This window comes from Verrucomicrobium sp. BvORR106, from assembly GCF_000739655.1.
GTDB lineage: Bacteria > Verrucomicrobiota > Verrucomicrobiia > Verrucomicrobiales > Verrucomicrobiaceae > Verrucomicrobium.
The window spans coordinates 1-57,671 of the sequence record NZ_BATR01000085.1; the positions used below are offsets into that span (position 1 = coordinate 1).

Genomic DNA, 57,671 nt, shown 5'->3' on the forward strand with positions numbered 1-57,671 from the left:
CAAGCCGGACCTTCGGCCCTCATGAGCCTGCACAATCAGCCGACTGTGAAGTGGATGCGCCGCAGCTTCTCTCATTCGCGCTCGGGGCATATTCCTTTTCCCTGATGGCATTGGCCTTTAGGCGGTCAGGACACCGTCGCCCAGCGCGTCGCACTCGCTGTCCGGGCGACACCAGACTGGAAGACACAAGACAGAAGACCTGAGGCGATGGGTGAGTTGGGGTTGGAAGTGAGACAGGGGATTAAGGATCGGCGGAATGCTTCACACATTCCGGAGGCCGCGTCGCCCACTGAACCGGCGGGACGCCGGTACCACCCACCGGCTGGAAGCCGGTGTCACTTGCTGCCAGTCCCGGAGGGACGTCGGACAGTAGCCGGTGGTGGCAACCACCGGGTCCCTCATCCCCTCCATCCTCGCGTCCCGGAGGGACGCCGGACCGATCCGCCGCACCCCTGAGCAAACTAAAGTTTGTACTACAAACAGCTTCACCCAACCTCCCACAAGCCCCCAGGCCGCTTCACCTCCATTTCGCTTCCAACACCCCCAACGCCTCACCCACTGACGCACTGCCAACTGCCTACTGCCCACTGAAACTTGCACGCCCCCCCAGCCGGGTGCACAATACCGGCCCTCTGCGTTCGCGCTCAAACCTCGCTCTTATGCTCACCCCGTATCTCCAACCCGATCTCGCGACTTTCAAGGCACGTGCCGCTCATGGCAATCTCGTGCCGGTCTGGGTGGAGCTGGCCGCCGACTATGAGACGCCGCTCTCGGCGTTCCAGCGCATTCATGACGGGCGTCACGCCTTCCTGCTGGAGTCGGCCGAGCTGACGCAGCATTCCGGCCGCTACTCGCTGCTGGGCAGTGATCCGCGTCTGGTCTTCACCGCTCGCGGGCGGGAGATCACCATCGAGGAAAAAGGCGCCACCCGCACCTACACCGCCGAGGGCGACCCCCTGAAGGAGCTGGAGGACATCATGGCTGTGTTCAAGCCCGCCATGCCGCCGCCCTCCCCGGTGTTCCACGGCGGGGCCGTGGGGTACCTCAGCTACGACATGGTGCGTTTCTTCGAACCCACCCTGCCGCCGCCACCCAAGGATGAGCTGGGCGTACCGGACATGGTGTTTATGATTGCGGACACCGTGATCATCTTCGATCACAAGCATCGCAAGCTCACCGTCGTGGCCAACGTGTTCATGCCCGACCACGAGACGCCCGAAGCCGCCTATGCGTGGGCCAACACCCGCATCCATGAGGTGGTGGCCAAGCTTGAGGCCCCGCTTCAGGTGCGCACCCTCCAGGCCTTTGCGCCGGAAGGAGGAAACAACGTGCCCGCTCCGAGCGGCAACACCACCCAGGCCGAGTATGAGGCCATGGTCCTGGCGGGCAAGGAGTACATCAAGGCCGGAGACATCTTCCAGTTCGTGCCTTCACAGCGGTTCGAGACCGAATACACCGGCAGTCCGGTGGATCTGTACCGGGCCCTGCGGCATGTGAACCCCTCGCCGTACATGTTCTGCCTCAACTTCCCGGACGGCTTCTCCCTCGTGGGCAGCTCTCCGGAGGTGCACGTGAAGTGCATCGGCGGCAAGATCGAGATCCGTCCCATCGCCGGCACACGCTGGAGGGGTGCCACGCCCGCAGAGGATGACGCGCTGGCGGCAGAGCTGCTGGCCGACCCCAAGGAGCGTGCGGAGCACATCATGCTGGTGGACCTCGCCCGCAACGACGTGGGCCGTGTCTCCGAGTACGGCACGGTTCGAGTAAACGAACTGATGGTGATCGAGCGCTACTCCCACGTCATGCACATCGTGTCCAACGTGGAGGGCACGCTCTCCCCGGAGCGCAGTGCCTATGACGTCATGCGCGCCACCTTCCCGGCGGGCACTGTGAGTGGTTCGCCGAAAGTACGCGCCATGGAGATCATCAACGAGGTGGAGAAGAGCAAGCGCTGCGCGTATGCCGGTGCCGTGGGCTACTTCGGGTTCGATGGAACTCTGGACAGCTGCATTGCGCTGCGCACCTGTGTCTTGAAGGATGGCAAGGCCTATGTCCAGGCGGGTGCCGGTGTGGTGGCAGACTCTGATCCCACCTATGAATATCAAGAGACCTTGAATAAAGCGAGAGGCATGCTTCGCGGCCTGCAGAGAGCGAAAGAGCTGTCTGCGTAAAATAAATTACAACCAGCAGGGGGTGGTGGACGTTTTATCCATTGCCCGGTCATTTGGGTGAGTTCTGGAAATTTTATAACAAATCTGGCTTCAGGGATTGCACCCTCAAGTCGGCTCATGGTAAAATCACCTTTACGCCCGACCCCCTGCGGAAATCATGATTAGCAAACAGTTGACCCAACCGTTGATTTGTTCGCTGGTGGCCCTAGCCGCGTCCTCCGTGTTTGCCCAAACGCAGACACTGACGCCGGTAGCCGCCAACATCACCAGTGAGAGTGCCTCCCTTGGCGCGCTTTCGGTGTCGCGTCAAACCCTTGAATCTCAGTCAGGCTCAGCCACTTTCGCCCCCTTGCCGCGGGTGTTCGCGCCCACGCTGCCCCGCACCACCTACACCCGTTATCCCTGGAAGACGGACATTGTGGCCACGGTGTTCTGGGTGGGGGAGCTTCCCACAGAGAACAACCCGACGCCCAATACGGCCAGCTCCTGGGACACCCAGTGGACCGCCAACTTCGGGGGGTATGACGATCCCGATCCCGCCCGCCGGGCCCCGGACTACCGTCCCGCTGGATTCGTGCCCAAGCAGAACCCGTTCTACGTGGCGCTGCCCTATAACGACTGTATTGACTACAAAACGACCAAGGCCACAGCCGCCAAGCTGATCCCCTGGTTCAAAGAGAAGTTCCGGGAGTCCGGAAAGTCCGTCTGCCGGGACCGCTGGATCGCCGTCCGTGCTGGCGACCGGGTCTGCTACGCTCAGTGGAGCGATTGCGGCCCCTTCCTGACGGATGACGTGGACTACGTCTTCGGTGATGGCCGCCCGACCAATCCCAAGAACAACGGAGCCGGTATCGACGTCTCCCCGGCGGTCCGGGACTACCTCGGCTTCAAGACCAACACCAAGATCGACTGGCGTTTTGTGGAGGTGGACGAGGTGCCCAACGGCCCCTGGCGCGCCTACGGCACCAACAATCACTTCGTGCAGCAGGCTGGCCGCGACAAAGACCTCGTGGCCTCCCGGCTGGAAGAACTGCGCCGTCAGCGGGATGACTGGTTCCGCGGCAACGGCAGCGGGCGCCAGCTTCGCTGACCCATTGGATTATTTCCTGATGAACTCCTGCCTGAGGATGCTGGCTGCGACCACCCCTCCGGCAGGATTTTTTGTGTCTGTGGGGGGCCGCGTCCGTTGCTCCACACACCTCCCTTCCTTCTGCTTGACTGAAAAGAAGGCCGCCGTGACCATGTAGTGATTCATCGGTCATGAGCAACTACGCCACCAGCCGCTCCCGGCGCTCTTCTCCCTCCTCGCAGTCCATGCCGGGCTGCCTCAAGGCGTTGTTGATCATCTTCATGACGATCGTGGTGACGGGCTTGATCCTCGTCTTCGTCGTCGGGGGCGCCGCGCGGGATCTGGTGGACAAGTGGTCGGGTGGTTTCGTGAGCCGCGTGACCACGGTGAAGGCCAGCAGCGTCCTGATCGACATCGGCCGCACCCATGGCGACGTTTTGGAAGTCGCCTCGCCGTTGAAGACGATGGAGCTTTTCAGCAAGAGCGACGCCCGCTTCGCCGCCTGGGGCAAGGTTTACCTCGGCACCTCCACAAGCGAGATCAAGGTGCCGGCCTCCTACCGGTTCCACATCAAGCTTTCCGAGCTGAAGGGCACCCAAATCAAGGACAAGGTGCTGGTCGTGAGAGTGGCTGCCATCTATCCCAGCCTCCCCGTCGCGTTCGACACCGCCGGTGTGGAGAAGCGATCTGAAGACGGCTGGTTCCGTTTCGATGGAGCCCAGCTTCTCGCGGAACTGGAAAAGAACCTCACCCCTGAACTGGAGCGCCGTGCCAAGCAGCACGTCCCAGTGGTGAAGGAAACGGCCCGCAAAGACATCGAGCAGTTTGTGCAAAAGTGGATCGTGGAATCCCACCCCGAGTACCGCGAGAAAATCAGCAGCGTCCGCGTCGTGTTTGAAGGCGAGAACGAGGAAAAAATCCTCGAGCGTCCGCCGGTGGTGCCGTAGCCCCGCGAAGCGGGGAGACACAAGACTTCAAGACACAAGACGTAAGACTTGAGTCAGGGGTGGCTTGGGGCTGGAAGCTCGGAGCTGCCTGCGAAGGAGCGTTCCCCGCTTCAGGCGACAAGGAAACAACTAGCTTGAGGCAAACTAAAGTTTGAACAAACAGTTTTCCCTGCCTCGCTCCTGCAAGCGCAACTCCACCCCAGGGAGGCCGCCTCGGCTTGCCTTCAGTCCCGGAGGGACGTCGGACAGTAGCCGGTGGTGACAACCACCGGATCTCTCGTTCTCTTCACCTTGCGTCCCGGAGGGACGCCGGATCGTGGTTCCCCTGACGCAACCTCAAGCTTGAACCACCACCGATCTTCCGCTGGCCCCCCTTTGGGGTTCTGTGAAACTACATCGAACCAACTCTCTGCTCAGTCCCCACTCGCTTGCGGATGCCGCTGCTGCTCCGCCTTGCCCGTCGATTCATGTGCGCCATCTCCGCGCCGCAGGACACCCAGATCAGGACCAGGAGCATCAGAATCACCGGGGCCGCACTGATGGCAGTCGCCTCCTTCCATTCTGATAGGGTGATCAAAAACACGGTGTAGGAGAAGCCGCCCAGCACGCTGACGAACCGAACCCAGCGCTTGATTGCAAACGGCGCAAAGGCGCCTGCAAGCAGCACCAGTGCCGTGTAGGCATGCCCGCTCCAGAAGGGGGACAGCAAGGCAGCGGGACCATCGAGCAGAAACATGCCGAGGATGCCCATACCATGCCCTCCCGCGATGATGAGGCATTGTGACGAGGCGAAGATTGCCACCGCCATCAGCACATCCACCCACCAGGCATCCCACTTTGACTGTCGCATCGAGTGGGGCATGAGGCAGAACGGGAGGGAAAGGGGGTAGGGGGCTGGAGAACGAAATAGGGAGGCATCGGTGACGATGCCCATCTTGATTCGCCCCTTGCCCAGGAGTTGGCGGCATGGAGCTGTGTATTTGCGCTCCTTGTGGCCAGGCGGATTGCATCACACGCAATTTTCCAATCAAGCGAGCCATAAAAAAAGCGCAGGAGCCTTTCGCCCCTGCGCTTCTCAAGTCTTTGGTCTTCCGCCTTCCAGGCTTTTGCCTGCGGCGCGGCCGGATCAATGGGCCAGGTAGCGCTCCGCTTCGAGCGCTGCGGCGCAACCCTGGCCGGCGGCGGTGATGGCCTGGCGGTACACGTGGTCCGCCACGTCGCCCGCGGCGAAGAGGCCGGGGATGTTGGTGCGGGTGCCTTCCGTCTGGACGATGTAGCCGTTCTCGTCGGTGGTGACGCTGCCGTTGAGGAACTGGGTGTTGGGCACGTGGCCGATCGCTACGAACACGCACTTCAGTTCCAGCTCGTTCTCCTCGCCGGTGACGAGGTTCTTCAGCGTCACGGCGCGCATTTCACCCTTTTCATCGGTGAGGTACTCGCTGACGGTGCTGTTCCAGATCGGCTTCACCTTCGGGTTGGCCAGTACGCGGTCGGCCATGATCTTGGAGGCACGCAGCTCCTCGCGGCGGTGAATGAGGTACACCGTGCTGGCGAAGCGGGTCAGGAAGTTGGCTTCCTCCGCGGCAGAGTCGCCGCCGCCGATCACGGCGACCGGGACGTTGCGGTAGAAGGCGCCGTCACAGGTGGCACAGCTCGTCAGACCGCGGCCGATGAGGGACTTCTCATTGGGCAGGCCCAAGTGACGCGGAGAGGCGCCGGTGGCCACGATCACCGTCTTGGATTGGATGACCTTGCCGTCCGCCATGGTGAGGTCGAAATGACCCTCAGGGGTCTTCTGCACGTTCTCCACCTGGGAGTACTCAATGCGGGCGCCGAACTTCTCAGCCTGGGCCTGCATCTTCATCATCAGATCCGGGCCCATGATGCCTTCTGGGAAGCCGGGGAAATTTTCCACGTCAGTCGTGGTCGTGAGCTGGCCACCGGGCTGGCTGCCGGAGAGGAGCAGGGGGGTCAGGTTGGCGCGTGCGGTGTAGATGGCTGCGGTATAGCCAGCGCAGCCGGTGCCGATGATGATGACGTTTTCCATGGTGGGCAATAGGATACGATTCTACCTAGCGCAGGGGTGAAGGGGTGCAACGGGTTTCGCACCCTTCCGGGCCGACTTTGGTTGACGGTGTGAGGGCGGGGCGCTCCTGTTATTCCATGAGAAACCCATCCCTCTCTCTGGTGCGGAGGCTCGGACCCCTTGCCAGCGTCCTCCTGCTCTTTTTCACATTTCTGGCTACTGGATGGGGCGCGGAAGAGGGCGTGCCTGCTTATGAGGGGCACTCCCAGTTCTCCCACTTTCCCAAGCCGCTCCCCCTGTACGAACATGCGGAAGGAGCGGGTGCATGGCAGATGATCAAGGAGCGGGCGGCGCAGGAACCGTTCAACGTGGCCGCCACCATCATCTTCGTCCTGGCCGTCCTGCACACCTTCGTGGCGGGGATCTTCCGCGAGTGGGCTCACGATCTTGAAAAGCGCCATCTCGCCAAGCATGGCGACGACACGGAGCGGGTCTCCTTCTGGGCGGTGACGCTGCACTTCTTTGGCGAGGTGGAGGCGGTCTTTGGCCTCTGGATCGTCGCCCTCGCCGGGGCTGCCCTGTACTTTCACGGTTGGGCAGATCTGCGGAACTACCTCGGGCATGATGTGAACTTCACAGAGCCGCTCTTCGTCATCGTGATCATGGCCATCGCCGCCTCTCGACCGGTCGTGAAGTTCGCCGAGGCCTGCATCGGCCAGGTGGCAGCCTTTGGGAAAAGCACCCCTGCAGCCTGGTGGCTGGCGATTCTGACCGTCGCCCCGCTTATGGGCTCCCTCATCACGGAGCCCGCCGCGATGACCCTGGCCGCGCTCCTGCTTTCCCGCCGTCTCTATGCGTTGGCACCGAGCCGCACACTCGCCTACGGCACGCTGGGGCTGCTCTTCGTCAACATCAGCGTGGGCGGGACGCTCACCCATTTCGCCGCGCCTCCCATCCTCATGGTCGCGGCCCCATGGAAGTGGGACACGGCCATCGTCTTCGGCAACATTGGCTGGAAGATGATCGTGGCCATCCTCATCAACAACGCCGCGTATTTCCTCGTGTTTCGCAAGGAGCTGCGGAGTCTCGCCGCGGCCAGTTCCCGGGCCCGGGCGGAGGACCGCGTGGAGGAGCCCGTGCCTCATGAGGTGACGGCCGTGCACTTGTTCTTCCTGGCCTGGACGGTTTTCACGAATCATTACCCTGCGCTCTTCATCGGCGGGTTCCTCTTCTTCCTCGGGTTCGTGGAAGCCACTCGGCATCATCAGAGCCCGGTGTCCCTGCGCTCCCCGTTGCTGGTGGGTTTCTTCCTCGGGGCGCTCATTGTCCACGGCCGGTGCCAGTCCTGGTGGATCGAGCCGCTGCTGACCAGCGCGAATCTCCCGGAATGGGGCCTCCTCCTGGGGGCCGCGGTGTTGACCATGTTCAACGACAACGCCGCCATCACCTACCTGGCCGCACAGGCCCCGGGACTGGGAGACTTTGCCAAATACGCCGTGGTGGCCGGGGCGGTGGCCGCCGGGGGCATGACCGTGATTGCCAACGCACCCAATCCGGCCGGGCAGAGTCTTTTGGGCCATCACTTTGCGGGAAATGTCCAGCCGGGGAAGCTTGCTCTGGCTGCGCTTTTTCCTACGGTCGTATGCATCCTTGCGCTGTTGTTCCTGCGTAGTCCGCTCATGGGCTGAAAAGGAAGTGGCATGCCAGAAAATTCCGCCATCACGCCCCCGTATCTCTCCTCCTCCTCCTCCTCTTCATCATCGTAGTAGTCTCGTTTGTTTATGTTTACAGGCATTGTTGAAATCGTCGGCACCGTGCAGAGCATTGTCTTCCGGGAGGGCGGGGCGCGACTGGTGCTTCACGTGGGACCCATGGCCGCGGAGTTGACCCTGGGTGAGAGCGTGGCTGTGAACGGTTGCTGCCTCACCGTGACAGAATTTGACGGCACGGCCCAGACGGCGGTGTTTGACCTGCTCATCGAGACGCTGAAGGTCACCAGCCTGGGTGAGCTCAAGCAGGGCAGCCTGGTGAACCTGGAGCGCGCCCTGCGCCTGGGGGATCGCCTCAGCGGCCACTTCGTGCAGGGGCATGTGGATACCACCGCCCCCATCCTGACCCTGAAGAAAGTGGGCATGGATCACCAGTTTACTGTGGGGCTGGCGCTGGAGTGGGCCCACCTCGTGGTCCACAAGGGCTCTATCTGTGTGGACGGCATCAGCCTCACCATCGCAGACCTGCAGCCGGACCGCATGACCTTCTGGATCACTCCGCACACGCACGCGGTCACGCACCTTCCGGACAAAGCGGAGGGTTCAAGGGTCAACCTGGAGTTCGACATGCTCGCGAAGCATCTGGAGCGGCTCGTGCATGTGAAGCCGGCGGTGGGGGCCTGAGTTGGGGCCCTGTTGAGTTGAATCGCATTGAGTAGAGCGCATCCCCATGGCTGGTGAACCGCCTCCCCGCGATCCGCATCGCTCGCGCTTCTGGCTGCTGGCGGTGGTCGTGGTCGGCTTGATCATCCTGCCCTTCTGCATCTGGGGCCAGTGGTTTGAGGAAACCTTCTCCCTGGAAGGGGCGCGCCGCTGGATGGAGTCCCTCGGCCCCGCCGCCTGGGTGGGGGGCGTCCTGCTTCTGGTGGGGGATCTGGTCCTGCCCGTGCCGGGCACCGTTGTCATGTCCGCCCTGGGGCTCGTCTATGGCTGGTTCTGGGGGGGCGTCGCCAGTGTCGTCGGCTCCGCCTTGTCGGGCGTCGTGGCCTACTGGCTCTGCCGTCTCTTTGGCCATCGCGCCGCCCTCTGGCTGGCAGGCGACAATGGGCTGAAGAAAGGGGAGCAGGTGTTTCAAGGAAACAACGGCGGCTGGATCGTCGCCCTCTCCCGCTGGATGCCCGTGCTGCCCGAGGCCGTGGCCTGCCTGGCTGGTCTGGCCCGCATGCCCTGGCGCACCTTCTGGATCAGCCTCCTGTGCGGCACGGTGCCCCTGGGCTTCACCTTCGCCGCCATCGGTGACTTGGGCCATGATCGACCGGGGCTCGCCATCGCCCTGAGTGCACTCGCGCCCGTGGCGTTGTATGGCCTGGCGGCGGGGAAGCTGAAGAAGCTGAGGTCTTAGCCAGTGCGTCAGTGGGCAGTGCGTCAGTGGTCAAGGTGTTGCGGCTGGAACGGTGGTGGGAGCATCTTGGCGCTGGCCGGAGTCTTGGGAAGCTCGGGGAGCGCACGCATCCTGCGTGCCGTTTCCGGCATCCTGCCGGAAACGTCAGTCGGGCGTCACCCAGACATCGCTGGCCGATGGTCGGTATTTGCTGCCTCCTGGCCCTCAACACCTGGCCCCGCTTGCGGGGCTATGGAGTGCGCGCGTGAAGCGCCGCTTTGTCCAGCCGGTGAAGCGTTCGTCAAACGATGATGCCCCGCCAGCCCATTCGCCCCATCGCTCTGCTCGACCCATGAGGTTCTACGAAGCACATCGGGTCCGCGAAAGCGGCGCTTCACGCACGCACTCCACAGCGGCTTCGCCGCCAGGTGGAGTATCTCACCAACAGCAGTCCATCTGTCGGCTTCCCATCTCCCATGCAGCGTGCGCTAGCAGGATTGACTTCCCGCCTGCTTTTCGATTTACATCAACAAGATGAAACCCCATGGCGCAAACTCCTGGCCGCTTCTTCTCTTGATCGCGGTCACCTTCGCGCTTCAGAGCGTCACGCCCACATTCGCCCAGAAGCCCGCGGTTCCGGATCCCGAAATCATCGCGGACAGCGTTGGGGGCGTTATGATCTTTCCCAGCATCCGGTTGTTCCGCGAGCAGCGTCGGCTCCAGCTGGAGACTCTAAAGGAGACTGCCTACCGCTCGAAACAGGGCGAGTACACGGCGTGGAAAAGCCAGCAGACGGTGGGGTGTGAACTGGCCTGCAAGCTGGCGATGCTGATTCGGCGGGATCTTGCTTCTCCCGGTGAGCGCGCCATCACCCACCTGATGGGATTCGAAGAACCCCAGCGTGAAGGCACGGATCGTACTTGGTATCTGGTGCCCGCCAAGGACAGCCTGGTGGGGGACTGGGTGGTGCAGATCGTCGCGGAGGCGCCTTTCCCAGATCAGGTGGTGATTCGGTTTAAGGAAACGGGAGGTGCCGCCGCCATGAGGCTGGCAGAAGCCAAAGAACCGTTGCCCGAGAAATCCTCCGATGAATCCCGGCGCTGGCTGCTCCGGAGCTATGCGCGAACGGTGCAACAAGACCGGCAGCAGTATCTTGACCTCCTGGGAGAGTTGTCCCATTTCGAGGACAAGAAAGCGATGACCTTCTTTGCCGGGCAGATCGCTGAGCTCTTTGAATCGCTGGAGACCAGCCAGGTGAGCAATCTGATCAAGCTGGTGAACGCCGGGATCCTGCTCAAGGGTGAGCGCTTCGAGCCCATCCGCGAGGCGTTCCACATCGAGCGTGGAAAGAATGGCTGGGGAATCTCGTCGTCGGGAGAAGGGCAGAAGAGGTATGTTTTGAAACTGGCGTGGGAGCCCGTTTTTCAGTTCACAGGCTGGCAGTTCGAGGTGGTAACGAGAGTGGCTGGAGATGGGAAGGAGGAAGTGGTGGAAAACTGTCGGCTGTTTTATGAGTGGGGGCCTGCAAGGTAGTGGTTGCGCGGGAACTTCAGTCGCACGTCCCCCAGGCATTTCAGGCCGACGGTCCGTACTTGCTACTTCCCAATCCCCAACACTTGGCCCCGCTTGCGGGCTATGGAGTGCGGCGTGAAGCGCCGCTTTCGCGGACCCGATGTGTTTCTTAGAACCTCATGGGTCGAGCAGGGCGATGGGACTCATGGAGCTGGCGGGGTATCACCGTTTGGCGAACTCTCCACCCGCTGGCGAAAGCGGCGCTTCACGCCGCACTCCACAGCGGCTTCGCCGCCAGGCGCTGCCCCTCTATCGCGAGCAGATCACCCATCAGCTTTCAACCTCTCCCACATCGCGATTCTGAATCACTGACCCACCGAATTACTGAGTTGCTGAATTATAGTCGCCCGCTCGTCGCCAGCACCACAAACAACAGCCCGAACAGCAGCGCCAGGGCGTACTTCACTTTGGCGGTATGCCGGTGCTGGAATCGGATGAGCGCATCACTGCGCAGGCCGCCCCAGGCGAGGCCGAACACGGTCGCCAGAGGGACGATGAAAGCGAGGTTGTACAGCAGGAGGAACCCGGTGGCATTGGAGGCTCCCGACTTCATCGCATAGACAATCGTAGGCAGATACACCTGGCCGGTGCAGGCCAGCTCCAGCACGCTGATGACCACGCCCGCCCCGAAGGCGGCGATGACAAACCGGTTTACGCGGGTGCCGGTGCGGATGACGCCGCGGATGCGTTCTTTCAAAAATCCGGGGAGCTGCAGGCTCATGTCCTGCAGTCGGCCCTGGCTGGCGAGGCGGGCATCCCGCCAGCTCAGCACGGCCACCACGAGACACCCGAGCGCGAGGATCCAGTTCACAATCGTGCCGATGGTCTGCAGGGCTGTCAGGCGGCTCACCACCTCCACCAGGCCCAGGCCGAGCACGAAATACGTGATGAACACCCCGCAGATGAAGGACATGCCCACCAGCAGAATCTCCCGGGAGGTGCGCTTGGCCACTTGCAAATAAGAGAGGAGGAAGATGATTGTGGCAAAGGCGCACGGGTTCACCCCATCCAGCAGCCCGGCAAAGAAGATCACGGCCGGCTGGAGGGTGTGCACACGTTGCTGCACCTCCTCTTTGGCCAGCGTCAGGTCCTGAGTCTGCGTCTGGTGCCACACGTCGGTCTCGCCCGTTTCCGCCACATCGCGGATGGCGCTGGCCAGGGTGGGGCGGTTGATCTGCTCGGTGATGAACACCCCGCTCTGCAGGAAGACGGCGGGCGTCTTCAGGCGGTCGGCCGGGGGCACGTTGAAGCGCTGGGAGAGCGCCTCATACAGAATGACGGCCTCCGGCTCGCGGATGTTGTGTTCTTGAACCTTCAGTCCGGTGTATTGCGTGCCCAGGGAGGAGAGCTCCTTGCGCACCTTCTCACATTCGTGACAGCCGGGATTGTGGAAGAACAGGACAGTGACCGGGGCCTTCTCAATATCCACCGAGGACGATTCGTCCGCGGCGTCGCTGTTTTCCGGAGCGAACTGGGGCTGACCGGCATTCGCGAGGAGTGTGCCCGCCTTTCCAGCTTCGGCGACGTACGCGGTGAACTCGGTGAGGGTGTCCTTGCCCAGGCTGCCGAAGTGCCTCTGGATGGCCTCCACCTGGCTTTCATTCACGTGTTTCCAGTCCATCCGCTCCAGCAGCGGGGCCAGGCCCTTGCCCAGCTTCGTGTAGTTCCTCTCCACGAAGTTGGTGAGCATCTTCGCGAGTTCTTTGCGGTTGGCCGCGCGGTCAAAGAGGTCCAGGTAGGTGGGCAGGTGCACCTCCTCCCGGCTCACCAGCAGGCTGGACATGGCGGCGAGGCGCACGCGCTCTTCCTTGTCCTTGGTCAGTTCCCGCAGGGCTGCCAGGCCGGGCTCAGACAGGCGGTTCCGGGTGGAGGAGGAGTCAGAGAAATAACTGTCGCCTTCGTCTTCCAGGACCGTGTTGTCGTCCAAGTGGTGCTCCCAGGGCCAGGATCCATCGGAAAGGGCGACGGCGGTCGCCTCCCGCACCCAGGCGGAGGGATCCTTGGTGAGGGTGGGGAGGCGCGCTTCCAGCGTGCGCTTGCCGCCCTGGCCCAGGCTGCGCACCGCAGCTCGGCGCACCCAGAAGTGAGGGGAGGAGGTGGCTCGCTCCAGCAGCTCGGTATCGGCAGCCTTGGTACGCTCCCTCAGCATGATGGCCGCCAGCACCTGGCGGTCCACGCGGGAGTCATTGACCAGCAATCGCGCCTGTTCGGAGATCATGCCGCGGGATTCGCGGTCTGAGACCATGCTCTCCAGCCGGGACTGGTAAACGTCCCCTGCCTCCAGCACGGCATCCCGCCGCATGAGTTCTAGGAAAACCAGTTTGATGGGGACGGGCACCTTCTCTTCATAGAAGGCGCTTGCCACAGCCTTGCGGCGGATTTCCCGGGAGGGGTCGCGTAGGAGGCGCTGCCAGATGTCCAGCGATCCCGGTTGGGGGTTGCGGCTGAGCAGATCCGCCAGGGCCGCCCGGTGCTGGACATTGAGATGAGGCCACCAGCGGAGGAAGTGCGCTGCGCCTTTCCCGCTGCCGCCTTCCACCAGCTTGTACGCTGCCATCAGGGGCAGGTCGGGCGTTTCACCTGAAGGTTTGTCTGCCGAGGCTGCCAGCCGGTCCATCGCCTCAGTGGTGGATTTGGGCGGCCCGGAAGGAGTCGCCGATGCCTCGGGCCCGGGCGCAGTTGCCTCCGCACCTGGAGGCGGCGCAGGGGCGGGAACGGGCGTGTTGGCTGGAGCTTGGGCCGGGGCGGTCGTTGCCGTGTCTGAGCCAGCACCCAGGAATGCCGCGTGCAGACGGTCCACCAGATTTTCCTGGCCTGGTCCGGGAGCCGGGGAAGCAGGGGCGGGTGCAGACGTGGTGGGGGCAGTCTCGGGAGAGGAGTTCGAGGCGTCACTGCCGGTGAAGGCCGCATGCAGACGGCTCACCGCGTCCAGTGCGACTGCTGGAGCAGGCGCAGAAGTGGCTGTTGCGCCGGTGGTGCCCGGGGCCGTCGATGAGGTGGGGGGCGCAACCGGAAGGATCACGTCGGCCGTGATTTCCTTGAGCCGTTTTTCCAGCACCTGGCGGGGTGCGGTGAGCGCCTTGTAGGGCGTGTTGAGCTGGTCCAGCACCGCCTCCTGACGAGCCCGGTCCGTGCCGCTGAGCACCTCGATGAGCAGCGGCTGCACGGTGGCGCTGTCATTCCCGTACTTGGCCAGCACGCGCAGGGCGGCGCAAGCGATGTCGGGGTTGGGATCGCGTCCGTAGCGCAGCAGGAGCTCCATCTCCTTGTCTCCACGCGGGTTCACGCTCGTGAGGCCGAAGGCGAGAAGCTCGGGAGAGAGTTTGGGAAACTGTTCCAAGATCTTGTCCGGCACCGGCTTTTGCATGGTGGCGAAGGCCTTGAGCACCACCCCCTTGAGCTCGTCATCCGCGGCAAAGGCTTCGCTCAACGCTGTGGTCGCATCCCGCTTGTCCCCGCCAGTGGCCTTGCGCACCATGCCCAGCAGCCCGCTGGAGCCAAAGGAATCACTGCCGCTTTCACGAGCGCTGGCGGCGATGGCGATGACGGCGGCCTGCCGCACGAAGCTGTCGCTGTCCTTGAGCAGATTGATGGCGTCGTCCCCCAGATTGCCAAGGCTGGCCTTCGTGGCGCATTGCAGCGCGGCAGCTCGGACCCGCCAGCTGGGGTGCTTGAGGCAGGCCACGATCTGAGCCTTGGCATTGCGCGCGGCCCCGCTCTGTAGACTGAGGGAGAGCAGCGCGGCGGAGACGAGGTCCTCGTTCTCGTGGTTCAGGAAACCTACGAGCAGCCGGGTGGAGATGGCGGACTCCACCTTGCCAAAGCCGCGGATGGCGGCATGGATCACGTTGGCATCCTTCTCGGTCTTGAGATGCGTCTCGATGATGGCCAGGGCGGGCTTGTGATTTGTCTGGAACAGGAGATCCACGGCCCGCTCCCGCACCAGAGCTTCACGGTCGTTCAACATCTCCCGCACGATCGGTAGCACCCGTTTGCCAGCTCCAGAGATGCCCTCCATACCTTCCACCCGTTCGTCCCGATTTCCAAAGATCAGCATGCGGGCCAGGCGCGGCGCATCAGGCACGGCGCTGCTTTCCAGCAACAGGCGGTACTGGGCCTCCTTCAAGCGGCCTCGAGCTCCCTCCTGAAGGGACTTCTGGGAGGTGAGGAAATTCTCAATAGCCCCGATGGCTTGCGGGGCATAGGGGTGGAGGCGGCTCATGGCGCGCTCCACCTTGGTCGCATCGCCACCCAGGATGTCCTGCAGATAGTCCTGCAACTGTTCCGGTTGGAGGTTGGCCGCGGCAGCCACATTTGTCCCTTTGCCCGCACCGGTGGCGGCCCAGGTGCGCCAACGCTGGAGGGACTCGGCTCGTTCCGCGGGATCGGTTTGCCAGGGATCGTAGCCTTGGTCACTGCCAGCCAGATCTTCCAATACTTCCAGGGCACCGAGTCTTACGGCGAGATCTGCATGGTCCAGCAGAGCGACCCAAGCGGCAGCAGGAAAGGGCTGCACGGTACGCAGTTCATCCAGCGTGGTCGTGCGGGTCTCCATCTTGCCCAGACCGCGGGCCATGGCGGCCCAGTCCAGATCCTCCGTGGGCTGGGGAGCGGGGGAGGTGGTCGCCGTTCCGGTGGCTCCAGCGGGAGGCGGCTTCACCGGCGCAGTCACGCCAGTGCCCGGCCACAGCAGCAACGCGGTGGCGAGCAGGAGAGGGGGCCACGAGGGGCGGACGCTGTCAGTGCAGCAGAGCATAGGCGAGGATGTTCACATTGAGCTGAAGGCTGTTTGCGATCTCATTGCCGCCGCAGCAGCAGCAACCGGGCGCATTGGCCGTGTTGTTCAGACCATCGGGCGAGTACACCACCACGAGGCGGCCCTCGTGCTCAAAGCCCTCCAGCGCGGAGTGGCCGTCGCTCTTCTTCAGTCCCAGATCGTTTACAGGAAACACCGTGTTGAAGACCGGGTGCTTCATCTCCAGCTTCGTGAAGACCTCCTTGCCGAAGATGGTCTTCATCTCCCGCCGGAAGGAGGCGTTCCACTCCGCGTTCGAGCATCCGGCGGAGGCCAGCAAAAAGCCGCCGTTGGTGAGGAAGCGCTTCAGGTTTTCCCGCTCCTTCGGCGTCAGGCTGAAGTCGCCCTCACCCGTCATGACAACAAACGGGAACTCAAAGAGCTCATCCCCCGCCAGCTTCACCGGGCGGAACCGTCGGTCCGTGGCGATGCTCGTCTCCTTCTGTACGGAGCTCAGGAATTCATCGCTGAAACACGTGGAGGTCTTCCCACCGCCGTAGATGAGATTGCCACACTGCACGATGCCTTCTTTGGCGGGACTGGAAACAGCCAGTGTCAGCGTGAGGGTTAGGATGGATAGGAGAGTTTTCATGGGACCAGGGGATTGGGTTCTTAGTGCTTGGTGCTTAGTGCTTGGTTGGTCCTGGGAGAAAGGGTTGTGCTGGGTGATGTCGGACTGAGCCGACTGAAGCAGGTACTCCAACGATGGAGTTGGAGCGGAGAGGGTTGGAGTACCGCCTTTAGGCGGCTCAGTGGATGTTTGAAGCTGAAGGTTCGAGGTGTCATGGCTGCATTCCACTTTTCACTTTTGACTCTTAACTTTTTACTTCCCTCCAGCCCCGCTCCCCCCTGACGCGCCGTCTGCCTTAGCTTCCCCTTCTCGCGAAAAATAATTCTTCACCGCCTCCCGGTATTTCATGGGCACTTCATCCAGGCTGGGGCCGGAGCCTTTGGCGTTGGGGACGGTGGCACCGGGGAGGGTGTTGGAGGCGGTTTCTGGCTGGCTTGTGGCGCTGCCGCCTGCTCGGCCGTCGCCAGATTTGTCACCGGTGCTGCCGAGTGATTTGGGACCGTTGAGCTGGAGTCTAGGTGGGCCGATCAGGGGAACGGGAAGCTGGGTGCCCGCCATGCTGGAGCCGCTGCCACCTTTGGCACCGAAGCCCTGTCCGCCTTCGCCGGTGCCGCCTTTGGAGTCGGGCCCCTGGCCCTGACCCTGGCCTTGCGCACGGCGTTTCAGGGCCCCCATCATCTGAGCCAGCGCTTCCTGCTGGCCGGCACCGCCGCTGCCCATGCCGCCGGGCATGTTGCCCTGGCACATGTCGCAGAAGGGATTGTCCGGCTGCCCCAGGATCTGGTCCAGATTGCCGCGGGCCAGCAGGGAGTCATTGCTGGCACCGAGCAGGTCCCCTTTGCCGATCTTGGTCACGGCGTCGCCCATCTGCTTGGCCACGTCAAAGTTCTTGAGCCCCTCCAGCACCTTCTCCGCGCCCTCCTTGAGCTTGGCGGCGGATTCCGGGAGCTGAGCCAGACGCTCGGGAAGTTTTTCCTCGACCTCGCGCAGCCGCTCCTCATTGCGAAGTTGCCGCTGCCGCAGTTCGCCCACCTTGTGGCGGTTGTTGGTCATGCCCACGGCCAGCTCTTCCGCGATGCGGGCCAGGGTTTCGGAAACTTCCCGCTGCTCCTGGTGGATGGCCTGGAGTTCCGCACCCATCTCCGCCACAGCGGCGATCTTGGCAAACTCGTCTGCCATCTCCTTCTGCTCATCGAGCTTGTCTGACCCGGCCCGGAGGCGCTCCCGCATTTGCTTGGCCAGCTCTTCGGCCTTGGCGGGATTCTCCCAGCCGGATTGCCCTTCCAGATCCTTGGCATTCTTCTCCAGCTCCTCCTGCAGATCGCCGGAGAGCTCGGACAATTCCTTGTCCGTGGCAAAGGCGGGGAAGTCATCGGCAAAGTCACCAAACCACTGTGCGGCCTGCTTCTGCTTGTTGAGCGCTCGTTGGCGGGCCGCCTCGATCTTCTGGCGGTCACCGGAGCGGGCAGCCTCAGCCAGTTCATCCAGTGCCTTGGCCGCGGCGTCCAGCGTATCACGCAGGACCTGGTAACGGGCGGCGAATTCCTCGATGCTGGTGCGCACGCGGATCTGCTCGGCGTACTCCTCCTCAGAGATGATCTTCACCTTCACCGGGGTCGAGGAGCTTACGCCCATGAGGCTGGGGTTGCGGTCGCGCGCCTCCAAGAGGAACTCCAGGGTCTGCCCGGGGCTCACTCCCAGGTTCGTGAGCTGGATCTCCCGCTGCACCTCCACTGAACGCTCCCCACCCACGCCAGGCAGGGCGGTGGCGCGGTCGCGGAAGCCATCTGCCGTGCGCACCCAGGAGGCGCGGTCCAGGCCGATGTCATCCGACACCTGCCATTGCAGCTTCACCGCGCTGGAGGGGGTGGCCATGGCAAAGGGACCGGGGGCGAGGAGATCGATGGCGGGCTTCTCGTCCGGCACCAGCCGCTGGAGAAAGCGTACGGGCTCCGCCATGCGGGTGCCGCGGATGTCCCGCAGATCCACCGTCCAGCGGCAGTCGCGGCTGATGGTCCAGCGGAACTCGACCGTGCGGGGATCTCCCCGCAGCGGGGTGCCGTCCACCTTCTCCACCACTTCGTTGTTTCCTTCGACCCTGGCCTCCAGGAGGCCGCCGGAGAGCGGGCGGTTGCTGCTCAGGCGCAGGTGTACCTCAGAGCCGCGCAGGCCCTGGATCTCCCCGGTGAGCGTGCCGGGCACCGTCTTGCGGCCCGCGTAGCGTGGCGGGGTGACTGTCACTTCCGAGCGCTCCAGCTGCGGCTGCCACAGAATCTCCACCGGCACCCAGGCCGACCGGGCACGGCCGATGGCAAAGGCCACCTCCAGCGGAGTGGTCACGCCCTCCAGCTTCTGAGCAAATCGTTGCCCTGCCTCGCGGAAGACGGGCAGGCGGTCCACCTGGGCGTTTCTCGCACTGCGGGTGAGCAGGTGCACCTCCACGCCCTCCACCGGTGCTCCGGTGATCTCCGCGGCCAGGGTGAGCGCCTTGCCATAGATGACGCGGGGCTGCGAGGGATCGAGGTCAAACACATAGCGGCTGTAGGGCGGCAGCTCGCGACCGGGCTGGAACAGGCGCTGCGCGATGAGCGAGGTCGCCCGGGGTTGCCAGATGGCCAGGCCGATGACGGCAGCCAGGGCCACGCCCAGCAGCATCCACACCGGACGCAGATGGATGCGGGAGGTGAGGGTGTCCTCCGGCAGGGCGCGCAGCCGGGCGAGGGATTCGGCCAGGGCCCGACGCGTCAGATAGGTCTCCAGCGTGGGCAGGGCGGGCGGTGCTGGAGGTGAGGGGGGCGCCTCTGGGCCTTCGACTGCCAGATCAGAGCCGATGCTGGCCAGGCCGCGGGGATCACCCGTCACGGCATCAAGACGTTGTGCTGCCTCACCGATCGTGAACCGGCGGCTGCGCCAGAAGACCACGCCCAGCCCCACCACGACCGCGCCTGCCAGCAGCAGGGCGAGCACCGTGCGGCCCTGGTTTTCAAAGCCGAGCCAGGCATCCAGCAGACCCAGGACGATGGCCAGGGCCACCCAGGCTGCCGCCAGGGCCAGAGTGCCGCGGAGACGCAGCCGGGCGCGCACCCGGTCCCGGAAGTGGGCCAGTGTCTCGCGAAGTTCCTGTGGGACATCCATGGAGTGAAAAAGAGAAAAGGTTCAAGGAGACAAAAGATTCATCACGAAAGGCCCATCCGGCGGCGGAGGGCCCACTCCGTGCCCAGCAGGGCGACGGCGATGGCGAGGATCCACCAGCGGCTCCAGAGAGGATCCCAGCGGGCGTCCTCCAGTTGCAGGGGCACGTGATCGGGCTCCAGAGACTGCAACGCCGTGCGCCACTGCGGCAGGGGCAGGGCCTGGCCGCCGGTCTCTGACGAAAGCTTCTGAAGATAGGCGGGATCGGCACTGAGCTCGTCTGACTCCTGCGGCGGGGCCAGCACCGTGAGCGGCGCACTGGGGGCGGAAGCCCCGGCAGGCACCTGGATGCGGACCGTGTAGGCTCCTGGATCCCGCATGGCCACCAGGGCACCCCACTGGACGCCACCCGTCTCATCGCCGCCCAGATTGGTCGCCTGCACGCGGTGCTTCACCTCGTTGCCGGCCACCACCTCCAGCAGGGGCGGCGTGCCGCCTGCTGCACCGCGCTGGCCGATCCGGGCCCGCACTGTGGCCCCTGCAGCGACGGAGGAGGAGCTGAGTTTCAGGGAATAATCCTCGCCTGGCAGGAACTCCGAGTAGGTGGCGGCCCACTGGAGGAGCTGGAGCCAGAACTCCTTCTGACGCTCCGGCGCATCCGGCTTGCCGGGCTGGAAGGACCAGCGCCAGAGGCCATCGCCATTCAGCGTGGCTGCCATGCCGCGCCCGTAGCGGCGGGCCAGGAGCAGGGGCACCCCGTTCCCGCCCCCGCGGCGTTCGCCCATGGCCAGCACCCGGGTGAAGGGCTTCAGCTCGCTGAGGGAGCGCACATCATTGAGCGGCGGCAGCTTCTGCCAGAGCTCGTCCTTGGGCTGGGGCAGGCGCTCGCCGAAGAGGCCCACCTCCTCTCCCTCCAGGGTGGGCAGGAAGCCATACTCCGCCCCGGCCTCCTCACCCCAGCGTCCGGGTTCGAGGAAGGAAAGGTCCTGGTAGTCGCCCGCCCATGGCTTGCCACGGGAGAAGAGCACCGCCCCACCCTGGTCCCGCACAAAGGCGCGTAGCATCTCCACCCGTTGCGGGGTGAGGAAGCACTCCGCGCTCTTGCCAAAGACCACCAGATCATACTGCCCCAGCTCGGCCTGGTTGGCGGGGAAGATCTTGCTCGTCTCCTCCAGCTTCCGGTCATCGGAGCTGACCACGCGGTAGAATCGATCCGGGCGCAGGCGGTACACGGCCTCGACCTCCATGAGGCCCTGGCCACGCAGGAGTTGCGCGAGGAACTTCGTGTCCCAGTAAGGCGCGCCCTCCACCAGGAAGACGCGGGAGCGGCTCGTGAGGCGGCGCAGGCGGCAGCGGTCGGTGTTGTTGGCGGGAACCTCATCGCCCTCCCACAGGTCCATCTTCACGGCGTACTCGCCTTCGGCCGCAGCTTCGGGCAGGGCCAGGGTGAGGGCGGCCGTGGCATTGGCTTTGAGCGTGGCAGTGGCGCGGGCCACTTCCGCCCCGGCGGCGTCCAACACTCGGACAACGGGCTTCACCGCACCGAAACCACGGTTCGTGACATTGACCTGAACCGAAGCCACTTGACCCGGATAGGCCACGATCTGGCGACGCACCACCTGCAGGGCCAGATCCTTCCGGAAGACAGGGCCGCCCACCGCCAGCGTGTGTACCTTGATGCCCAGGGCCCGGGCCCGGCCCACGGCGTCCTGATAAGCGGTGTCCGCCGCTGCGGTTTCGCGCCCATCAGACAGCAGCACCACACCCTCCCAGCGTTGGTTTTCAGAAGCGGCGCGTTCCAGAAGCCGGGCCAGGGAGCGGGCAATCTCGCTACCTGCGCCGTCTGGCTTGGCCGCGTTGGGGCCAGCGAGGGTTTTGGAGTCAACGGCAGGCTCCAGATCCAGGGCAAAGGGGTGCAGCTCCACCCGCTCCGGATGTTTGGAGGCCTTGATCCACTCCTGCGCTGCCAAGGACGCCGCCTCCCAGCGGGTTTTGCCGCTGTTCGGCTCGGCCTGACCATCCGCCACCGCCATGCTGGCGCTACGATCCAGCAACAAGGCATAGCCCGGCGTCTCCTGCTCGCCTTCAGTGAGCCATCGACCCGGATTGGCCGCCACCAGCAGCAGCACCAGCAGCCCCAGCATTCGCAACGTGGTCAGCCCCAGCCGTACCCGTGGACCGCACGTGCCCGCGCCGCGCCACGCCAGCCAGGCCGCAGCCGCCAGCAGCAGCACGCCGCCCACGAGCAGCACAGGAAGAGGGAGTGTCGGAAGGAACGTCATTTCGGTAAAACAGTAATTAAGTAATCCGGTAATTCAGTGAGACGGAAGGGCGGTAGGGCAGGGAAGCTGTTGGAGTTCCGCCTTTAGGCGGTGAAGCTCGAAGCTGTTGGATTTTGAAGTTTGTCGTTTGAAGTTTGGTCTTTCCGCCCACCCCTTCCCCACCAGGCGAGGAGCAAAGACTCCAGGAGAAACGCCGCCGTGGCTGTGAGCAGCAGCCAGGGCCAGAGGGGCACGCCATCGCGGAGCTGGGCGAAGCTGAGGGCCGCGGCATTCCCGGTGGCAAGGGTCTCGCCAAACGGCACCGCCTCGGGGGCCAGGGTGCGCAGGTCCATCTCCTCCTCCGGCACGTTCACCGCCGTATGGGCCACTACATGGCCGGTGCCGCCCTGATTCTCCTGCACCACGAGCCAGCGGTAGAGGCCGGGCTCGAGCGGGCGGGCGGTGAAGTAACGCTGGCCACCGGTCTGCAGATCTTCCTGCACCGGCACCGCGGCATCGGTCTGGTCCATGAGTTGCACTTTGCCGCCCTCCAGCAGGCGGGCAGGGGACCATGCGGCGGACTGGCCGGGCTGGACCTCGGTGCCAGGCGGGAGGGCTGTGACGGGACGACTCTGAAGGATCACCTCGCCCAGGAAGGGGAGGAAGGCGGACTCGCCTGACCAAGTGGATGCGCCAGGGGCCATGGGAAGATTCCACCACCAGACGGCCCCCTGGTCCACCTTTTTGCGGGCCAGCGCCGGCATGCCGTCGCTGTAGGCCATGGTCAGGTCCCAGCCCTTGAGATCGTCTGCGCCTCCGGCAAGACGGGCGCGCTGATGAAAGAGACCACGGGCGGGATCACCGAATTCCCCGGTGCTGAAGAGCTGGAAGACCTCGGCCTTCTCATTGGCAATGCGCAGATGCCAGGGAGCATCCGTCGGCGTCTTCTCAAGGGAGGCGGTGAGGGCGGGTTGACCGCTGCCGACCGGGCCCAGCTGCCAGGGAGCGGCGAGCGGGCGGTACAACACGGTGCCGCCGCGACGCAGCACCTCCTGCACAGCTTTGGTAGTTTCCTCTCCCGAATCTGCCGCCACCAGGATCTCACAGGTGCTGCCCAGCTCTGCGACCGCTCCCTGCTGAACATTGGCCCACGGCAGGGCGCCCAGGGCACGCTGCCAGACCTCGCGCTCCTCTGGAGCCAGGGCCGTGGGTAGGACGCCCACCTTGAGCCCCTCCCGGGCGCGCCGCACAATGGCGCGATGGTCATCCATGGCGAAGCGGTCCTCCGAGCCCTGCAAGGTGGCCCTTACGACAAAACTGCCCACCTCAGTGATCGGGAGGTTCAGGCCCACCTGGGCCTCACCCCAGGGCTGCACCTCCACCTGGCGGGTGGAGCGGGCATCGCCCAGCGAGAACACCACGGTGGCAATCCGGGCCTCGGGGGAGAAGTTCTTCACCCGTGCCAGGGCCTGCACGTTCTCGCCCGGCAAGGGCTCCACCGGCTGCGTCTCCAGCCCGCTGAGGGCGAGGTTGGGCGCCTCGTTGCCCAGCTTCACTTTGAAAACTTGTACGTCCTTCGGCGCCGCGGGCAGGGTCTCCCGCCAGGCAGTCGCCTGGAGGTCGGAGAGCACATACATCTCCTTGGCTCCGGGGAGCTTCTCCAACCGTTCCAGCGCCAGCCGCAGAGCCCCCGGCACGTCCCCACGCTGACCGGACACGGTGGCGGCGCGCAGCACCTCCTCCAGCCGCTCCCGGCTGCGGCCCATGTCGGGGAAGACGGCGTCCGGCTGGGCATCCAGCCACACGAGGTTCAAGGATTCAACGCGACCTGCGGAACGGAGGATCTCCACCGCGCGGGCCACGGCCAGGGCAAAGCGGGACTGCCCGTCGCCGCTCGCGGCCATGGAGGCAGAGCGGTCCACCACCAGCATGAGGTGTTTGCCCTCGCTGCTCTGGGTCAGGTTCCGCCCGCCCACCAGCACGGGTTGAGGAAAGCACAACGCCAGGGCTGCTACGGCCAGGGTGCGCAGGGCCAGCAGCAGCCAGTCCTGCGGACGCCGCCAGCGGAAGGTGCGGCTCATGGCCCGGCGGAGGAACTCCACCGTGGGGAAGCGCCGCTCCGGCGGACGGATGCGGGAGACGAGATGGACGATGACCGGCGCTGCCGCAAAGGCGGCGAGCCAGAGCAGTCCGGGTTGCAACCAGCCGATGCTGAAGTTCATCGTGTGAGCCTCCTCAGGTGGTCCAGCCAGGGCTGGTCAGTGCGGGCCTGCACGAACTCCACACCCCGGCGGGCGCTGAGCTGGGACAGGCGGCGATGGTGCTCCTCCAGCTCGCGCTGGTAGGCGGCACGAACCGCCGAGGGATGCACGGGAAGGGCGGTGGCGGTCTCCATGTCCACGTAACGACGGTAAGCGGTGTCCGGCAGGAGGAGTTCCTGCGGGGTGAGCACCTGAAAGAGGAAGACGCGGAAGCCCCGGTGCAAGTAGGCACCCAAGGCGCGAAAGATGGCCGCTGGGTCATCGAGGAAATCACTCACCACCACCAGCGTGGCCTTGTGTTTCAGCAGGGGCAGGGCCCGTTCCAGCGCGACCGAGAGGGAGGTCTTCTGTCCCGGGGCATTCTGTTCCAGCGCGTGCAGGATCTGCTGCAGGTGGCCCCGCGTGGCCCCCGGCGGCAGGTGCTGGCGGATGGCGGCATCAAACAGCGTCAGGGACACGCGATCCTGCCGCAGGGTCACCAGATACGCCAGGCACGCTGCGAGGTGCGAGGCCCAGTCCAGCTTCGTCACCGCCCCCGGCTCCTCCGGGAAGCCCATGGACGCGCTGCTGTCCACAAAGAGGTGGCACTCCAGTCGCGTCTCCTGCTCAAACGTCTTCAGGTAAAACCGGTCCGTGCGTGCGAACACCCGCCAGTCCACCAGATGCGGCGCATCCCCCGGAGTGTAAGGACGGAACTCATGAAACTCCATCGAAGCCCCACGCCAGCGCGAGCGGTGCTTCCCGGAATGATGCCCCTCCACCAGCATGCGCGGCGCAAAGGCCATCGCACGCAAAGCACGGGCGTCTTCGGCACTCAGGTATTTGGATGAGGAGGAAAGTTTCAAGGAATGGATCGCTTAAGGATGATCAGACTGAGCCGCCTAAAGGCGGAACTCCAACCATGAAGTCGGAGCGGAGAGGGTTGGAGTTCCGCCTTTAGGCGGTGAAGCTTGAGATTGGATTTTGGATTTTGGATTTTGGATTTTGGATTTTGGATTTTGGATTTTGGATTTTGGATTTTGGATTTTGGATTTTCAAGGTTCGAGGAATCGTGAATGGCAGGAATTCCACTTATCACTTTTTACTCTCAACTTTTCACTGCATCCTTCCCCCTCAAATCTTCCCCAACAGAGTCTTAACAATCTCCTCCGTGCTCACCCCATCTCCCGTGGCCTGGTAGTTCGGGATGATGCGATGCCGCAGCACGGGCAGGGCAACCTCGCGTACTTCCTCGATGGAGGCCGTGGCTTGGCCGCGCAATAGGGCCAGGGCGCGGGCCGCGCGGGCGAGGTTCTGGGAGGCACGTGGACCGGCGCCCCATTCGACGTAGCGCTTCACATATTCATCGGCCAGAGGGGATTCAGGGCGGGTGCTATGCGTGAGTTTCAGGATGGCTTGGAGCACGGAGTCGGGCAGCGGTACTTCCACGGCCACCTTCTGCAGCTCCAACACCCCGGCAGCGTCCAGCACCTTCTCGGCGACGTCCTGGTTGCGGCCCGTGGTGCGGCGCACCACATCCGCCTCCTGCTCCAGAGTGGGGTAGCCAATCTTGAGGTTGAAGAAAAAGCGGTCCAACTGCGCCTCCGGCAGCGGGTAGGTGCCCTCATGCTCCACCGGGTTCTGCGTGGCGAACACGAGGAAGGGTTCCTCCAGCCGGCGGGTCACGCCTGCTACGGTGACCTGCTTCTCCTGCATGGCCTCCAGCAGCGCGGCCTGCGTCTTGGGCGGGGTGCGGTTGATCTCATCTGCCAGCAGCAGATTGGCAAACACGGGGCCGGGGGTGAACTCGAACTTGCGCACCCCGCCGGCATCGCTCTGCAGCACCTCACTGCCCACGATGTCGGTGGGCATGAGATCCGGGGTGAACTGGATTCGATGAAACTTCAGCCCCAGTGCCTGCGCCAGCGTGCTGACCAGCAGCGTCTTGGCCAGGCCCGGCACGCCCACGATCAGACAGTGTCCCCGGCAGAGCAGGGAGACCAGCATCTGCTCCTGGATCTCCTCCTGGCCCACGATGACACGGGCTAGTTCACGGCGCACCCGTGCAGCGGCGTCTTTGGCGCGTTCCCATTGTGCGGCAAAGGCCGCGTCGGTTGTTTCGCTCATCGTATCGGTAAGAGGTTGATCGGTAATTCAGTGATTCAGTGATTCAGCGGGCAGATGTCCTGAGCCGCCTAAAGGCGGTACTCCAACCAAGAAGTAGAAGCGGAGAGGGTTGGAGTTCCGCCTTTAGGCGGCTCAGTGAGGCTGGACGCGGTGTTCATGGTCAGGGCTGTTCCTCAGATTTGGTGTCTTTCGGCTCCCGCGCAGCGGGCTTGAAAGCACTGGCTTCCATCCAAAAATTCAATTCCGTGGGGTTCCAGTTACGCAGCCGTTCGTCGAGAGCGGCACTCATTTGAGTTTCAGGAATTACGTTGCCATCCTGCGCCGGGCCACCCAGACCGGGATATTCTGCCGAGGTCCAGTTCTGCCATCGGCGGTCAGCATCCAGATGCCAGTGGAAGAGGGTTTGATCCCGATGGTTTTGAGGCCAACGAAGCCAGGCGCAGCCCTGGATGCCCGGAGGAGAACCAAACTGGCCCTCGAATTTCTGAATCCACTCCATTGTACGGGGGAGATTCAAGTTCGGTCTATCCAGATCAGTTGGGGAATAGGTCTCAACCTCGATCTGCCAGCCCTGCAGCAGTGGCAGTGGGCTGAGGTGAAGGGTGACGCCGATTTCCTGTCCCTCTTGTTGAAGGGTGCGAGTGCGAGTGACCTCTGCCAGGGAGGCCATGAGGGCTCCGTCAAGAGGCTTGCCCAAGGCGGACTGAAGTGGCGCCCACTTCTCCAACTCGGGTGACGAGCCAGTCACCTTGGTGACGCGGAGCGCCAAGGGTCGCCACTCTGGGGGGACTCCTGACTGGCGAAGCTCCTTTTGCAGAGCCAGTTTCTCCGCCAGCGAAAGCGTGCGCAGGTACTCAGGCCATCCACGCTCTGTCAGGCCTGGGATGGCCTGGAGGATTTCCTGGAGACGAGGGGCGGGCACGTCCCCGGCAGAAGGGAGAGGGGGCAGGGGCCTGCCTTCGAGAGAGGCCTTGCCGTGCTCAATCCACAAGGGCCAGAGATCTTCGGGATCGAAGCGATAGACCTCCGCGACAAAATTTCTCCGCCCATAGTCTTCGAAGAGATTCGCCAGCCAGTAGATTTGATCCGCGAGCGGACGTGAGCCTCCATTTTCATGGATCACCGGGGCGTTGCCGTCCTCCTGGATGATTTGGAGAAGAGCCTGACGTCGGGCATCGGTGAGTTCAAGCGGATACTTGATCGTAGTCTGAATCAGATTCCACTTACGTGTGCCATCGCCTTTCTGGAGACGGGTGACTGCCTCCAGACCCAGGTCCGGGAGCAACTCCTTATCTTTCACTGAGACGACCGCGGTGCGCAGCTCTTGCGAGAGTTTTAGGTCGGGTATTTTGCGATTGACATAGTCTTCGATCACCGAACCTATCGTCCGTCCTGCGGCCAGGGCCTCCAAGTTCTTCAGTCGATGCTGGAAGGGCTCAGGCAACTCTCCTGGTTTGACGTTGGGGTCTTTGTCCAGGGCGGGTGCAAGCTGTTCAAGCAGGGTATTGCGGAACTGCGCCAGCGCCGGTTGGGCGGCTGACTTTTGTCGCTGCACGAGCTCTGTGAAATGTTCAAAGTACTGGAGGGGATTTTCCAGCATGAGATTGGCGACAGAATCAAGATCCGCATTGTTCCCATTCCGGATGATGCCTGACAAGGCGTGAGACTTTTGTTCGTCGTTGACAACCTTCAGATAGTACTTGGCAACCTCCACTGGAGACTTGCCGTGGACATCTTTGGCAGTCTTCAGTGCCAAGTCACGCAGTTCCGCCAGATCCGTTGGTAGTTCCCCGCCTTCCTCTTCACGGAAGGGCACGATCGATTCGATGAAATCACGTGCCAGTTCGCCTCTCGTCTGCGGACGATAAAAGTGCGGCCATTTTTCATCGATTTCCTCTTCGGTCAGCTCCGGAGGATCGGTACTGAAGTCAAAGCCGGCCTCATACGGATCGTAAGAGGGAAGGCGCTGTCCCACCAAGACGTCATCCCCCAGGCCGGCGGCAATCACGCTGATCCAGTCCCAGTCTTTATCCAGGACGGCGCGCTGCCAGGTGGGCAGGGACTCCTTTTGAGTTTCGAGATCGCTGAAACCCTCGGGATTGGCCGCCATTCGCACTCCGGCCAGCCATTGCTTACCCAGGTAGTCCATACCTTGCGGGTACTCTTCAAGTTCCTGCTCCGTGGCGCCTTGCTTCTTTGGAGGCTGGCCCTCTGTCACGGATGCCCACCACGCCTGTTGTTCAGGTGTGAGGAATGAAGCTTGAGCGAGGGCAGGCACCTGTGGCGAGGACAGGCGTTTTTGGACGGACTGTTGCAGTTTCTCTATGAGGGGGCGGACGGCCCACCCCCGGCTGTAGGTTTGCAAAAGTCGCTGGAGATCCGTATTCAGTGCCTGCCAGTCCCGGGTTCCGGAGAACTTGTCCAATGCCTTCTGGTACTGCTGACCCGCGAGAGTCTGAACGGCCAGATCAAGGAGCCGGTCTTGACGGGGCACGATGGCAAACAAGGCCTGTGCGGCCGCTTCTGCCTCGGCCCTGTATCCCCGTCGGTGATATTGGGCGGCCCGGAAGAAGAAGGAAACAATCGTATCCGAACTGTACAGGAGGTTCTCTCTGACCGGCTTGGAGGTCGCGATGGCTTGCAGCCCTTTCGCCAGAGCTTGGGCGTCGGCTCTCTCATCTGCTGGCAGCAGGCTGATCCGCTTGGGTTCACCCCAGGAGTGCACCAGTTGGGTGCTGTTATGGATCTGCCAGCCATCCCACACCAGCAGCTCTGGTTTGCCGGGCTCTCCGGTTGTCTTGTCTGCCCAGCCCCGGGTGTAAGTCTTCTCCAACTCCGTGACGACGGCCCGAATCTTATCCTCGCCCGAATTGGGGAGGATCTGTCGGCTACCCACCCCCTCAATCTCCCGATACTCCCAACGGTCCACAGGCAGCTCCTGAAGCCCCAGCTCAAACAAGAGGTCAAACCCCTTCCCAAAATCCGGTGCCGCGGCGCAGGCCGTGCCGCCCATGTCAGGGATAAAGGGAACAATCCCCGGAACACAGAGGCAGGCAGAGACAGAGAACCATGCGATCATCATCATCCGCCGCGCAGGCCCATGGGCCTGCCTCAAGCGGCTGATGCTGTGATCGACAGAATTCATGGCAGTGGGTGACTTTCCCCAAGCGGGGCAGCGGAGAGGGTTGGAGTGCCGACCTTAGTCGGTATCAGTTCATCAAGAGGTTCAAAGGCTCGATGACTTACATGCCATCTGCCGCGGCGAGGTTATTCAGGTCTGACGTCTGGCGTTTTCTTCTCTGAAGTCTCCGCCGGAGGCGGATTCACCGCCCCGGCCTCGACCCAGAAGTACTCGGTGGCGGGGTTCCAGGTGTTGATGCGTTGTTCCAGGACCTTGGTGATTTCTGCTTCGGGTATGGTGTTGCCGTAGCCGGGGGCTCGGCCCAGTTGTTCATGCTCTTCTGAGGCCCAGTTCTGCCACTTGGAGTCCTTGTCCAGATGCCAGGTAGCCATGGCTGCCTCACGCGGACCCTGCATCCAGCGCAGGGAAGCGTAGCCATTCACCACGACAGGCTCTGGACTGGCAGAGCGGAGTCCCTTCAGCCATTTGGCACCTTGGGAGACCAGGGAGCGGTCGTAGGCGTTTTCCTCGCCGTCTTCCACCGCATCGCTCAACTCCAGATTGAGGGCCAGCCCTTGGTAGAAGGGTTTCTGCTGAATGAAGCAACGAATGCCCTTGCCCTCGCCCAGCTTGCCCAGCTCTTTGCGGCAGGCCTCCGCCAGTTTCACGATGGAGTCTGGCGTGATCTTTTGCCCGGTGAAGGTCTTCACCGCGTCCAGTTCAGAGAGGGCATCTTGCTTGCCCGCCACTTCCACCACCACCAGCGCACGCTCGCGCCAGGCGGGCTTGAACTCCGCCTTCCGTATCTCCTCGCCCAGAGCGAGTTTTTCATCCAGGGTAAGGGACTGCAAGTACTTCGCCCAGTCGTTGTCTGGAGGGGCGTCCAGAGCCTGGAGCATGGCCTGACGGCGCTCAGAGGTCACACTGGCTGAAGATGGAGTGGGGGGCATGGCCGTGCCCTCCAGCGTGGCCCGACCCCGCGCAATCCACAGCGGCCAGAGCGCCTCAGCATCCACGACTCCCATGACCTTGCGCCGGATGGATTCCAGGTCGTCGTTGGCCAGATAGTCGGCCGTCCAGTACACATAGCGGGAGAGAGGATCCGTCGCACCGAAGTTGGACTTCACTGGCGCATCCGGGTCGTCCTGCAGGATCTTACGTAGGGCCTCCTTCCGGCCGTCGGTGATGCCCTGGCCAAAGTTCATACACTGGGCAAGCAGCCGCCATTTGCGGTCGCCATCGCCTTTGGGAAGGCGGGGCACGGCCGCGAGGATGGCATCCACCGTCTGGTCACGGTTTTCCGCGGCGTTGCCCAGGGCACTGAGTTGCCGCGTGAGCTGGGGCGCACTGAGCTTGCCGGCCACATAGTCTTCCAGCAGCTCCACAGGGCCCCGACCAGAGGTCAGGCCTTCGAGCATCGTCACCTGTTCTTTGAGATAGGCTGGCAGTTCACCCTTGGCCACTTCCGGATCGCTGCCGCCCTGGCGCACCTGTTCATCCAGCAGGGCCTTGCGGTATTTCTCCAAGAAAGGCTTGGCGGCGCCCTTTTGCTTCCGAATCAGGGTGGTTGCCTGCTCGAAGCGCTGGCCTGGCTCTTCCAGAATGAGGGATTCCACCTGCTTGAGGTCAGCCTCTCCGCCCGCATGGATGAGGGCAGTCATGGCCTGGCTCTTCTGTTCTCCGCTGCCGCCCTTCAGGTAGAACTTGGCGATCTCCAGTGAGGATTTGCCCTTCAGCGCCTTGGCAAGATCCAGCGCCACCTGCCGGAGTTCATCCGGGTCCGTGGGGAGTTCATCGCCCTCCGCATCGTTCACGGGCAGCACCACCTGCAGGAACTCACGGGCCAGATCGTTGCGAGCAGGTGGGCGTTGCAGGTTTTCCCACAGTTCCGCGAGCTCTTCCTCGGTTAGCTCTGGCGAGTCCGATTCGAAATCGAAGCTTCTGGAGGAACGGTCGTACCCACGCCCCGGCATCGCGGTCAGCGTCTCATCGCCCAGCCCGGCGGCCATGACGGTGATCCAGTCCCAGTCATTCTCCAGCGGCGCGCGCATCCAGGCAGGGGCGGATGCGGTCTGCTCCTTCCACATCGCCAGGCTGTCCGGATCCGCCTGCATCTTCATGCCGTACAGCCAGATCTGGGCGAAGCTGGACAGCTCCAGGTTGCCCATGCTTTCATCGACGCCCAGCTCTTCCTCTGCGTCTTCCGGTTCGCTCTCTTCCTTGTCCTCCTCGGTGGCGGCGTTTTGTGCCGTTGCCTGCGGGGCACCCTGGGTGGCCGCACCGGCGGCTCCCTTGCGCTTGGGCGGGACGTCTAGCTGCTGCCACCATGCCTGCTGTTCCGGAGAAAGGTTGGCGGCATGGATCAGCGGTGGAGCCTGACCCTGCGGCACGGCAAGCCGTTGCTGCACGAGCTTGTGCAGGCGCTCCACGACAGGGCGCTCCGTCCAGCCACGCGTGTAGGTGACGAGGAGCTTGGCCAGTGCAGCTTCGAGTTCCTTCCAGTCGCGGTTGCGTCGGAAGCTCTGCATGGCCTCCGCGTAGCGGTTGCCCGCCAGTTTTTCGACCGCCAGGTCTACTAAGCGGTCTTTGCGCTCCACGAGGCTGAACAGCGCCTGCGCCGCCGCCGCCGCTTCCTCCTTGTGTCCGCGCCGATGGTATTGCGCAGCGCGGAAGAGATAGGTGACGATGAGATCCGGAGAGTAGAAGAGCGTACGCTTGGTGTTGGCGTCTCCATTGGCCAGCTCCTGGATGCCCAGCGCCAACGCTTTGGCGTCTGCCTTCTCGTCCGCCGCCTTCTCTTCCTTGGTCGGCGCGAATTGGCTCCACTGCACCCCCGCCTGACGCATGAGACGGGAGGCGGCTTGGTCGTTGGTCGTGCCCTGAATCCGCCATCCGTCGGTGAGGATGCGTCGATACGTGAGATTTGGCTGGGCTGAATCCGGGACGGTCGGCTTTTCCACCCAGCCGTGGGTCAGCGTCTTCTGAAGTGCCTCAATCTCCGCTGAGGATTTGCCGCTGCGGGATCTCCCGCCGAACGGGTTCTCCATTTCAGAACCTCGGAGGCTTTCAAGCGCGAGATACTGCCAGTCGGGTCCAGAGACATCTGGCAGGCCCAGGTCAAAGAGGATCTCCAGTCCCTTTCCGTAGTCCACGTCCGCCGCCTGCACCCGGGGGGCAGGCAGAGTCACGGTGAAAAACAGCGGCAGCACCACAGGTGCCGGCCCCACCAGCGCAGCGGTGAAAGCAAGATTTCGCCACAAGGGCATGGTGCGTCCGTAGGACGAGGGGTGGGCCGAACTCATTGGGGGTGATGAAGATTCGTTTTTCCGCTGACTGGTTTAACCCAGATGCCGTTCAAAAGGGAAGGGAAAATATTCCCGGTTGGTGCTTATTGGTGATGAAAAGTTTATCCATGAGGGTGAGGGTGATGGACCAGGGGGCACGAAAGGAGTGCTGGCTTTGTTGCAATGTCGTCAGGGAAATAGCGGCGAGGCCGATGACCTCCCTTCTGCGAACGAACTGAGGGCTGAAAGCCCGGTGTGATGGCAGCCTTGGGCAACGCCCAAGGTTCGTTAGGCATTTAAGAGATTGAGGGCTGTAGGCCCGACGTCATTCAGGGATGCTCGTCGTGGGCAGGCTTGATGAGGCCGGGCCTTCAGCCCTCATGGGTTGTTTGGTCATCTATTCCTTGGGCCGTTGCCCAAGGCTGCTATTAAGCCGGACCTTCGGCCCTTCTGAAGCGGCATTCCTGCCACCGGGATGGCGGATGCGCCATCGCTACTCCGGGGCTTGCCAAGGCAAAACGGCACACTATCCTTTTCACTGAAGGCATTGGGTTTGATTGAACATCCCCGCCCGCCTGTGGGGATCATGCCGCGGAGAAAGGTGAGCCCAGCCTAATGGCGAAGGTGTCATGTATGGAACAGCTTGGAGCAGGCAATGAATGCTGATATATTGGACGCAGCGACGAATAACCAGAAAATGGAAATGAATCACCACGACCGGGCCAATGCCATCATCGAGGAGGTTCTCAGTCTCGCGCTCAATCGTCACCTGCATCTCTTGGAAGATGCCGGATACCTCAATCAGCGGGCAATTGCCAAAGGACTGCAGGGGGGAATTCAGGGGAAACCTGAAGGACCGCTGCATTTGAAGAACGCCTTGATTGATGAAATCTGCCTGAGATTGGGGCCAGCGGTTGCTGACTATTTGGCGTATCCCCGTGAAGACCTCTGGCCGATGTCCGGTGAATGATCTTGTGTGCACTCGTTAAGGAGCCCGGGTACGATGCTGAAGAACGTGATGAGTGGCCAGAGCGTCCGCCACTTCTTCCGCCAAACCCTCCGCTCCTGAGCCGACGGGGACCGTCGAACTACTCCGCAGTGTCGCTTCGGGCGTAGTCCGGACGTGCGGTCCGGCTCAGTCGCCGCAGGGACGTACGTTCTATCCACCGATCCGATCCCCATCTTCCGCAGCCAGCACTCCCGCACTTCCTGGCTCCGCGGATGTAGCTACCAAGAAACCAAGTCAGTCTGGCCGGATTCAGTCCGTCCGAAGTTGATCCCTGTAGGGGATCTATGGCACAGTCCAACGTTGACGAATTTCCAGCTCTCGTTTTTGGTCATGGTGTGTACCGCCATGTTGATATCTTGGATGGCTAGCCTATTCGGGGTGAAATCGCCCGTGGAGGAAACACTCAAAGCACTGCCCCTATGATTGCGCCGCTCAGTCTTGTAGAGCTTTCTCTCGTGACGGCCGCACTTGGCCTCGCTGCCGTAGTCGTGACGATTCTCCTGAAACTCGCCGACTCGCGGCGTGTGGGATTCCAGCTTCCGATCACGGCATTGGTTCTTCTAGGGATGATTGTTATGGGTGTTTGGATTGGATTTCGATGAAGTTGGCGCTCCACGGAGAAACTTCACCTACCGGGAAGTTATTGGCTGCCAAGGAACCTGGGGTGGTGAAATGCGGTCTGACAGTTCTTAAAGCAGTCTGTGCCTGGGAAGCTGGGGAGCGCACGCATCCCTGCGTGCTGTTCGCGGCATCTTGCCGCGAACGTCGGGCAGACATGACATCGCATCCGCCGGACTTGGAGGCGTTGACGGCGGTGGGGAGAAAGTGGGTGCTGTCGGCCTTACCACCTGATCAATCCTCTGCGAAGGCCCCCAACGTTGACTCGCTCAGGGCTCGTCCAACGTTGGGCTGTGCTAGATATCCCCTTCAGGGATAAACTGCGAACTGATACGGCACCTCAAGGCGGTTCCTTGGCGGCCACCCCGACCACGCGCATCTGGGGAGGCTGCCGAAGGAAACGACGCTTCTTCCCTGCTCAGGCGAAGTTCTTCCTCGAAGAGGATGGGGCTACAAGCCCAACGTTGACGAGCTTCCAGCGAGTCTACGTTGGGTATCACCCCGCCTCGCGGTCAGGTGTGGAGGCCAATCTCATTTTCTTTCAAAGCATGTCTTTCTAAGATACCCATCACGTCCACTTCCATCGCCACACACTCAGCCTCGCTTGCCTTTCGCGATTTTTGGGCATCCTTTCCACACCGGCCCCCCAATGACTCCCGCCTGTTACAAGCTCTTTGCTTATGCTGTCGACAAGGTGACTCCCCGTGACGTGTGGGATTTCAGTCCGAATGATCCAGGGTTTCCGGGATACGTCCGAGAGTTCACCGCGATACTCAAATCTCGAAAACTGCCCAAGGACGCAGATTTCGACATCACGGAGACGATTGGATTGACCATGTGGGGCGACGCGGAAACCGAAAAGGATCCTGATCGCTTCCGCCGGTTCCGCGTGTTCACAAACTCCGTGGCAGTCGCGCTGTGTGCCGGACCAGATGGTGTCCCTCTCACGATGGCCGCCAACTATCCATGTATCCGTCTCCTGGAAGATGCCCATGCCTTGGGGGACGAGCAGTTGCTAAGATTGCTCTATCCCGTCTTCGGAGATTTGTTCGCCCGCCTTGAGACGGATGGGTGGTCCAACCGTGAGGCTCCGCTCCTTTTATTGGGGCAGCTCATACTGGCATTAATGGGATATGGCAGCCCCAACGATGTGCCCACATTGGCGGCCACGCTGGTGAAGCTGGGCTCCGTTGCGAACGATCACGTGCCAGCCGACTTCCTCTGGAACTGCACCAACTTCGACCAACTCCACGCTGAGTGGAAACGATTCGTTGGAATCGCGTTTCCGGAGAACTCTCCCATCGAAGATGTCGCCTTGCTGCGCGATACGCTATTGTAGTAGCCTCATCTTTCAAATACGCCGCCATGGAAGAAGAGCTAAACAAGAATCCGCCGCTCGGTCGCAGCCTGATGCCGAATGGCAACTTCGTGTTCAAGGTCTCTCCTCGATAGGCGATTGCGATACGACAGGGCGAGCGCAGCTCGCAACGGTGGCCAACGACCCGGCGGGCGCTCGCGCAAGCCTTCCTTTCCTGTGTACATTTTTCACTGGCTTTTGGCCCGCCGACCTTTGTAAGGTAGGTTCATCGCGAAAATTGAGGAAACTCAATTCACTTCCCTAACCCTTCTGCCCATGAAGCACACGCGGTTCGCCCTTTCTGACTGGCCCATGTGGGGGGGATTGATCATGATGATTCTCCTATTCTCCGTGCAGATCATTGGGATGGCTGCGGGGATGATCGCTCTCGACCCCCGGGAGGATTACTTGGATCCGCCTAGGATGAAAGAAGCGGCGGCGGAGTACCAGCAGTACCTTCTCGCGCTGAGGGATGCGGAGGGGAACTTGCGCCGAATCGGCGAACTGCCTACCTATGAAGACCTGGCCCGGAAATATGAGGAGCTTCAAGGCTACTCTTGGCAGGTGAATGGTGCCCGGCTTGTTGTCGTGAAACACGTGGTCGGTGAGGCGCCAGAGGTCTGGTTTCTGGTCATGTCTTGCATGGCGCTTCTTGTATCCGTAATGGGAAGTCTGTTCGGGGCACAGCTTCTCCATTCATTTTCTCCCAAGGCCGTGTTTCGCCGGTGATCTGGGCGCAGCAGGGCACGATGATCGCAGGGGGCGAGGTGAGATGGGCCCGGAGGATTCTTGAAGCCTCTCCGGGCCATCCTATTGGGATCGGTCACGCCTTGCCCGGAGGCTGCACAATCGGCTCCACAAAGAAGTACTGCTTGTGTCCGCCGGAGGCGAGCTCCTTGGCGCGTTCCTCCGCCGCGCGGCGGGTCTCGAAATCGCCCACATGGAAGCGTCCTCCGTTGTCGTCCTCGCGATAGAGAGAGTGAGGGCTTTTCGCCACAGCAGGATCCGTGGCGGCCTTGTACAGAGCCGCAGCAAAGGCGCTGATCGGCTTCTCCGGCACTGCCGCCCACCAGCCGAAGTCGTCGTTGCCCCACTTCACGCCCAGACCTTTCACGATGGTGCGCAGCAACTCGACCTCAGAGGCTTCCTTGCCCGCATCCAGCAGGGCGAAGTTCGCGGTCGTTCCCTGGGCCGTCGGGCCCTGTACAGGGAGGAGGTTGACCCGGCATCCGGGGCCGCCCGGTGTTCCTTTGCGATGATATGGACTCTGTTGCGTGCTCATGTACGAGGGGAAGAAGTAGGCAGGAGCCGGGGGAAGTAAAGGGGGGAGGTGCTAAGTGCCTAGTGACTGGAGCTTGGTCTGGGCGGCGCGGGGCTACCTGAAGATCTTGGCTGCGGTGAGCAAGGTGAAGACCAGCAGCATCAAGCCTGAAATGACCGTTAGCAGCAGGAACACAGGCCGGACTTCCTCGAAACTGCGGCCTGGTTTCAGCAACTGTGCCTGAAATCCCGGGAACCGGAGCGCTGCTGCCGAGATGCCAAAGAGGAAGGCCACCGCAGCAAGCATGAGCGGACCAGGAAATGCGGTGATGGCGTCCGCTTGCAAAAACTGAAAAATGAAAAGCGCGTTCCAGATGGCCACCGCGACCAGGATAGGAACGATGCGCAACGGAAATCCCCGCGATTTGCCGACGGAGGACAATTCGCTGGCTTTTCCAGCAGGAATGAAGCCCGCATTGGCGATGGCCTTGAGCGTGGAGGCCGGGTTGCACCAGAAGATGATTTTCTCGGGAGCCTCGGTGGAGGTATGTCGGATGCGAATCCCGTCACCGAGAACCGGAATGCCTCCGTAGGGTTCAATGGCAACAACCTGCTCCGGGGAGAATCGATGTCGGCCCGTCTCAAGCAGACCGAACATCGTGGTGGCCACGCTGAGGTGTGCCGCATCGCATTCCAGCGTGGCAAGTGGCCAGGTGTAGTTGACGAATCCAATGCGTGCGCCGCCCCGCACGTGACAGGGGGTGGTGGGAGATGGAGTTGAACTCGTGTTCATCTAGGGTGTCCTATTTTGCGGTAGGTTGTGGAAAAAGGCCAGTAACAAGGTCGCCCCTTATCGCGGTGAGTGGCGCCCTCCCACGAAGAGCCTTCCGTCCGCTCCAGCGTTTCCAAAGTCGCGAAGCGTCTTGGAGTGCTGGTGACTCGACACCGCTTTGGCGGCCCTTGTGACAATCTCGAACCGTAGCAGTTCAGCAACGTTGATTCTCAGCGCGATTTGGATGTCCCTCCGGCAGCGTGGATCGCGGGGCCGGAGTGGTGGGGCATCACGGGAAAACCTCGCATGCCGGGAAGTTAGTGCCTGCCAAGGAACTTGGGTAGAGAGGCACAGACTCACAGGCCTTAAATGGCCTGTGCCCGGGAAGCTTGGGGAGCGCACGCATCCTGCGTGCTGTTTGCGGCATCTTGCCGCGAATGTCAGTCAGCGCATGACAACTGGTCCAACCGACGTGGAGGTGTTGATGGCAGTGGGGAGGAAGCCGATGCTGTCGGCCTTCCCACCTGATCATCCTCTGCGGAGATACCCAGGGTCTCCGTCCACTTCGTGGCCTATGCCCCTGGGCTGGGCTCGGTGGGCCTTTCAGGCCCAAATCCTATGAGGGGACTTACAGAGAGGGCTGAGCCAGAGTCGGTTCCTTGCCGCCTATTCCAATCGCGTGCGATTTGGGATCGCCGCCAAGGAATCAACACCGTCCACACACTCAGTCGAAGTTCTTCCTCGAAGAGGATGCGGCCACAAGCCCAATGTTGGCGAGCTTCCAGCGAGTCTGCGTTGGGTGCCGTCCAACGATGATGCTCAGGTGGGAAGGCCGACAGCATCCGCTTTTCCTCCCACCACCTTCAACGCCTCCATGTCACTCGAATGCGATGTCGCACAAATGTTTGGTTGCGCCTCACGAGGCCACACGCTGCCTGACGTTCCCGGCAAGATGCCGGAAACAGCACGCAAGATGCGTGCGCTCCCCGAGCGCCCCACTTGCCGCGTCCTATTCCGCATGCAAAAGCTGGTGAGCGAGCTCATGCCAGCGTGCAATCGTGATGCCCTGATGCTGGTCGATCGCAAGCGGATGATCCATGGGCTCCACCGTAAAGAGCGGCGTCTGTCCCGGTGGTCGTGATTGGACCGAGAGCTTGAGATGAAGCGTGCTGGGATACACGTGAATAGGGCTGCACAACCAGCCAAAGTACGGCGGGTCAAGCCCCCGATCCGGCTCCTCCCAGCGATCACCCATGTGTAGAAAGCTCTTCTCACTGAGGGACGACCAGACCGAGAAAGACAGGGGCTCATCGTGCCCATGTATAGTAACCTCGATGTGCCCTCGAACAAAGAACTGAGATTCATCCACCACGCACTGGTCTGGTGTCAGTTCCACCCGCGACTCGAACTCGTCCTCCGGCACCAGGGCTCGCCAGGGGGCTTCAATGCCAAAGCAGACGGGCAGATCGTCGTGAGTCCTTCCACAGTCCGGGCATTGCCAAGTCATGGATCACAAACGGTGCTCGCGCTCTTATCGGCAAGTGAATTTGGGGTGCCAAGAGTCTTTCACCACAGAGCGTAGCAGAGACGCACCGCGCTGCGCCAGCGTTTCGTGCGCCGACTGCCAATCGAGACCTGACCTCCAACAGCTCCAGCGCATCCAATGTCGCGAAGCGTCTTGGAGTGCTGGTGGCTCGACACCGCTTTGGCGGCTTTGATGACAAACTCGAGCCGTAGCACCTCAGCAGGGGTTGTGCACGAATGCTCTCATGCCGACGCGCCGCCTTTGCCAGACGCAGGTAATCCGTTGAATGACCTTGTAGTCCTCTGCACGAGTGCACCACGCCTGGTGATCATCCGTCAAAACGCTGCCTCGAAGGCTCTTTTGGAGCCCCAAAGGTGAAAGTTTGCTGGGTGAGGAAACTAATCTTCAACCTCTCGAACAACACCTCCGGGTCTCCTGGCTCCCGTCTCAAACCAGATCATATCAGACGGCTTTTCCCAGGTGAGGCTCCGGACTTCGAGTGCGGGAAGGAGATTATCCGCTGGGACGTTGGTGTCTCCAATGGGGGAGGTGCCGAAAGTGGGGTGCTCCTCTTGGGGCCAGCGTTGCCAGGGCTGGCCTCTTTCCTGATACCAGTCGGCACTTTGATACGATTCAGAAGCGATCTTCCACACCATCCATCCATAACCAAGGAGTTCAGGTGAAAGAGCCGGTGTCTGAGGAAGTTGTTTCATCCAATGGCCCGCGTAGGTGAAGGTGGTCCTGCCGTAGTCCGTGCTGTGGCTGGTAGAGCCGGTGGTGATGAAGATGCGCAGGCCCTGGCGCAGGGGCATGGGCTTCACAGTGATCCAGAGGCCGTCGCCCTCGCCTTCCCTCAGCTCAGGCAACTGGGTGCGGCAGATCTCTCCGAGCTTGGCTAAGCTGGAGGCGCTGGCGCTCTGGCCAATGAAGGCGGGCAATCCCACGCGTGCGGCCAGATCTGGGGGATAGGAGTCGATCCTCCTAAAGCGCAAGGAGGCTTCAATCCCGATCGGAGTGAACGGTACCGTGGCGAGATCCTCGCCCAGTGCGAGTTTCTCATCGAGCGAGAGGGCCTGCACGAACTCAGACCATTCGCCCTTTTCCAGGCGCTGTGGAATCGTCTCCATCATCTCGCGACGACGGTCGGTGGTGACGTTGGTCACGGAGGGGAGCGGTGGCAGTGGCGTGCCCTCCAGAATGGCGCGTCCAAAAGCGACCCAAACAGGCCAGATATCAGAGGTATCCAGATCGCGGAAAAGGGGATGGATCTTTTTGGGCACTCCTTCTTTGTCGTCGGGGAGTTGCAAAGTCAGCCAGGACACGACGTGCGAGAGCGGCACGACGGTGTAGTCATGGGTGACGACCAGCGTATCAGGATCTTCCCTCAGGATCTGCCGCAGCTTGTCTTTGCGCGATGGAGTCAGTTTCCTCCCGAACCTTGTGCATAGCGTAAGCAGGCCCATTTTGATTTCGCCCTGCCCCTTGGGCATGCGGAGGATGGCATCCAGAATGGGGTCCATGAAACCTTCACGATGAGAATCATCGGTCAACAGCGCTTGAGTCTGTGCAGAGAGCGTATCAAACGCGAGCTCTCCCCTGACGTAGGCGGCAAGAACGTCTGTGGGGCCGCGACCGGCGGCAAGATGCTCCAGAGTCGCGAGGTTCAGAGCCCAAGGGGAAGGCAGTTTGTGATCTTCCGATGGGGAATCCCCGGAAGCCTCAATCTCAAAGGCCGTGAAGATCGCCCTCCGATACCGCTGAATGAAGGGGCGACTGGCCTTTCCACGAGTGCGGACGAGGTGGGAGGCTTCGTCAAAGCGGATGCTGGATTGTTCGATGAGGAAGTCTTCCGCAAGTTTTAGGTCCTCGGCGGCACCGGTGTTGATCAGGGCCATGAGGGCCTTGCCTTTTTGAAACTCACTGCCGGATGTTAGGTAATAACGGGCTGCTGCCGAGGGGGTGCTGTTCTTTAGCGCGCGACCGGCTTTCAAGGCCAGCTCACGCAGTTCCGCGGGATCAGCGGGCAAATCCTTCTCACTCCAGGGCAGCGTGTGTGAAAGAAAATCCCGGGCAATCTCTCCCCGCGTGCGTGGCCGGTACATGTATCGCCAGCTTCTCTCCAGATCCTGCAAATCCATGCCCGGCGGGGTTTGGTCAAAGTCGAAGGCGGTGGGGCTCATCACATGGCTGTTTGCGCTGATGACAGGGATGAGTGTCTCATCGTCCACCGCGGCAGCAGCAATGGTCATCCAGTCCCAGTCTTGGTGAAGGATAGTCTGCGCCCAGACCGGCCCCATGGCGCTGAATTTCCGCCAGAGCTCGAGGTTCGCTGGATCAACTCGCATTTTGAAGTCGAAGAGCCATGTCGGGCCGACTTGGTCGAGTCTGGCCTTGGTGAAGATGGCGGCGATGTCGGGATCATTTCCTTTGGTGGTCCCGGATGATGGCGCAGAGGCGTTCTCTCCGAGAGGGACATCCGCCACCTGCTGCCACCAGGCCCGTTGTTCTGGAGTGAGCAGGTCGGCGTGGGCCAGTGGAGGAGCGTTCGGGGTGGTGACGCGTTGTGTGACCATAGCGTAGAGCTTTTCCACCAGAGGACGTTGCTCCCAGCCTCGAGTGTAGGTGCGCAGGGCATGAGCGAGGCTTGCGTGCAGAGCCCGCCAGTCCCCTGTGGCACCGAACTGATTCATGGTGTGGTCATAGTGAGTCTCGGCCAATCGCTGCACAGCGATATCCATCAGGCGCTCCTGGAGCGGGACGATTTTCAGCAGCGCCTGGACTGCGGCGGTCGCTTCGTCTCGAAAGCCCCGTCGATGATGCTGGGCGGCGCGGAAGAAGCAGGTGGCGATGAAATCCCTGTCCCCCGCGGCACCCATCCAGAGGGTGTTGTCGTTTTCATCTTTGCTCTTGGCCACGCGCCGCAGGCACTGGACGAGGAGCAGGGCGTCCGTCTTCTCGTCCGCAGCACCTTCGCCTGGACGGATATCTTTAGGGGGCGGGACGGACCATGGCTGGGGAGTTGAGATGTCGTTGGGCGGGGCGGTGGATTGGAGCTGCCAGCCGTCGATCAACACCCTGGTGCCGGTTGGAAAGTGAGGTTCCGGAAGCGGAGCTGAACCGGCGGTGCCTGTGGGAGTCGCAACCGTGTTGGAAGGGGACGTTTGCACCCACCCGTGTTTGAAAACGTCACCGAGCCCGATGCGAACGTCGAACGGATCGTTCTCGGAAAAGAGATCAAGGTATTGGGGTCTCTGCAATGCGGGCCCGCTCAACGGGACATACCGCCAGTCCGGGCCAGAGACGTCTGGCAGTCCGAGTTCGAAGAGAATATCGAATCCCTTGGCAAAGTCCGGTGACTCGGCATGGGCGGAGTTGAGGGAACTGCTCACCAGCCACAACGGTGTGATGCACCAGAGGAAGGACAGGATGTTGATGGGGTAGCCGAAGAGCGACCTCAATGCCCGGCATCGCACGATCCAGGAAAAGACGAAGGCGAGGCAAAGCAGCAAGAGCTGGATGCCTCCATTGAGCAGGTCGAGAACGGTCGCTTGCCAGTTGGGGTCCATGATGCAAAGCCCGAGTCCTGGAGCTGCAGGCGGAGGCCAGTCTAGACGATTCAGTCAGCGCCTGGCAAGGAACCTGGGGTGGCGAAATGCGGTCTGACGTGGAGGTGTTGATGGTGGTGGGGGAGAAAGCAGATGCTGTCGGCCTTCCCACCTGATCCTCCTCTGCGGAGGTACCCAACGTTGACTCGCTTAGAGCTCGTCAACATTGGGCTGTGGTAGAGATCCCATTCTGGGATCTGCTTCGAACTGAGGAGGGGCTTCAGCCGCCTTCAGTGTGCCTTCGGACCCATGGGATGATCGATCATTTCCTCTGCCTGAGCGCTCACATCACCGGTGGTAGCTGTCGACGTGAGAAGAAAACCAACCGCGCGCGTTTTGGGGTGGTCACCAAGGAACCGACTCTGACTCAGCCCTCGGTAAGTCTCCTCAGAGGATTGGGGCCTGAAAGGCCCACAGAGCCCAGCCCATATAAGGGGCATAGGCCACGAAGTGGACGGAGACCCTGGGTACCTCCGCAGAGGATAAATCAGGTGAAAAGGCTAACAGCACCCGCTATCGGCCCATTTTTATCAACACCTCCACGTCGGTTGGACCTGATGTCATGCTACAGGGTCATCCACGAATCCGACATCCAATCGCCCAAGGTCCTACTCCCATCCCCCGGACCTACGCCGGCTCATAGCATGCCCTCCCAGAACCTCCTGGCCCAAACCTTGAAGCACTGACGCACTGCCCACTGACGCACTGACCTACTGGCGCCTTACGGATACTCCTGCTTCTCAAAGCGGAGCAGGCGCTTGCCGTCAGACTTCTCCTTCGGGTGGAAGAGCCAGCCACCGGAGGGGGAGATCAGCTCATAGTTCGTGAGCTGGAATTCGGGCAGGAAGAGGTCGCTGTTGGGATCGTAGATGGTCTGTCCGGTGAAGCGGCCCCACATGCGGTATTCGCGGTTGTGGTCGTACCCGTGGGCGTTGCCGCCGTCAGCAGGCATTTCCGGCAGGCGGTCCGGGGCGCTCTTCTGGTTCTCGTTGATCACGACCAGGCGGGAGCTGTCCCAGCTCTGGCCGGGACGGCGGATGTAGCCCCAGAACTGGGTGCGCTCGATGTAAAAGCGACGTCCGATGAAATAGTCTCCCCGGGGCTCGTTGTTGATCTGCAGCTTCCGCGCGTCCATCTGCTGCTGGATCATGGGGTCCGCACAACTGGCCAGGGTGAGAAGCAGGGTGGCGGCGAGCAGGAGGGAGGAAAGCCGGGACATGGAAAAGAGTGAGCTGGGAGAGGAAAACGGCGGCACACCTAGGCACAGGCTGGCCGGAATGGAACGACAAAATCAGGCCAGACCTACAAAAAAAGAAAAGGGCCGGTTGCGTCCCTGACCCAGGACGCAACCGGCCACAGTGCCCAACCCAAGGGCAATTCAACTAACGGACCAACCAACCAACCGACCAACGAACTGAATGGCTCACAGACTGAAAGATGACTCAACTCACTGGCAGACTGGCGGAGGATAGGCCGAGGCCCGCCTCCGCATTTGGAACTCTGACCAGAAGCAACGGCTGGTTACAACGATTTCCAAAATCAAGTGAAGGCACCGGGGGAGGGGCTCGAACCGCCGTCTCCCCAGGCCACCCGTCGCGAGCTAGAACCGCACGCCCACCCGTACGCCGAACTCCCGCGGCGCCCCCGGTGCCCCGGTGCGGACGTCCGTGTTCATGGTGGTGTAGTACTCCTCCCCGGCCAGATTCGTGCCGTAGAGGCTGATGCTCCAGTTCCGGGCGCGCCAGCCTACGGCGGCGTTCAGCAGGCCAAAGCTGTCCTGCTGGAACTCCTCCCGGTTGAAGTCGTCGTACTTCGTATTCCCCAGGGCGAGGTACTCCACCCGGGCGAAGAGCCCGGCCTCCAGATGGAAGTCCAGCGCCACCGCGGCGTCGAACTCCGGCACAAACGGAGGCGTGTTCCCATCTAGCGAGCGGCCTGTGACCGGGTCCTTGTAGCTGGTGAGCCGGGCATGCGTCCAGCCAACGGACCCGCTCAGGTCCAGGATGGGCAGCAGGGCCACGCGGGACTCGAATTCCACCCCGTACGTCTCCGCCTCATCAGCGTTGAACACGGCGTAGTCCGTCACATTGATGCTGCGCTCCACCTGATAGTTTTCGATCGAGTTGTAGAAGGCCGCAAAGTTCGCGGTTGCCTTCCCGTCCAGCCACTGGGTCTTGAGACCTGCCTCCGTGGACCAGGCCCGCTCTTCCTCGAAGGCGGCGTACTGCGGATCATCCACATAGGCGCTGAAGCCGCCGGGCTTGAAGGCGTAGGTCGTCTTGGCATAGAGCAGAGCGTGGTCACCCAGCTTCACATCGATGCCCACCGTGGGCGTGACGTGCGCCCAGGTGTCGTCGAAGTTCTGGTGCGCGGAGCGTTCCTTGATCTTCGTCTTGGTCAACAGCGGCTCCGGGGTGGGAATGTCCATCGGGAAGAAGATGCCCGGGTACGGCGTCGGGATCTGAATGGTGGGGATGGGCTGGAAGGTCGTGATCGTCCTCGCGTTGATCTCGCTGTCCTTGTCGCGGTCCAGCTCACGGTGCACCCAGTCGAAGCGCACGCCGGCGTGCAACGTCACCGGATCCCATCCGGACCAGCTGCTGCCTGCGTAGAAGGCGAAGGCGTTTTCCTGGATGGTGTGCCGCGTGATCTGCTGGATGGCGATGTCTGAGTTCGACAGGGAAGTGAGGTTCACCGGTGTCGGCAGGGGCACCGGGATCTCGCTGCTGATGTCCGTCACCGTCAGCGTCTGCTGCTGGGTGAAGATGTTCCGCAGGCCGTAGCCGTGGATCGTGCCGGTGGAGCCGTACAGGCCCACGTTCCATTGGAAGGGGTCCTTGGGATCATTGCTGGTGAAGCGGAACTCCTGGCTCCAGATCTCCTGGTCCTGCTTGATGACGCTGGAGCCAAAGGGGTCAGGAGTGAAGTCCAGGTCCGTGATGTACGGGGCCAGATCCCAGTTGCGACGGGAGGTCACGCTGAGGAACTTCCAGTCCTCGTTTTCATAAGCGACCCGCAGAGCCTGATTGTCCACCACGCGATGCTGCTCACCCACCACATCGGAGCGTACTTCGTAGAAGTTCTTCCGGTCCAGGGAGGTCAGGCGCGGGGCTCCATCGTGGTACTCATCATATCCCGCCGTCAGGCTGATCTCCCAGCCCTCCGCCGGCTTCCAGAAGAGGCCCGCATTCACGCCCCAGTGTTCCTGGTCGTCCACATGATCCTTCGTATCCGGGTTCCAGAGATAACCTTCCCGTGAGTCGAACTGCCCGCCCACGCGGAAGAAGAGCGTGTCCTTCACCAGCGGGCCCATGAGCCAACCGTCGAAGTCGTGCGATTCATAGGACCCGTACGCGTAGCTGAAGTCCCCTTGAAACTCGTTGGTGGGCTTCAGGCTGCGGATGTTGATGAGTCCGCCGTACGTGTTGCGCCCCACCACCGTGGGCTGGGGGCCGCGGAGCACCTCCACGCTGTTCACCGCAGAGAGCGGCTGGGCGTAGGTGAAGGTCTCGCCAAACGGCACGTCATCCACATAGATGGTGGTGGCCGGGGCACCGAAGAAGACCGTGTTCGTCAGACCGCGTACGGAGTACACATCGCCAAACGATCGGGAGCCCGAATCGGTGGCAGAGGAGTTTGGCGTCAGTCGCACGATGTCCTGCAGCTCACGCACGCGGAAGTTCGCCACATCATCCATGGAGAGGAAGCTGGCGCTCACCGGCTTGCTCTGAGGATCCGCCAGCGCCTCGCCCACCACGGTGACTTCCGGCACCGCCGTGATGGTGCTGACTGTAGCGGGGGTTTGGGCAGCGCTGGGTGCTGGGGCCGGGATCGAGGCTGGGGCGACAGTCGTCTGGGCGGCCAGCGGCAGGCTCAGAGCGCTCGCCGTGGTGAGCAGCCCGGCAGCGGCCAGCAATCTTGGGAGAGGTTGTTGGTTGGACATGGATGGTTTTGAGTTGAATTGAATATGCTAAACTGCGCATATAAGCCCGTTGTTGCACAAGAAAACTTTTACGTGGAAAAAAATTGAGGCACCCATCGAGCGTCGTGACGGGAAAGGGAGGGGAGTTGAGCGGCCCTGAGGCGCACGCCAAGACGGCCGCGCTGGGCGCCTTGGCCGAATCGGGGACAGAGGAACCAAAAAAATCCCTCGCCTGCATCCCCCTTCTCCGATGAAAACCTCCACGTTCTTGATTGGCAGCCTTGGGCTGCTGGCCGCCCTGGCCGCCTGCGCCACCAACTCCAAGTCTTCAGCCCCGCCCACCGTGTCGGGCGTGGATCTGAAGCGCTACACCGGCACTTGGTACGAGATCGCCCGGTTCCCGCACTCTTTTGAGAAAGGGGCCAGCCATGTGACTGCAAACTACCTCTCCCAGCCTGATGGCACCATTAAGGTGGTGAACCGCTCCATGAAGGACGGCAAGCCCGACAGCATCGAAGGCGTGGCCACCCCGGTTGCAGGAAGCAACGGCGCGAAGCTGAAGGTCAAGTTCTTCACCCTCCTGCCGTCAGGAAACTACTGGGTGCTCGCCCTGGACGACAAGAATTACCAGTGGGCCATGGTGGGGGAGGGCAGCCGGAAATACCTCTGGATCCTCAGTCGCAAACCTGAGCTGGATCCGGTGATTTATGAGCAGCTCGTGAACCGCGCCCGGGAGCTTGGGTATGACGTGGGCAAGATTGAGAGGGTTGAGCAGTGAAGGGTGAGAGGGAAAAGGGAAGAGGGGTAAGGGATAAGGGGATCTAGGAAATAGGGTGTGCTGAAGGTGGAGGGATCGCTCCCGCGATGGACCTCAGTGTTGGAGTACCGACTTCAGTCGGCCGAAGCTCCTCCATCGCGTCCTGAGCCGACTGAAGTCGGTACTCCAACCCCGAGGCGGGAGCGGCGATCGCCGTCCGGCTGTCCCCAGCCGGGTTGGGAGCGGAGGGACACAACATCCAACTTCCCCGTCACCTACTCACCTGCCCCTCTACTTCCACAACAAATGCCCCTTCCCGCCCTTCTCATACCGGATGACGAGGCCAGTACTCGTGCCATCACCCTTGCCGTCCCAGAGGTGCATCTCGCCACCGTCATCAAGCACAAAGCGCAGGGTGTACGCGGTCTTTGAAGCCTCGGCAGATCCCTTGGTAAGGGAGTTCATGAACTGACCACTCACGCCTTCGGGTGGGCCGAAGTGGGCTATCAGCTTCTGGATGTCTGGCGCGCCCCGGTTCGCTTTGAAATACGCCTCCACTTCCGCCACGGTCCGATGGGCACGCGCAGAAGGTTTGGCCGTGTAAGCGGCAGGGACCTGAGGGCTCCAGTTCCACTTGGCGGTCTCAACCGCCATCAACTCGGCGGTGAGCGACAGGAGAAGAACCGCCAAAGCCAACGGGCGAAACCAATTCAAAACCGATGTCAGAGGAAAGGGGAGAAGTGGCATAAGACTGCCCTCCTCAGATTCACAGAACGGATGTGGCGTTCAATGATGGGGTGTGGATCAAATCAAGGCAGCCAGACTGCCCGCCTGACGGCACTTAGATGAACTGAACTGAACCGGCGGGACGCCGGTAGCACGCGCAGCCGGGACGGCTGTGCCACACAACAAAAAACCCTGCGTGGCAGAAGCGCACGCAGGGTTCAAACTTTTCTTCGGGAAGCGAAGGTCGCTTAGGCGGAAACCACAACGGTGTCCACGTTCACGCGGCGGCCATCCTGGTCAAAACGCACCGTACCGTCCACGAGGGAGAAGATGGTGAAGTCTTTGCCAAGGCCGACGCCCAAGCCGGGCTTCCACTTGGTGCCGCGCTGGCGGCAGATGATGTTGCCGGCAATGACGGCTTCACCACCAAATTTCTTGATGCCGAGACGCTTGCTCTGGCTGTCGCGTCCGTTCTTAACACTACCTTGACCTTTTTTATGAGCCATATCGGTTCCTTTCTCTCGTAAACTGGGGTGGGGTGAGCTCGGTCGCGATTAGGCGTTGATCGAGGTGATCTGCACGCGGGTGATCAGCTGGCGATGACCCTTGGTGCGGTGATAGCCCTTGCGGCGGCGGAACTTGAACGCAGTCACTTTGTCGGCGCGGTGCTGCTTGAGCACTTTGGCTTCGACGGTAGCGCCGCTGATGAAGGGAGCACCGAAGCTGATCGCTTCGCCTTCGCCGGCTGCGAGCACTTCCGTGAAGGTGACCACGTCGCCTTCACCGGCCACGAGCTTTTCGACGTCGAACTTGTCGCCGACGTTGACGCGGTACTGTTTGCCGCCGGTTTTGATGACTGCGTATGACATAAGCCTGGGAAACACTAATTAGAACCTCCAAAGGGTACGCGGAGGGCCGGGAGATTGGCACAGGGTGGGGTAGAGGGCAAGGAATTTTTGCAATTCACTGCTCATGCCCCGGGGAAAACAAAGCCCATATCGTCCAGTTTGGCACCGGGAAGCACCACGTGGGTCTCGGAGGCGTTGCCGGGGAGGATGGCTCCGAAGACGAGGTCGCCTCCCTCCGCACGCATGGCCAGGCTGGGCAGGAAGTGGCCGGCGCTGCCGGTTTTGTGCCCGACCTGGAGGCCTTCCTCTCCCGCGGGCATCTCGGGGTGGGGGGTGCTCAGAGTCAGCAAGGCCCCGGTGGCAGCATCGTAGAGCGCCTTGGGCACCTCAGGGAGGTTGTTCACTCCGGCAGGGAAGTCCGCCGTCTCCAGTACGTGCACCACAAAGGCGCCCTGTGGCGGCGTGAAGGCGGTGAGTCTGGCGGTATCGCCAATGACCACGAGCTTTTTCCCTTCCTGCACTTGCACGTCCTCGGCCCGGGTGAAGATGGTCACGTCCTGGTGGTCGGGCAGGCCGGTGGTGAAGGTGGCGTGGAGCGGGTGGGTGGCTGGCAGCAGGCACAGGAGGCTGTCATCCTTCCAGATCAGGGCAGTATGCAGCACCCGCAGGGTATTGAGCTGGGTGATGCGGGCCTCCTGCTCCGTCAGCTTCCGGCCTTCCGGCGTGGTGTAGCCCGGTCGCTTTTGCACGATCGCCCGCGCGGCAAAGGCCTCCGCCGCCAGCGCCAGAATTTCCTGCCGCATGCGCTCCACCGTGGCCTCCCGGGCCGGGATGGGGTGCCCGTACCAGGTGCTCACCGCGTAGCGGAAGGTGCGGGGGCGCTTGGTGAAGAAGCGGCCCTGGTCAAAGCTGAAGACGCTGCCCCACAGTCCATCGATCCAGACCGGTTGCACTTTCACATCGCCGCCCATGCGGGCCATGAGCTCGTAGCCCTTGTTGATCTGGTTCAGGTAGCCGTTGCGGGTGAGCTGGCCTTCGGGGAAGAGCACCACCGCCTGCTCCGCCTTCAGGGCATCCGCCACCGTGCGGATGGCATCCTTCGCCCGCACCGGGGAGATCGGCACAGTGCCGAAGACCTTGAGCGCCCACTGGATGGCCTTGATCTCATAGAGTGACTCCAGAATGACGAACCGGAACTTCCGCTCACACGTCGCGCCGATCATGAGGGCGTCTGTGTAGCTGGTGTGGTTGGGCAGGAGGAGCAGGGAGCCCTTCTCTGGCGTGCGCTCCTCATGATGGGAGCGCAGCCGATACATGGCGATCACGATGGCGCGGCCGATGATCATGAGCAGGCTGCGGGGGAGCAGCTTGGTGATAAAGATGGCGGCCCCCAAGGCCAGCGGCACCAGCACCAGGATCTGTGCTCCGGCCTTCAGCCCCAGGTGGATCATGATGTTCACCACCACGAGGTTCGCCACCACGCCGCCGATGCTGTCCATCAGGTTCATGGCGGAGAGGATGCGGGCGCGCTCCTCGGGCTTGGCCCGATCCTGGACGAAGGCGTAGAGAGGGGACATGAAGGCACCACCGGCCATGCCCACGCCCACCATGGCGAGGTGAAGCCACGGGCTGAACGGCATCATGCCGCCCCAGAAGAGGCTGAGGGCCATGGCAAATCCTGCCAGGGGCACCAGCCCCAGTTCAAGTCGGCGCCGGCAGATGATGGAGGCCAGGAAGCTGCCGGGAATGACGCCAGCACCCAGCATGAGGGAGAGGGTGGAAAGCGCACGGCTCGCATCCGCCTTGTCCGGAAAGCTCTCATGGCACCAGATCACGAGGATGGCGCTGATGGTGTAGGTGATGAACCAGAAGTAGGTGACCCCGATGGCCGCCAGCATGAGGGGGCGCTGAGACCAGAGCAGCTTCAAGTGGCTGAAGTGTTCCAGCCAGATCCTCCGGTGGAAGCTTATCTCTGCATGCACCGGCGTGCGCATGATCAGCATGGAGCCGAAGACCTGCGCCACAGCGAGCGCGGAGACACAGACCATCGGCGTCCAGACCGCCTGCCAGGGATCCAGCCCAGCATCCAGCCGCTGGCCAAACCACCAGCCCGCGAGGGCCATGCCGCTGAGGATGCCGGCGAAGTTCGTGAGCTGGAGAATCCCGCTCGCGGAGCCCAGTCGTTTGGAGCCCACCAGTTCTTTGGCAATGCCGAGTTTGGCCGGGCTGAAGAACGCCGCCTGCGTGGCCAGCAAGAAAAAGCAGACCAGAGAGAGCACGAGGCTCAGGTGAGGCTGCTGCAGGGCCAGGGAGCCGAGGAACAGGCCAAAGACGCCCACCTGCATTATCTGCATCCAGAAGATGACCTGTTGTTTGGAGTACCGGTCACTCAGCCAGCCGGCGACCGGCGCAAAGAAAATGTAGGGGAAGGAAAAGATGGCACCCAGGAGGAGCTGCATGTTGTCCCCGATGTAGGTGCCCTGAGCCACCGACAGCGCAAAGGCGATCAGCAGGATCTTGACGAAGTTGTCATTAAACGCGTTGAGCGCCTGCACCGCGATCATGGCGGCAAAGGAGCGGCTGTTGGCTGCAGGCAGCCTGGCAGCCCCGTCCAGCTCCGGGGTGGCAGCGGCATCTAGGGCGGTAACCGGAGAAGAAGACATGTTCGGTAGAGCGGTGATTCAGTAATTCAGTAGCCCGGTAAATCAGTGGGGCTGGGGTGGGCTAGGAGGAGAGAGTGCGGCAGGCGGGAAGAACACTTTTTACTTTTCACTTACCACTTTTCACTTGGGCGCTCAGCAATTGCCCAGCCAGCGCCAAGTCCGCCGGGTAGGTGATTTTCAGATTTGGCGTGGGATTGTCCTGCACCTGCACGGGCACGCCCAGATGCTGCACGGCGGAGACTTCATCCGTGACCAGCAGGCCGTCCAGGATGACCCGCTCATAGGCGGTACAGAGCAGTTCGCGGTCGAACACCTGGGGCGTTTCCATGATCCAGGCTCCCTCGCGGGGGATGCTGCCCTCGATGACACCCTGGGCGTTCACGCGTTTGAGCGTCTCCACCACCGGGCGGGCGCAGGCCACGGCCCGCACCTCGCGGGCCCGGACGATGCAGGCGGAGATCTGGGTGGGGCTGATGAGCGGCCGGGCGCCGTCATGCACGGCTACGATCGCAGTGTCCTCGCGTAGTTTCCTGAGGCCCTCATGCACGCTTAGGTGTCGCTCTGCGCCGCCTTCGCTCAGGGTCACCGGCTTGGTGAATGCCCCCTCCGCCACCCAGGCGGTAACCAAGGGGCGGGTGGCGTCACCCACCACCACCAGCAGATCGTCCACGTCCGGGCAGGCATCAAACGCCGCCAGCGTCCACCGCAGCACCGGCTGCCCCAGCAGCTCCGCCGTCAGTTTGTTGAACCCCATGCGTCGGCTGCTCCCCGCCGCCACGATGATGGCGGTGGTTCTGGGCTGCGCAGTGGGAAGGGGGCTGCTGGGCATTTCAGTGGACAGTGGGCAGTTTGAGGTTCGAGGAGTCCTTGGTTGCGACCCGCGTTGCAACCAAGAACTGAGAACCACGAACCAAGAACTCTTAATTCAGCCTCTTCGACACCTCGGTGCTGATCAGCTTGTTGTCGGCACGGCCCTCGCTGCGCTCCTGCACGAGCTTCATGACCTTGCCCATGTCCTTCTTGGAGGCGGCACCCGTTTCGGCGATTGCGTCTTCCACCAGCTTGATCAGGTCGGCCTCGCTCATGGCGGCAGGCAGGTATTTTTCCAGCACCGCCACTTCGGCCTTCTCGTTGTCGGCCAGGTCGGTGCGGCCAGCGGTTTCAAACTGGGAGATGGAGTCCTGGCGTTTTTTGATCTCGCGGCGGACCACCACCAGGGCCTCGGCGTCGTCCAGATCGCCATCGGCACCGTGTTTTTCAATGGCGGCGTACTTGATCGCGGACTTCAGGGCGCGGACCACGTTCAGGGCTACGGTGTCCTTGGCCTTCATGGCGGCCTTCATGTCTTCGGTGATGCTTGCAGAGATCTGGCTCATAGAGGGGGATGTGTTCGACCGGAATGGGGAAGGAGGCAAATGGGAAGAGAAGTTCTTGGTTCTTGGTTGGAGCGGGCGCAGGTGCAATGTAGAAGAGCCGTCCCGGCTCTTGGTCCGGGGGGCGCTAGACCGGGGCACCCAGGAAACTAAGGTAGAGATCGTACAGGCGGCTCACGAAGGGGAACTCCTGGCAGGCCCAGGCAATGGGGATTATGGCGTAGTTCACCCAAGCAGGAGGGGTTGCGCCGAAGTGGTGAAACAGGACGAAGAGGCCCGGGCTCAGGAGGTAAAGGATGAACAAACCGCCAATGCCCAGCAGCCAGGCCGTTCCCGAACTGGAGGACGCAGATGAGGTGGGAGCGTCTGAATCGGACATGAGAGAAGGAGGCTAGGGATGCCCTGACAGGGCTCTGAAATAGGCATCGTAGGCGACCTTCACGGGCCCGATATTTTCGTAACACCACTCCAGGGGATACAGTGCCGTGCGCACCCATTGGGGAGGTGCCGGGCTGCCGGAACGCTGGTAATACACCAGGACCCCCGGACTGAGGATATACAGCATCAAGGCCGCCAGGATGCCGCACACCCAGAACGTGGCCGTAGAGGACTCGGAATCGCGGGCCAAGTCTGGGCCGTGGCCTTCTGGGGAGTCTTCAGGTGAGGAATTCATGGCGGTGCTGGGTGGGGCCGCGGTGGCGGAGGAGGGACCTTCAGCGGGGCCGCCATAGGTCCAGGTACTTGTCGTAGAACTTCTCCAGCGGCTTGAAATGACTGCACCCCCATTCTAGCGGAGCGACATACACGAGAGCCCATGAGGGCGGCATGGATCTGCCGTACACGGCCACCAGCGGGCCGGGACTGAGGATGTAGAGAATCGGTAGGGCGATCACGATCAGCAGCCAACCGGAACCTCCCGCGTCAGACCGGGAGTTGGATTTGGCATCAGAGTCGTGTTCACTCATGGCGAAGACCTCCACATTTTGTGCTTCACGTCTTACTATCACTCTTCGACGCCCACTCCCACCTTTTTTCCAACCAGTTCCGCCACGATCTGGCCGCCGCATAGCATGGGCAGGGAGTAGTGCCCCTCCTCAGGCAGGATGGTGAGCGTGGCCTGGGGAAGACGTTTCACAAACCGTTCCACCAGGGCGGGCGGGATGTTGTTGTCCCGGGCCCCGTGCCAGTAGCGCACGGGGAATTGCACGGTCTCCAGGTCGATGCCCCAGTCGGAGGAGTAGATGTTGCCGTCCGTGCTTACGGCCTTGGCACCAGAAAGCAGGGACTCCCGGCCGGCGCTGGTCATGATGCGGAAGAGCTCGGCATCACTCATGGCCTCGCGGTCCCGCTCGCACTGCTGCTTCATGTACAACCGGGTGGCACGGTGGTCCCGCGGCAGCCCCAGAAAACGGGCCGCCACCGCCAGCCCGGGTCCCAGCAGCAGCGGCATGTGCCGCTGACCCCAGAGCGCCAGCTTGTAGGTCCACATCAGCTCCTGGGTCCCCACCAGTTTGAGCGGCGGCGCTCCGCAGATGACTCCCGCACTCAGCAGGCGCTCGGGCATCGCATGGGCCATGGCCAGCACATATGGGCCGCCGCCGGACACCCCCAGTACATGAAACTGGTCCGCCTGCAGGTGTGCCGCCAGTTCCCGCATCACCGGCGGCCAGTCCAGCAGCTGCCGTCCCGGCTGAAAGTCCGACTTGCCCAGCCCCGGCCGGTCACACGCGATGATGCGCAGCCCGTGTTCCACGCCGGAAGGATGAAACAACTCCCCCTGGAGCCGAGAGCCCGGCCAGCCGTGAAAGTAGAGCAGCGGTGTTCCCGCCGGGTCCCCGTATTCTTCATAGGCAAGCTTCCGTCCGGACTGGAGTGTGAGAAAAGGCATTTCGGTAATTCAGTAATTCAGTAGTCCAGTAAACCAGTGGGCGATAGGCGTGAAGTTGTACGGAGTACAGTCTTCAGCCTGCGGAAGCTGTATCCAGGTTCGATGTAAGCAGAGGTCCTTTTTCAATCAGTTCATCCAGCAAAGGCTAGAACATTGAAGTTTGAAGTTTGGCTTTTGAAGTTTTCCCTCACGTCTTAAACTCTTGTGTCTTTCCCGTAGCGAGCCCTGAGCCACGCATGCGTGGGCAGGTAGCAAACCACAAGAAGCGTGACCATCCAGGCGATGAGATAGAGCCCCGGGGCCATCCAGGTCTGCGCCTTGGTTTCAGAGATGCCATACACGTAGTTCACATTCACCGCATCGTTGCTTCCGGCTGGCACTTCGCCCGGGGCGGGCAGGAGGAAGAAGCCCACCAGGCAGAGGACCACGGCTGCTGCCGTCCAGGCCTTGAGCGCCCGTCGATCATACCCCAGCCGGGCCACGATGAAAAGCAACATAAACGGCAGCCAGCCGTGGAAGAGGGACAGGAGGCGCAGGTAGAGGGGCTTGTTCGCGTCGAACATGTAGTTCGTCATCCCCGTGTACTCGAAGCCCACCAGATGCAGCACCAGATCCACGCACCACAACAGTTGCGGCACCAGCACTCCCACCGCCGCCGCAGAGGCGTAGATCGGCTTCTCCGTCCACACCGCCGCCAGGGCCAGGAACAGCGCCACATCACAGAAGTAGAGAAAGTTCGCCGGCCCGTAGTGCACCCAGTAGATGGGCACCAGCACCGCCATGAAGGCGGTGAAACCCCAGCGGAGCCACGCGGGAAGTTTCCAGAGGGCGGACGCAGACGCGAGGTCGGAGACCTGAGGCCGGGACGGGGGCGGGGAGGTGTCGATGGATCTGGCTTTCATGAGGCGCAAGTAGCTTCCAGACCCGTTCACTGGCGAATTGATAAAACCCCGGGCTGTATTGATCGCGTCAATGATGCCCGCTGCGCGGGGGAGACAGGAGACATCACTGAACCGTCGGGACGCCGGTAGCACGCACAGCCGGGACGGCTGTGTCACTTGCTGTCCTTTAGCGGGAACGAAGCGGGTTGGAGTTCCGCTTTAAAGCGGTCAGAGTGCATGACGACTGACGCCGTCACGAGTTTGGACTCTGCGCTCCGCCCAAAGCCACGCAGTCCAAGCTGGTGTCAAAGTTGGAAATGTGCAAGGATGGCGAAAACAAACCCCTCCCCATGAGTGCCTCACCATCGCCGTCGCCAGCCAAAGAACCCCGGGACGTGATCAATGAAATTCGGAGGCAGAATGGGTGGATGTTGGTGGGGGCGATGGCAGTGATTGGCCCGCTTTTCTGCTGGCTGGCCGTCAGCGACAAGATAGCAGCCGCCTCAATGTTTCCGTGGCTGGCCATAGGTGCGATCCCATTGGCTGCGATCTTGCGCCGCCGTGAATCCTGCCCGTCCTGCGATCAGGATCTCTCGTGCCTTCCCGGGCAAGCAAGGCATTTCGGGCTTCCAGAGCTTTCACGGAAAGTCCACTGCTGCCCTTTCTGCGGGGCCGAACTGGCCTGGAAGGGGAAGTCCGGTGTCACAGGTGAATGAATGAAGTAAGGAGGGGCTGTCGTCAGCCTGCAGGCATTTTTACCATGTTCCTGGTCCTGCGTTATTACCTTTGTACTGTGATGGGTGCTGCCACAGTCATGTTGGCGGTGCTGGCCCCCCAGTCATATGGCACCACTGTTGTCACACCGGAACAGAGTGCTGCGATGGCCATCGCATCCTTGGTGGAGTCTTACAGCCGGAGTCACGATGGGACGCCGCCCAGATCTTGGGAAGACCTGCAACCGATGCTCACCGTGCCGGTTCATGAGTGGATGCCATATGCGGCTCCGGCAAAACGATACGCGTTTGTCTCATCCCCCTTGCGTCTGGCGGCACCCTTGCGCGGAGAGTTGATTGCCATCCATCGAAGCGACATCTTTGACACCACCCTCGAAATGACCCTCGTTGGATTCTACACAGGACTGAAAGGGCCGGGGCGCAACGTGATCTACCGGAACGAGGAAGGCAGGTACTTGAAGGATTGGGTGACGTCCAGCTACGTTCAGGACCTGTTCTCCAGGGCGGGCGTGGCGTTGCCTGAGCCAGACCGTGAGCCAGAGCGGATCTGGGTGACCAGAGCGCGCCGGGCTGGAATGTGTTGGAAGGCGGTCTTAGTGACCGCGGCCGGAGTGCTGGGGTGGTGGCTGTGGCGCTACTTCAGGCGGGAAACATCCTGGGGCATGATGGTGGGCTTCTGGCTTGATGACCTGAGGAAGAGGAAACACGGATAGGCGTTCCGGTGGCGCTGGCGTGTTGTGAGTGGGGTGGTGGCAGTTCTTGCTGAACCAGCGGGACGCCGGTAACACGCACAGCCGGGACGGCTGTGTCACCACCTGCTTCACGAGCTCCTTCGTCATTGACGATTCGGTGAACCTCATGAGAAACTCTTTTCACCCCCTCAATGAAAGCCCTAGGCCCTCTCATGCTCGCCTTGTGTCTGGTCGCTTCGATTTGTCTGGCGACCGGCGCATATGCGGCCCGGTACGGCCCGGTCACGACCATTCCAATGTTCACCCATGATCCGCCAGAGGGCTGGGATTACTGGCTCCGGCGCGAGTACTGGCACGACATGCGTGGTTTGTCGCTGTGTGTTTTGGGAGGGGTTCTTTGCCTCATTCTTCCCTTGGCAGGATACTTGCGAGACGGCAAAACCTCCGATGCTTCGTCACGCATAGTAGATCTCGCCTTGTTGGTCCTCACCAGCGTTTATGTCACCGGGTGGGCAGCGCTGGCAGCGTGGTGCTTTCGTCAGGGAGGTTATGCATTCGTGATCCCGCTGGCGCTAATGCTGATGTCTGGTGGCGTCTATGCGTTGTCGGTTTTTATGAACCGGCTGCAACCGGCG

At 62.1% G+C, this 57,671-nt stretch carries 42 protein-coding genes (1 of these 42 running past the window's edge); 14 read left to right on the plus strand and 28 right to left on the minus strand.

Annotation, left to right across the window (positions count from 1 at the left end; genetic code table 11):
• Nucleotides 1–659 precede the first annotated feature (659 nt).
• The 3 genes from trpE to BV106_RS12870 all read left to right on the plus strand — a co-directional run bounded on the left by trpE (nt 660) and on the right by BV106_RS12870 (nt 4,187).
• Nucleotides 660–2,171, plus strand: a complete 1,512-nt coding sequence (trpE, locus tag BV106_RS12860) for an anthranilate synthase component I (RefSeq protein WP_038165218.1) — start codon at nt 660–662, stop codon at nt 2,169–2,171.
• Nucleotides 2,172–2,391: 220 nt separating this feature from the next.
• Entirely contained in the window at nt 2,392–3,261 is an 870-nt protein-coding gene (locus BV106_RS12865) for a hypothetical protein (protein ID WP_265595633.1), read from the plus strand.
• A gap of 170 nt (nt 3,262–3,431) precedes the next feature.
• Nucleotides 3,432–4,187, plus strand: a complete 756-nt coding sequence (locus BV106_RS12870; RefSeq protein WP_038165219.1) for a hypothetical protein — start codon at nt 3,432–3,434, stop codon at nt 4,185–4,187.
• A gap of 391 nt (nt 4,188–4,578) precedes the next feature.
• On the opposite strand, the gene BV106_RS12875 is transcribed toward BV106_RS12870, so the two are convergent.
• Together BV106_RS12875 and trxB are read right to left on the minus strand one after the other, a co-directional pair.
• Nucleotides 4,579–5,049 (minus strand): hypothetical protein, encoded by a 471-nt coding sequence (locus BV106_RS12875; RefSeq protein ID WP_265595634.1) that lies wholly within the window; start codon nt 5,047–5,049, stop codon nt 4,579–4,581.
• Nucleotides 5,050–5,313: 264 nt separating this feature from the next.
• Nucleotides 5,314–6,234, minus strand: coding sequence for a thioredoxin-disulfide reductase (trxB, locus tag BV106_RS12880; RefSeq protein WP_265595635.1), 921 nt, complete (start codon nt 6,232–6,234; stop codon nt 5,314–5,316).
• Between the two features lie 116 nt (nt 6,235–6,350).
• Here trxB and BV106_RS12885 point away from each other — a divergent pair, with 116 nt between their 5' ends.
• The 4 genes from BV106_RS12885 to BV106_RS12900 all read left to right on the plus strand — a co-directional run bounded on the left by BV106_RS12885 (nt 6,351) and on the right by BV106_RS12900 (nt 10,836).
• The gene (locus BV106_RS12885) at nt 6,351–7,901 is read left to right on the plus strand and encodes a putative Na+/H+ antiporter (protein ID WP_038165223.1); all 1,551 of its coding nucleotides are present in this window, start codon (nt 6,351–6,353) and stop codon (nt 7,899–7,901) included.
• A 93-nt stretch (nt 7,902–7,994) separates the two neighbouring features.
• Entirely contained in the window at nt 7,995–8,606 is a 612-nt protein-coding gene (locus BV106_RS12890) for a riboflavin synthase (protein WP_038165225.1), read from the plus strand.
• Nucleotides 8,607–8,652: 46 nt separating this feature from the next.
• Nucleotides 8,653–9,324, plus strand: a complete 672-nt coding sequence (locus BV106_RS12895) for a VTT domain-containing protein (RefSeq protein ID WP_038165226.1) — start codon at nt 8,653–8,655, stop codon at nt 9,322–9,324.
• 513 nt (nt 9,325–9,837) lie between these two features.
• On the plus strand, nt 9,838–10,836 hold the full coding sequence (locus tag BV106_RS12900; protein ID WP_038165227.1) for a hypothetical protein: 999 nt from the start codon (nt 9,838–9,840) through the stop codon (nt 10,834–10,836).
• A 376-nt stretch (nt 10,837–11,212) separates the two neighbouring features.
• Here the strand turns inward: BV106_RS12900 and BV106_RS12905 are convergent, their stop codons facing one another.
• The 9 genes from BV106_RS12905 to BV106_RS12945 all read right to left on the minus strand — a co-directional run bounded on the left by BV106_RS12905 (nt 11,213) and on the right by BV106_RS12945 (nt 32,388).
• Complete coding sequence (locus BV106_RS12905) at nt 11,213–15,631, minus strand: cytochrome c biogenesis protein CcdA (RefSeq protein WP_038165228.1); 4,419 nt, start codon at nt 15,629–15,631, stop codon at nt 11,213–11,215.
• Nucleotides 15,615–16,262 (minus strand): DUF4159 domain-containing protein, encoded by a 648-nt coding sequence (locus tag BV106_RS12910; RefSeq protein ID WP_051945732.1) that lies wholly within the window; start codon nt 16,260–16,262, stop codon nt 15,615–15,617. The genes BV106_RS12905 and BV106_RS12910 overlap by 17 nt, the downstream gene beginning before the upstream one ends.
• Before the next feature lie 231 nt (nt 16,263–16,493).
• The gene (locus BV106_RS12915; protein ID WP_038165229.1) at nt 16,494–19,376 is read right to left on the minus strand and encodes a hypothetical protein; all 2,883 of its coding nucleotides are present in this window, start codon (nt 19,374–19,376) and stop codon (nt 16,494–16,496) included.
• Between the two features lie 41 nt (nt 19,377–19,417).
• A complete protein-coding gene (locus BV106_RS12920) occupies nt 19,418–21,655 on the minus strand; it encodes a vWA domain-containing protein (RefSeq protein ID WP_038165230.1) in 2,238 nt (745 codons plus the stop codon).
• A gap of 83 nt (nt 21,656–21,738) precedes the next feature.
• Nucleotides 21,739–23,856, minus strand: coding sequence for a BatA domain-containing protein (locus BV106_RS12925; protein WP_038165231.1), 2,118 nt, complete (start codon nt 23,854–23,856; stop codon nt 21,739–21,741).
• Nucleotides 23,853–24,740 (minus strand): DUF58 domain-containing protein, encoded by an 888-nt coding sequence (locus BV106_RS12930; protein ID WP_265595636.1) that lies wholly within the window; start codon nt 24,738–24,740, stop codon nt 23,853–23,855. Before BV106_RS12930 ends, BV106_RS12925 begins: the two co-directional genes overlap by 4 nt.
• A gap of 268 nt (nt 24,741–25,008) precedes the next feature.
• Nucleotides 25,009–26,001 carry a MoxR family ATPase gene (locus BV106_RS12935; RefSeq protein WP_038165232.1) on the minus strand — a complete coding sequence of 331 codons (993 nt, stop codon included), beginning with the start codon at nt 25,999–26,001 and terminating at the stop codon, nt 25,009–25,011.
• 160 nt (nt 26,002–26,161) lie between these two features.
• On the minus strand, nt 26,162–29,146 hold the full coding sequence (locus BV106_RS12940) for a hypothetical protein (protein WP_265595637.1): 2,985 nt from the start codon (nt 29,144–29,146) through the stop codon (nt 26,162–26,164).
• A 122-nt stretch (nt 29,147–29,268) separates the two neighbouring features.
• Nucleotides 29,269–32,388, minus strand: a complete 3,120-nt coding sequence (locus BV106_RS12945) for a hypothetical protein (protein ID WP_265595638.1) — start codon at nt 32,386–32,388, stop codon at nt 29,269–29,271.
• A gap of 673 nt (nt 32,389–33,061) precedes the next feature.
• On the opposite strand from BV106_RS12945, the gene BV106_RS12950 reads away from it, so the two are divergent.
• The 4 genes from BV106_RS12950 (at nt 33,062) to BV106_RS12965 (ending at nt 36,119) form a co-directional block, all read left to right on the plus strand.
• Nucleotides 33,062–33,376 (plus strand): hypothetical protein, encoded by a 315-nt coding sequence (locus BV106_RS12950; RefSeq protein WP_265595639.1) that lies wholly within the window; start codon nt 33,062–33,064, stop codon nt 33,374–33,376.
• A gap of 458 nt (nt 33,377–33,834) precedes the next feature.
• Nucleotides 33,835–34,017, plus strand: coding sequence for a hypothetical protein (locus BV106_RS12955; protein ID WP_038165236.1), 183 nt, complete (start codon nt 33,835–33,837; stop codon nt 34,015–34,017).
• Nucleotides 34,018–34,682: 665 nt separating this feature from the next.
• Nucleotides 34,683–35,372, plus strand: coding sequence for a hypothetical protein (locus BV106_RS12960; protein WP_038165237.1), 690 nt, complete (start codon nt 34,683–34,685; stop codon nt 35,370–35,372).
• A 294-nt stretch (nt 35,373–35,666) separates the two neighbouring features.
• The gene (locus BV106_RS12965; RefSeq protein WP_038165238.1) at nt 35,667–36,119 is read left to right on the plus strand and encodes a hypothetical protein; all 453 of its coding nucleotides are present in this window, start codon (nt 35,667–35,669) and stop codon (nt 36,117–36,119) included.
• 94 nt (nt 36,120–36,213) lie between these two features.
• Here BV106_RS12965 and BV106_RS12970 read toward each other — a convergent pair whose 3' ends face one another.
• The 6 genes from BV106_RS12970 to BV106_RS12995 all read right to left on the minus strand — a co-directional run bounded on the left by BV106_RS12970 (nt 36,214) and on the right by BV106_RS12995 (nt 46,495).
• Nucleotides 36,214–36,672, minus strand: coding sequence for a hypothetical protein (locus BV106_RS12970; protein ID WP_038165241.1), 459 nt, complete (start codon nt 36,670–36,672; stop codon nt 36,214–36,216).
• Between the two features lie 93 nt (nt 36,673–36,765).
• The gene (locus tag BV106_RS35500) at nt 36,766–37,443 is read right to left on the minus strand and encodes a hypothetical protein (protein WP_051945736.1); all 678 of its coding nucleotides are present in this window, start codon (nt 37,441–37,443) and stop codon (nt 36,766–36,768) included.
• 988 nt (nt 37,444–38,431) lie between these two features.
• A complete protein-coding gene (locus tag BV106_RS12980) occupies nt 38,432–38,929 on the minus strand; it encodes a DUF2199 domain-containing protein (protein ID WP_038165243.1) in 498 nt (165 codons plus the stop codon).
• Between the two features lie 416 nt (nt 38,930–39,345).
• Complete coding sequence (locus tag BV106_RS12985; RefSeq protein ID WP_038165245.1) at nt 39,346–42,513, minus strand: hypothetical protein; 3,168 nt, start codon at nt 42,511–42,513, stop codon at nt 39,346–39,348.
• 760 nt (nt 42,514–43,273) lie between these two features.
• The gene (locus BV106_RS12990; protein ID WP_038165247.1) at nt 43,274–43,771 is read right to left on the minus strand and encodes a hypothetical protein; all 498 of its coding nucleotides are present in this window, start codon (nt 43,769–43,771) and stop codon (nt 43,274–43,276) included.
• 381 nt (nt 43,772–44,152) lie between these two features.
• Complete coding sequence (locus BV106_RS12995) at nt 44,153–46,495, minus strand: TonB-dependent receptor (RefSeq protein WP_038165249.1); 2,343 nt, start codon at nt 46,493–46,495, stop codon at nt 44,153–44,155.
• A gap of 229 nt (nt 46,496–46,724) precedes the next feature.
• Between BV106_RS12995 and BV106_RS13000 the strand changes: the two genes are divergently transcribed.
• Complete coding sequence (locus tag BV106_RS13000) at nt 46,725–47,252, plus strand: lipocalin family protein (RefSeq protein WP_038165251.1); 528 nt, start codon at nt 46,725–46,727, stop codon at nt 47,250–47,252.
• 270 nt (nt 47,253–47,522) lie between these two features.
• Here the strand turns inward: BV106_RS13000 and BV106_RS13005 are convergent, their stop codons facing one another.
• The 11 genes from BV106_RS13005 to BV106_RS13055 form a co-directional block, all read right to left on the minus strand.
• The gene (locus tag BV106_RS13005) at nt 47,523–47,945 is read right to left on the minus strand and encodes a hypothetical protein (RefSeq protein ID WP_265595640.1); all 423 of its coding nucleotides are present in this window, start codon (nt 47,943–47,945) and stop codon (nt 47,523–47,525) included.
• A 260-nt stretch (nt 47,946–48,205) separates the two neighbouring features.
• Nucleotides 48,206–48,463 (minus strand): 50S ribosomal protein L27, encoded by a 258-nt coding sequence (gene rpmA / locus BV106_RS13010; protein WP_038165255.1) that lies wholly within the window; start codon nt 48,461–48,463, stop codon nt 48,206–48,208.
• A gap of 48 nt (nt 48,464–48,511) precedes the next feature.
• Nucleotides 48,512–48,826 carry a 50S ribosomal protein L21 gene (rplU, locus tag BV106_RS13015; protein WP_038165257.1) on the minus strand — a complete coding sequence of 105 codons (315 nt, stop codon included), beginning with the start codon at nt 48,824–48,826 and terminating at the stop codon, nt 48,512–48,514.
• A gap of 101 nt (nt 48,827–48,927) precedes the next feature.
• On the minus strand, nt 48,928–51,468 hold the full coding sequence (locus BV106_RS13020; RefSeq protein WP_038165259.1) for an MFS transporter: 2,541 nt from the start codon (nt 51,466–51,468) through the stop codon (nt 48,928–48,930).
• A gap of 106 nt (nt 51,469–51,574) precedes the next feature.
• Nucleotides 51,575–52,297: a 2-C-methyl-D-erythritol 4-phosphate cytidylyltransferase gene (gene ispD / locus BV106_RS13025; RefSeq protein WP_051945738.1), complete on the minus strand. Its 723-nt coding sequence runs from the start codon at nt 52,295–52,297 to the stop codon at nt 51,575–51,577.
• A gap of 91 nt (nt 52,298–52,388) precedes the next feature.
• Nucleotides 52,389–52,844, minus strand: coding sequence for a GatB/YqeY domain-containing protein (locus BV106_RS13030; RefSeq protein WP_038165261.1), 456 nt, complete (start codon nt 52,842–52,844; stop codon nt 52,389–52,391).
• A gap of 124 nt (nt 52,845–52,968) precedes the next feature.
• Entirely contained in the window at nt 52,969–53,220 is a 252-nt protein-coding gene (locus BV106_RS13035; RefSeq protein WP_038165263.1) for a hypothetical protein, read from the minus strand.
• Nucleotides 53,221–53,232: 12 nt separating this feature from the next.
• Nucleotides 53,233–53,514: a hypothetical protein gene (locus BV106_RS13040; RefSeq protein WP_038165265.1), complete on the minus strand. Its 282-nt coding sequence runs from the start codon at nt 53,512–53,514 to the stop codon at nt 53,233–53,235.
• A 40-nt stretch (nt 53,515–53,554) separates the two neighbouring features.
• Nucleotides 53,555–53,806, minus strand: coding sequence for a hypothetical protein (locus BV106_RS13045; protein ID WP_038165267.1), 252 nt, complete (start codon nt 53,804–53,806; stop codon nt 53,555–53,557).
• 38 nt (nt 53,807–53,844) lie between these two features.
• Nucleotides 53,845–54,729 carry an alpha/beta hydrolase gene (locus tag BV106_RS35505; protein ID WP_051945740.1) on the minus strand — a complete coding sequence of 295 codons (885 nt, stop codon included), beginning with the start codon at nt 54,727–54,729 and terminating at the stop codon, nt 53,845–53,847.
• Between the two features lie 194 nt (nt 54,730–54,923).
• Nucleotides 54,924–55,631, minus strand: coding sequence for a hypothetical protein (locus BV106_RS13055; protein ID WP_038165268.1), 708 nt, complete (start codon nt 55,629–55,631; stop codon nt 54,924–54,926).
• A gap of 739 nt (nt 55,632–56,370) precedes the next feature.
• Between BV106_RS13055 and BV106_RS13060 the strand changes: the two genes are divergently transcribed.
• Complete coding sequence (locus BV106_RS13060) at nt 56,371–57,057, plus strand: hypothetical protein (protein ID WP_038165269.1); 687 nt, start codon at nt 56,371–56,373, stop codon at nt 57,055–57,057.
• Between the two features lie 191 nt (nt 57,058–57,248).
• On the plus strand, nt 57,249–57,671 hold the 5' portion of the coding sequence (locus tag BV106_RS13065) for a hypothetical protein (RefSeq protein ID WP_265595641.1). 21 nt of this gene lie beyond the right edge of the window; the window shows 423 of its 444 coding nt (coding positions 1–423); its start codon is at nt 57,249–57,251; the stop codon falls past the right edge of the window.

Excerpts from the sequence above, each read along its gene's own strand:
- trpE (WP_038165218.1), top strand. The coding sequence starts at position 660 with ATGCTCACCCCGTATCTCCAACCCGATCTCGCGACTTTCAAGGCACGT.
- BV106_RS12870 (WP_038165219.1), top strand. The coding sequence starts at position 3,432 with ATGAGCAACTACGCCACCAGCCGCTCCCGGCGCTCTTCTCCCTCCTCG.
- BV106_RS12875 (WP_265595634.1), bottom strand. The coding sequence starts at position 5,049 with ATGCCCCACTCGATGCGACAGTCAAAGTGGGATGCCTGGTGGGTGGAT.
- trxB (WP_265595635.1), bottom strand. The coding sequence starts at position 6,234 with ATGGAAAACGTCATCATCATCGGCACCGGCTGCGCTGGCTATACCGCA.
- BV106_RS12885 (WP_038165223.1), top strand. The coding sequence starts at position 6,351 with ATGAGAAACCCATCCCTCTCTCTGGTGCGGAGGCTCGGACCCCTTGCC.
- BV106_RS12890 (WP_038165225.1), top strand. The coding sequence starts at position 7,995 with ATGTTTACAGGCATTGTTGAAATCGTCGGCACCGTGCAGAGCATTGTC.
- BV106_RS12895 (WP_038165226.1), top strand. The coding sequence starts at position 8,653 with ATGGCTGGTGAACCGCCTCCCCGCGATCCGCATCGCTCGCGCTTCTGG.
- BV106_RS12900 (WP_038165227.1), top strand. The coding sequence starts at position 9,838 with ATGAAACCCCATGGCGCAAACTCCTGGCCGCTTCTTCTCTTGATCGCG.
- BV106_RS12905 (WP_038165228.1), bottom strand. The coding sequence starts at position 15,631 with ATGCTCTGCTGCACTGACAGCGTCCGCCCCTCGTGGCCCCCTCTCCTG.
- BV106_RS12910 (WP_051945732.1), bottom strand. The coding sequence starts at position 16,262 with ATGAAAACTCTCCTATCCATCCTAACCCTCACGCTGACACTGGCTGTT.
- BV106_RS12915 (WP_038165229.1), bottom strand. The coding sequence starts at position 19,376 with ATGGATGTCCCACAGGAACTTCGCGAGACACTGGCCCACTTCCGGGAC.
- BV106_RS12920 (WP_038165230.1), bottom strand. The coding sequence starts at position 21,655 with ATGACGTTCCTTCCGACACTCCCTCTTCCTGTGCTGCTCGTGGGCGGC.
- BV106_RS12925 (WP_038165231.1), bottom strand. The coding sequence starts at position 23,856 with ATGAACTTCAGCATCGGCTGGTTGCAACCCGGACTGCTCTGGCTCGCC.
- BV106_RS12935 (WP_038165232.1), bottom strand. The coding sequence starts at position 26,001 with ATGAGCGAAACAACCGACGCGGCCTTTGCCGCACAATGGGAACGCGCC.
- BV106_RS12940 (WP_265595637.1), bottom strand. The coding sequence starts at position 29,146 with ATGAATTCTGTCGATCACAGCATCAGCCGCTTGAGGCAGGCCCATGGG.
- BV106_RS12945 (WP_265595638.1), bottom strand. The coding sequence starts at position 32,388 with ATGCCCTTGTGGCGAAATCTTGCTTTCACCGCTGCGCTGGTGGGGCCG.
- BV106_RS12950 (WP_265595639.1), top strand. The coding sequence starts at position 33,062 with ATGAATGCTGATATATTGGACGCAGCGACGAATAACCAGAAAATGGAA.
- BV106_RS12955 (WP_038165236.1), top strand. The coding sequence starts at position 33,835 with ATGATTGCGCCGCTCAGTCTTGTAGAGCTTTCTCTCGTGACGGCCGCA.
- BV106_RS12960 (WP_038165237.1), top strand. The coding sequence starts at position 34,683 with ATGACTCCCGCCTGTTACAAGCTCTTTGCTTATGCTGTCGACAAGGTG.
- BV106_RS12965 (WP_038165238.1), top strand. The coding sequence starts at position 35,667 with ATGAAGCACACGCGGTTCGCCCTTTCTGACTGGCCCATGTGGGGGGGA.
- BV106_RS12970 (WP_038165241.1), bottom strand. The coding sequence starts at position 36,672 with ATGAGCACGCAACAGAGTCCATATCATCGCAAAGGAACACCGGGCGGC.
- BV106_RS35500 (WP_051945736.1), bottom strand. The coding sequence starts at position 37,443 with ATGAACACGAGTTCAACTCCATCTCCCACCACCCCCTGTCACGTGCGG.
- BV106_RS12980 (WP_038165243.1), bottom strand. The coding sequence starts at position 38,929 with ATGACTTGGCAATGCCCGGACTGTGGAAGGACTCACGACGATCTGCCC.
- BV106_RS12985 (WP_038165245.1), bottom strand. The coding sequence starts at position 42,513 with ATGGACCCCAACTGGCAAGCGACCGTTCTCGACCTGCTCAATGGAGGC.
- BV106_RS12990 (WP_038165247.1), bottom strand. The coding sequence starts at position 43,771 with ATGTCCCGGCTTTCCTCCCTCCTGCTCGCCGCCACCCTGCTTCTCACC.
- BV106_RS12995 (WP_038165249.1), bottom strand. The coding sequence starts at position 46,495 with ATGTCCAACCAACAACCTCTCCCAAGATTGCTGGCCGCTGCCGGGCTG.
- BV106_RS13000 (WP_038165251.1), top strand. The coding sequence starts at position 46,725 with ATGAAAACCTCCACGTTCTTGATTGGCAGCCTTGGGCTGCTGGCCGCC.
- rpmA (WP_038165255.1), bottom strand. The coding sequence starts at position 48,463 with ATGGCTCATAAAAAAGGTCAAGGTAGTGTTAAGAACGGACGCGACAGC.
- rplU (WP_038165257.1), bottom strand. The coding sequence starts at position 48,826 with ATGTCATACGCAGTCATCAAAACCGGCGGCAAACAGTACCGCGTCAAC.
- BV106_RS13020 (WP_038165259.1), bottom strand. The coding sequence starts at position 51,468 with ATGTCTTCTTCTCCGGTTACCGCCCTAGATGCCGCTGCCACCCCGGAG.
- ispD (WP_051945738.1), bottom strand. The coding sequence starts at position 52,297 with ATGCCCAGCAGCCCCCTTCCCACTGCGCAGCCCAGAACCACCGCCATC.
- BV106_RS13030 (WP_038165261.1), bottom strand. The coding sequence starts at position 52,844 with ATGAGCCAGATCTCTGCAAGCATCACCGAAGACATGAAGGCCGCCATG.
- BV106_RS13035 (WP_038165263.1), bottom strand. The coding sequence starts at position 53,220 with ATGTCCGATTCAGACGCTCCCACCTCATCTGCGTCCTCCAGTTCGGGA.
- BV106_RS13040 (WP_038165265.1), bottom strand. The coding sequence starts at position 53,514 with ATGAATTCCTCACCTGAAGACTCCCCAGAAGGCCACGGCCCAGACTTG.
- BV106_RS13045 (WP_038165267.1), bottom strand. The coding sequence starts at position 53,806 with ATGAGTGAACACGACTCTGATGCCAAATCCAACTCCCGGTCTGACGCG.
- BV106_RS35505 (WP_051945740.1), bottom strand. The coding sequence starts at position 54,729 with ATGCCTTTTCTCACACTCCAGTCCGGACGGAAGCTTGCCTATGAAGAA.
- BV106_RS13055 (WP_038165268.1), bottom strand. The coding sequence starts at position 55,631 with ATGAAAGCCAGATCCATCGACACCTCCCCGCCCCCGTCCCGGCCTCAG.
- BV106_RS13060 (WP_038165269.1), top strand. The coding sequence starts at position 56,371 with ATGTTCCTGGTCCTGCGTTATTACCTTTGTACTGTGATGGGTGCTGCC.